This window comes from Bradyrhizobium sp. MI1.4 (assembly GCF_055811315.1).
This window is the reverse complement of record NZ_JBVVPP010000009.1, coordinates 88,795-143,583: the sequence shown is the minus strand read 5'-3', so window position 1 is coordinate 143,583 and position 54,789 is coordinate 88,795. Positions and strand designations below refer to the sequence as shown.

At 64.7% G+C, this 54,789-nt stretch carries 57 protein-coding genes and 1 pseudogene (1 of these 58 only partly in view); 32 read left to right on the top strand and 26 right to left on the bottom strand.

From position 1 onward, the window contains the following. Positions 1 to 1,273, top strand: the 3' portion of a protein-coding gene (locus tag AC0L23_RS13405) for an ATP-binding protein (protein ID WP_027520375.1). The gene continues 116 nt to the left of window position 1, outside the view; only the last 1,273 of its 1,389 coding nucleotides appear in the window; the start codon falls outside the window, past its left edge; its stop codon occupies positions 1,271 to 1,273. A gap of 169 nt (positions 1,274 to 1,442) precedes the next feature. Here AC0L23_RS13405 and AC0L23_RS13400 read toward each other — a convergent pair whose 3' ends face one another. Continuing rightward, entirely contained in the window at positions 1,443 to 1,973 is a 531-nt protein-coding gene (locus tag AC0L23_RS13400; RefSeq protein ID WP_085358092.1) for a DUF3617 domain-containing protein, read from the bottom strand. Positions 1,974 to 2,018: 45 nt separating this feature from the next. Continuing rightward, positions 2,019 to 2,312 carry a hypothetical protein gene (locus AC0L23_RS13395; RefSeq protein ID WP_085358090.1) on the bottom strand — a complete coding sequence of 98 codons (294 nt, stop codon included), beginning with the start codon at positions 2,310 to 2,312 and terminating at the stop codon, positions 2,019 to 2,021. Positions 2,313 to 2,494: 182 nt separating this feature from the next. On the opposite strand from AC0L23_RS13395, the gene AC0L23_RS13390 reads away from it, so the two are divergent. From AC0L23_RS13390 to AC0L23_RS13375, 4 genes are all read left to right on the top strand, one after another. After that, entirely contained in the window at positions 2,495 to 2,959 is a 465-nt protein-coding gene (locus tag AC0L23_RS13390) for a hypothetical protein (protein ID WP_027565385.1), read from the top strand. 119 nt (positions 2,960 to 3,078) lie between these two features. Further along, complete coding sequence (locus AC0L23_RS13385; RefSeq protein WP_085358088.1) at positions 3,079 to 3,771, top strand: ribonuclease T2 family protein; 693 nt, start codon at positions 3,079 to 3,081, stop codon at positions 3,769 to 3,771. 52 nt (positions 3,772 to 3,823) lie between these two features. Beyond that, positions 3,824 to 4,684, top strand: coding sequence for a 23S rRNA (adenine(2030)-N(6))-methyltransferase RlmJ (locus tag AC0L23_RS13380; protein ID WP_085358086.1), 861 nt, complete (start codon positions 3,824 to 3,826; stop codon positions 4,682 to 4,684). A gap of 250 nt (positions 4,685 to 4,934) precedes the next feature. After that, complete coding sequence (locus tag AC0L23_RS13375) at positions 4,935 to 5,150, top strand: cold-shock protein (RefSeq protein WP_007614865.1); 216 nt, start codon at positions 4,935 to 4,937, stop codon at positions 5,148 to 5,150. A gap of 71 nt (positions 5,151 to 5,221) precedes the next feature. Here the strand turns inward: AC0L23_RS13375 and AC0L23_RS13370 are convergent, their stop codons facing one another. Continuing rightward, positions 5,222 to 5,845 carry an outer membrane protein gene (locus tag AC0L23_RS13370; protein ID WP_085383808.1) on the bottom strand — a complete coding sequence of 208 codons (624 nt, stop codon included), beginning with the start codon at positions 5,843 to 5,845 and terminating at the stop codon, positions 5,222 to 5,224. A gap of 249 nt (positions 5,846 to 6,094) precedes the next feature. On the opposite strand from AC0L23_RS13370, the gene uvrC reads away from it, so the two are divergent. From uvrC to AC0L23_RS13325, 9 genes are all read left to right on the top strand, one after another. Next, a complete protein-coding gene (gene uvrC, locus AC0L23_RS13365; RefSeq protein ID WP_018453494.1) occupies positions 6,095 to 8,164 on the top strand; it encodes an excinuclease ABC subunit UvrC in 2,070 nt (689 codons plus the stop codon). 99 nt (positions 8,165 to 8,263) lie between these two features. Beyond that, positions 8,264 to 8,881, top strand: coding sequence for a CDP-diacylglycerol--glycerol-3-phosphate 3-phosphatidyltransferase (gene pgsA / locus AC0L23_RS13360; protein WP_007596859.1), 618 nt, complete (start codon positions 8,264 to 8,266; stop codon positions 8,879 to 8,881). Continuing rightward, positions 8,878 to 9,129: a molybdopterin converting factor subunit 1 gene (gene moaD, locus AC0L23_RS13355; protein WP_018453492.1), complete on the top strand. Its 252-nt coding sequence runs from the start codon at positions 8,878 to 8,880 to the stop codon at positions 9,127 to 9,129. The genes pgsA and moaD overlap by 4 nt, the downstream gene beginning before the upstream one ends. A gap of 3 nt (positions 9,130 to 9,132) precedes the next feature. Continuing rightward, positions 9,133 to 9,609, top strand: a complete 477-nt coding sequence (locus AC0L23_RS13350; protein ID WP_085350078.1) for a molybdenum cofactor biosynthesis protein MoaE — start codon at positions 9,133 to 9,135, stop codon at positions 9,607 to 9,609. Then, positions 9,609 to 10,568, top strand: a complete 960-nt coding sequence (prmB, locus tag AC0L23_RS13345; protein WP_085358084.1) for a 50S ribosomal protein L3 N(5)-glutamine methyltransferase — start codon at positions 9,609 to 9,611, stop codon at positions 10,566 to 10,568. Before AC0L23_RS13350 ends, prmB begins: the two co-directional genes overlap by 1 nt. A 90-nt stretch (positions 10,569 to 10,658) precedes the next feature. Next, positions 10,659 to 11,258 (top strand): hypothetical protein, encoded by a 600-nt coding sequence (locus tag AC0L23_RS13340; RefSeq protein WP_018453489.1) that lies wholly within the window; start codon positions 10,659 to 10,661, stop codon positions 11,256 to 11,258. Between the two features lie 2 nt (positions 11,259 to 11,260). After that, entirely contained in the window at positions 11,261 to 12,391 is a 1,131-nt protein-coding gene (locus tag AC0L23_RS13335) for a YihY/virulence factor BrkB family protein (protein WP_026232540.1), read from the top strand. Between the two features lie 144 nt (positions 12,392 to 12,535). Further along, a complete protein-coding gene (locus AC0L23_RS13330) occupies positions 12,536 to 14,008 on the top strand; it encodes an EAL domain-containing protein (RefSeq protein ID WP_085358081.1) in 1,473 nt (490 codons plus the stop codon). Between the two features lie 15 nt (positions 14,009 to 14,023). Next, complete coding sequence (locus AC0L23_RS13325) at positions 14,024 to 14,878, top strand: TIGR01459 family HAD-type hydrolase (protein WP_085358079.1); 855 nt, start codon at positions 14,024 to 14,026, stop codon at positions 14,876 to 14,878. Positions 14,879 to 14,998: 120 nt separating this feature from the next. On the opposite strand, the gene AC0L23_RS13320 is transcribed toward AC0L23_RS13325, so the two are convergent. Next, positions 14,999 to 15,394, bottom strand: a complete 396-nt coding sequence (locus AC0L23_RS13320) for a response regulator (RefSeq protein ID WP_007596883.1) — start codon at positions 15,392 to 15,394, stop codon at positions 14,999 to 15,001. A gap of 228 nt (positions 15,395 to 15,622) precedes the next feature. Here AC0L23_RS13320 and AC0L23_RS13315 point away from each other — a divergent pair, with 228 nt between their 5' ends. The 7 genes from AC0L23_RS13315 to arfB all read left to right on the top strand — a co-directional run bounded on the left by AC0L23_RS13315 (position 15,623) and on the right by arfB (position 24,766). Continuing rightward, on the top strand, positions 15,623 to 16,594 hold the full coding sequence (locus AC0L23_RS13315) for a bifunctional riboflavin kinase/FAD synthetase (protein WP_085358077.1): 972 nt from the start codon (positions 15,623 to 15,625) through the stop codon (positions 16,592 to 16,594). A gap of 202 nt (positions 16,595 to 16,796) precedes the next feature. Then, on the top strand, positions 16,797 to 19,805 hold the full coding sequence (gene ileS / locus AC0L23_RS13310) for an isoleucine--tRNA ligase (RefSeq protein WP_085358075.1): 3,009 nt from the start codon (positions 16,797 to 16,799) through the stop codon (positions 19,803 to 19,805). A 156-nt stretch (positions 19,806 to 19,961) separates the two neighbouring features. Then, a complete protein-coding gene (gene lspA / locus AC0L23_RS13305; protein ID WP_085383810.1) occupies positions 19,962 to 20,456 on the top strand; it encodes a signal peptidase II in 495 nt (164 codons plus the stop codon). Positions 20,457 to 20,553: 97 nt separating this feature from the next. Beyond that, positions 20,554 to 21,279 carry a hypothetical protein gene (locus AC0L23_RS13300; protein WP_085383811.1) on the top strand — a complete coding sequence of 242 codons (726 nt, stop codon included), beginning with the start codon at positions 20,554 to 20,556 and terminating at the stop codon, positions 21,277 to 21,279. 198 nt (positions 21,280 to 21,477) lie between these two features. Then, positions 21,478 to 22,872: a M16 family metallopeptidase gene (locus tag AC0L23_RS13295; protein WP_198957602.1), complete on the top strand. Its 1,395-nt coding sequence runs from the start codon at positions 21,478 to 21,480 to the stop codon at positions 22,870 to 22,872. Continuing rightward, positions 22,869 to 24,236, top strand: a complete 1,368-nt coding sequence (locus AC0L23_RS13290) for a M16 family metallopeptidase (protein ID WP_085383812.1) — start codon at positions 22,869 to 22,871, stop codon at positions 24,234 to 24,236. Before AC0L23_RS13295 ends, AC0L23_RS13290 begins: the two co-directional genes overlap by 4 nt. A 113-nt stretch (positions 24,237 to 24,349) precedes the next feature. Further along, a complete protein-coding gene (arfB, locus tag AC0L23_RS13285) occupies positions 24,350 to 24,766 on the top strand; it encodes an alternative ribosome rescue aminoacyl-tRNA hydrolase ArfB (RefSeq protein ID WP_018453479.1) in 417 nt (138 codons plus the stop codon). A 62-nt stretch (positions 24,767 to 24,828) separates the two neighbouring features. Here the strand turns inward: arfB and AC0L23_RS13280 are convergent, their stop codons facing one another. Then, a complete protein-coding gene (locus AC0L23_RS13280; protein WP_085358069.1) occupies positions 24,829 to 25,137 on the bottom strand; it encodes a hypothetical protein in 309 nt (102 codons plus the stop codon). 305 nt (positions 25,138 to 25,442) lie between these two features. On the opposite strand from AC0L23_RS13280, the gene AC0L23_RS13275 reads away from it, so the two are divergent. From AC0L23_RS13275 to AC0L23_RS13260, 4 genes are read left to right on the top strand one after another with little or no spacing between them, the layout of a single operon-like run. Beyond that, a complete protein-coding gene (locus AC0L23_RS13275) occupies positions 25,443 to 25,829 on the top strand; it encodes a c-type cytochrome (protein WP_085358067.1) in 387 nt (128 codons plus the stop codon). Beyond that, positions 25,830 to 26,225 (top strand): VOC family protein, encoded by a 396-nt coding sequence (locus AC0L23_RS13270; RefSeq protein ID WP_018453475.1) that lies wholly within the window; start codon positions 25,830 to 25,832, stop codon positions 26,223 to 26,225. Between the two features lie 38 nt (positions 26,226 to 26,263). Further along, positions 26,264 to 26,812: a Twin-arginine translocation pathway signal gene (locus tag AC0L23_RS13265; protein WP_085383813.1), complete on the top strand. Its 549-nt coding sequence runs from the start codon at positions 26,264 to 26,266 to the stop codon at positions 26,810 to 26,812. A gap of 29 nt (positions 26,813 to 26,841) precedes the next feature. After that, positions 26,842 to 28,410, top strand: a complete 1,569-nt coding sequence (locus AC0L23_RS13260; protein WP_085350087.1) for a GMC family oxidoreductase — start codon at positions 26,842 to 26,844, stop codon at positions 28,408 to 28,410. 147 nt (positions 28,411 to 28,557) lie between these two features. Here the strand turns inward: AC0L23_RS13260 and AC0L23_RS13255 are convergent, their stop codons facing one another. Then, entirely contained in the window at positions 28,558 to 28,875 is a 318-nt protein-coding gene (locus tag AC0L23_RS13255) for a ribbon-helix-helix domain-containing protein (protein WP_018453472.1), read from the bottom strand. A gap of 264 nt (positions 28,876 to 29,139) precedes the next feature. On the opposite strand from AC0L23_RS13255, the gene mutL reads away from it, so the two are divergent. Continuing rightward, positions 29,140 to 30,951, top strand: coding sequence for a DNA mismatch repair endonuclease MutL (mutL, locus tag AC0L23_RS13250; RefSeq protein WP_085358063.1), 1,812 nt, complete (start codon positions 29,140 to 29,142; stop codon positions 30,949 to 30,951). A 9-nt stretch (positions 30,952 to 30,960) separates the two neighbouring features. Here the strand turns inward: mutL and rsmD are convergent, their stop codons facing one another. After that, positions 30,961 to 31,515 carry a 16S rRNA (guanine(966)-N(2))-methyltransferase RsmD gene (gene rsmD, locus AC0L23_RS13245; RefSeq protein ID WP_018453470.1) on the bottom strand — a complete coding sequence of 185 codons (555 nt, stop codon included), beginning with the start codon at positions 31,513 to 31,515 and terminating at the stop codon, positions 30,961 to 30,963. Between the two features lie 2 nt (positions 31,516 to 31,517). Further along, the gene (locus AC0L23_RS13240; RefSeq protein ID WP_085383814.1) at positions 31,518 to 33,617 is read right to left on the bottom strand and encodes a pseudouridine synthase; all 2,100 of its coding nucleotides are present in this window, start codon (positions 33,615 to 33,617) and stop codon (positions 31,518 to 31,520) included. A 120-nt stretch (positions 33,618 to 33,737) separates the two neighbouring features. On the opposite strand from AC0L23_RS13240, the gene AC0L23_RS13235 reads away from it, so the two are divergent. Beyond that, positions 33,738 to 34,196 carry a nucleoside deaminase gene (locus tag AC0L23_RS13235; RefSeq protein WP_039798664.1) on the top strand — a complete coding sequence of 153 codons (459 nt, stop codon included), beginning with the start codon at positions 33,738 to 33,740 and terminating at the stop codon, positions 34,194 to 34,196. Here the strand turns inward: AC0L23_RS13235 and AC0L23_RS13230 are convergent. Together AC0L23_RS13230 and purD are read right to left on the bottom strand one after the other, a co-directional pair. After that, the gene (locus AC0L23_RS13230; RefSeq protein WP_085358106.1) at positions 34,193 to 35,098 is read right to left on the bottom strand and encodes an alpha/beta fold hydrolase; all 906 of its coding nucleotides are present in this window, start codon (positions 35,096 to 35,098) and stop codon (positions 34,193 to 34,195) included. The genes AC0L23_RS13235 and AC0L23_RS13230 overlap by 4 nt on opposite strands. A gap of 171 nt (positions 35,099 to 35,269) precedes the next feature. After that, positions 35,270 to 36,553 (bottom strand): phosphoribosylamine--glycine ligase, encoded by a 1,284-nt coding sequence (gene purD, locus AC0L23_RS13225; RefSeq protein ID WP_473357007.1) that lies wholly within the window; start codon positions 36,551 to 36,553, stop codon positions 35,270 to 35,272. A gap of 152 nt (positions 36,554 to 36,705) precedes the next feature. Between purD and AC0L23_RS13220 the strand changes: the two genes are divergently transcribed. Continuing rightward, on the top strand, positions 36,706 to 37,335 hold the full coding sequence (locus AC0L23_RS13220; protein WP_018453465.1) for a hypothetical protein: 630 nt from the start codon (positions 36,706 to 36,708) through the stop codon (positions 37,333 to 37,335). 66 nt (positions 37,336 to 37,401) lie between these two features. Further along, positions 37,402 to 37,937: pseudogene (locus AC0L23_RS13215) on the top strand (REP-associated tyrosine transposase). 168 nt (positions 37,938 to 38,105) lie between these two features. On the opposite strand, the gene AC0L23_RS13210 reads toward AC0L23_RS13215, so the two are convergent. From AC0L23_RS13210 to AC0L23_RS13185, 6 genes are all read right to left on the bottom strand, one after another. Continuing rightward, entirely contained in the window at positions 38,106 to 38,471 is a 366-nt protein-coding gene (locus AC0L23_RS13210; RefSeq protein ID WP_018453464.1) for a response regulator, read from the bottom strand. Further along, the gene (locus AC0L23_RS13205; RefSeq protein ID WP_018453463.1) at positions 38,464 to 40,644 is read right to left on the bottom strand and encodes a PAS domain-containing sensor histidine kinase; all 2,181 of its coding nucleotides are present in this window, start codon (positions 40,642 to 40,644) and stop codon (positions 38,464 to 38,466) included. Before AC0L23_RS13205 ends, AC0L23_RS13210 begins: the two co-directional genes overlap by 8 nt. Before the next feature lie 257 nt (positions 40,645 to 40,901). Beyond that, on the bottom strand, positions 40,902 to 41,081 hold the full coding sequence (locus AC0L23_RS13200; protein WP_085357155.1) for a hypothetical protein: 180 nt from the start codon (positions 41,079 to 41,081) through the stop codon (positions 40,902 to 40,904). Between the two features lie 323 nt (positions 41,082 to 41,404). After that, positions 41,405 to 41,704 (bottom strand): transcriptional regulator, encoded by a 300-nt coding sequence (locus AC0L23_RS13195; protein WP_085361284.1) that lies wholly within the window; start codon positions 41,702 to 41,704, stop codon positions 41,405 to 41,407. Beyond that, a complete protein-coding gene (locus AC0L23_RS13190; RefSeq protein WP_085361283.1) occupies positions 41,704 to 42,258 on the bottom strand; it encodes a hypothetical protein in 555 nt (184 codons plus the stop codon). The genes AC0L23_RS13195 and AC0L23_RS13190 overlap by 1 nt, the downstream gene beginning before the upstream one ends. After that, positions 42,255 to 43,265, bottom strand: coding sequence for an alpha/beta hydrolase (locus AC0L23_RS13185; protein ID WP_085385429.1), 1,011 nt, complete (start codon positions 43,263 to 43,265; stop codon positions 42,255 to 42,257). The genes AC0L23_RS13190 and AC0L23_RS13185 overlap by 4 nt, the downstream gene beginning before the upstream one ends. Positions 43,266 to 43,384: 119 nt before the next feature. Here AC0L23_RS13185 and xseA point away from each other — a divergent pair, with 119 nt between their 5' ends. Further along, positions 43,385 to 45,025 (top strand): exodeoxyribonuclease VII large subunit, encoded by a 1,641-nt coding sequence (gene xseA / locus AC0L23_RS13180; protein ID WP_085361282.1) that lies wholly within the window; start codon positions 43,385 to 43,387, stop codon positions 45,023 to 45,025. Positions 45,026 to 45,289: 264 nt separating this feature from the next. Here xseA and AC0L23_RS13175 read toward each other — a convergent pair whose 3' ends face one another. Next, positions 45,290 to 45,460: a hypothetical protein gene (locus AC0L23_RS13175; protein WP_162496400.1), complete on the bottom strand. Its 171-nt coding sequence runs from the start codon at positions 45,458 to 45,460 to the stop codon at positions 45,290 to 45,292. Between the two features lie 223 nt (positions 45,461 to 45,683). After that, positions 45,684 to 46,508, bottom strand: coding sequence for a dienelactone hydrolase family protein (locus AC0L23_RS13170; protein ID WP_085385430.1), 825 nt, complete (start codon positions 46,506 to 46,508; stop codon positions 45,684 to 45,686). Between the two features lie 175 nt (positions 46,509 to 46,683). Between AC0L23_RS13170 and AC0L23_RS13165 the strand changes: the two genes are divergently transcribed. Further along, positions 46,684 to 46,911, top strand: a complete 228-nt coding sequence (locus tag AC0L23_RS13165) for a DUF2093 domain-containing protein (RefSeq protein WP_007596922.1) — start codon at positions 46,684 to 46,686, stop codon at positions 46,909 to 46,911. A gap of 16 nt (positions 46,912 to 46,927) precedes the next feature. Here the strand turns inward: AC0L23_RS13165 and AC0L23_RS13160 are convergent, their stop codons facing one another. Further along, the gene (locus AC0L23_RS13160; protein WP_085361280.1) at positions 46,928 to 47,233 is read right to left on the bottom strand and encodes a hypothetical protein; all 306 of its coding nucleotides are present in this window, start codon (positions 47,231 to 47,233) and stop codon (positions 46,928 to 46,930) included. 492 nt (positions 47,234 to 47,725) lie between these two features. Here AC0L23_RS13160 and AC0L23_RS13155 point away from each other — a divergent pair, with 492 nt between their 5' ends. Beyond that, positions 47,726 to 47,920 (top strand): hypothetical protein, encoded by a 195-nt coding sequence (locus tag AC0L23_RS13155; RefSeq protein ID WP_083926320.1) that lies wholly within the window; start codon positions 47,726 to 47,728, stop codon positions 47,918 to 47,920. Positions 47,921 to 48,247: 327 nt separating this feature from the next. On the opposite strand, the gene AC0L23_RS13150 is transcribed toward AC0L23_RS13155, so the two are convergent. From AC0L23_RS13150 to AC0L23_RS13120, 7 genes are all read right to left on the bottom strand, one after another. Then, the gene (locus tag AC0L23_RS13150) at positions 48,248 to 48,583 is read right to left on the bottom strand and encodes a GYD domain-containing protein (RefSeq protein ID WP_007596925.1); all 336 of its coding nucleotides are present in this window, start codon (positions 48,581 to 48,583) and stop codon (positions 48,248 to 48,250) included. Between the two features lie 246 nt (positions 48,584 to 48,829). Continuing rightward, the gene (gene lpxK, locus AC0L23_RS13145) at positions 48,830 to 49,846 is read right to left on the bottom strand and encodes a tetraacyldisaccharide 4'-kinase (RefSeq protein WP_085361279.1); all 1,017 of its coding nucleotides are present in this window, start codon (positions 49,844 to 49,846) and stop codon (positions 48,830 to 48,832) included. Then, positions 49,839 to 51,185, bottom strand: a complete 1,347-nt coding sequence (locus AC0L23_RS13140; protein ID WP_085361278.1) for a 3-deoxy-D-manno-octulosonic acid transferase — start codon at positions 51,183 to 51,185, stop codon at positions 49,839 to 49,841. Before AC0L23_RS13140 ends, lpxK begins: the two co-directional genes overlap by 8 nt. Next, complete coding sequence (locus AC0L23_RS13135; RefSeq protein ID WP_085361277.1) at positions 51,148 to 51,861, bottom strand: lysophospholipid acyltransferase family protein; 714 nt, start codon at positions 51,859 to 51,861, stop codon at positions 51,148 to 51,150. The genes AC0L23_RS13140 and AC0L23_RS13135 overlap by 38 nt, the downstream gene beginning before the upstream one ends. Further along, positions 51,858 to 52,100, bottom strand: coding sequence for a DUF4170 domain-containing protein (locus AC0L23_RS13130; RefSeq protein WP_007596929.1), 243 nt, complete (start codon positions 52,098 to 52,100; stop codon positions 51,858 to 51,860). Before AC0L23_RS13130 ends, AC0L23_RS13135 begins: the two co-directional genes overlap by 4 nt. A gap of 60 nt (positions 52,101 to 52,160) precedes the next feature. Then, the gene (locus AC0L23_RS13125; protein WP_085361276.1) at positions 52,161 to 52,979 is read right to left on the bottom strand and encodes an inositol monophosphatase family protein; all 819 of its coding nucleotides are present in this window, start codon (positions 52,977 to 52,979) and stop codon (positions 52,161 to 52,163) included. Beyond that, on the bottom strand, positions 52,966 to 54,369 hold the full coding sequence (locus AC0L23_RS13120; protein ID WP_085385431.1) for a TldD/PmbA family protein: 1,404 nt from the start codon (positions 54,367 to 54,369) through the stop codon (positions 52,966 to 52,968). The genes AC0L23_RS13125 and AC0L23_RS13120 overlap by 14 nt, the downstream gene beginning before the upstream one ends. Positions 54,370 to 54,789: the final 420 nt, after the last annotated feature.

Genomic DNA, 54,789 nt, shown 5'->3' with positions numbered 1-54,789 from the left:
GCGTGCGCTGCTGATCATGATCGTGCCGATGGTGATCCTGCAATCGGTGGTCGCCTTCGTGTTCATGGAGCGGCACTGGAACACGGTGACACGCCGCCTGTCGGCCGCGGTGGTGCAGGACATCGCCGCGCTGATCGACGTCTACAAGGGCTACCCGCAAGACAAGGATCGCGACCAGATCCGCCGCATCGCGCAGCAGCGCCTCGGCCTCGTCGTCGATTTCCTCCCGGCCGGCGACATGCCGCCGCCGGGACCAAAGCCGTTCTTCTCGCTGCTCGACCAGACGCTGTCGGTGCAGCTCGGCCGCCAGATCGGGCGCTCCTTCTGGATCGACACGGTCGGCCGCTCCAACCTCGTCGAGATCCGGATCCAGCTCGACGATGCCGTGATGCGCGTGTTCGCGCAGCGCAGCGCCGCCTATGCCTCGAACTCGGAGATCTTCCTGTTCTGGATGGTCGGCACGTCCTCGATCCTGCTGATCGTCGCGGTGCTATTCCTGCGCAACCAGATCAAGCCGATCCTGCGACTTGCCGACGCCGCCGAAAGTTTTGGCAAGGGCCGCGAGGCGCCGAATTTCCGCCCGCGTGGCGCGCGCGAGGTGCGGCGCGCGTCGGTCGCCTTCCTCGAAATGAAGTCGCGCATCGAGCGAACGATGGAGCAACGCACCGCGATGCTCGCCGGCGTCAGCCATGATCTGCGCACGATCCTGACGCGGTTCAAGCTCGAGCTGGCGTTGATCGGCGACAGCCCCGAAATGGAGGGCATGCGCAAGGACGTCGACGAGATGTCGATGATGCTCGAGGACTACCTCGCGTTTGCCCGCGGCGATTCCGGCGAGCAGTCGCAGCCGACCGACATGGCCCAGGCGCTCGAGGAGCTGCGCAGCGACGCCGAGCGCCACGGCCACACGGCGACCGTTGCGTTCAACGGGCTGCCCGTGGTCACGGTGAAGCCGGCCTCATTCAAGCGCTGCCTCGCCAACCTCGTCACCAACGCCGCCCGCTACGGCAAGAGCATCGCCATCACCGGCCAGCGCGATCACCGTTATTTGACCGTGACGGTGGACGATGACGGGCCGGGCATTCCCGCCCATCTGCGCGAAGAGGTGTTCAAGCCGTTCCTGCGGCTGGACAACGCCCGCAACCAGGATGAAGGCGGCACAGGTCTTGGCCTCGCGATCGCCCGCGACATCGCCCGCTCGCACGGCGGCGACATCACGCTTGGCGACAGTCCGATGGGCGGATTAAGGGCGAGCGTGCGGATACCGGTGTAGCTGCCTCTTCCCTTCTCCCCCTGTGGGAGAAGGTGGCGCGAAGCGCCGGATGAGGGGTCTCTCTCCGCGAATTCAAAGCGAAAAGAGTCACACGCGGAGACAAACCCCTCACCCGTCTCGCCGCTGCGCGGCGAGCCACCCTCTCCCACAAGGGGAGAGGGGAAGAGCCTTACTTCGGCAGCAGCGCCTTCAGCTTGTCCATGTCGCGCACGTTCATCTTGAAGCCGCCGGGCATCACGATGTCGCCGGGCTTCTGGTCCGGCTTGCAGGCCCCCAGCCATTTCGCTTCGAGCTGCATGGTCGTGTCGCGGCCTGCTGCGCCGGCGGCGCCGCCTTGCGCGTGCGACGACGTCTTCACGGTATAGGCCGAATTGAAATCGCCGGATATCTCGGCATGCGAGGTCGTGCTGATGCCGGCGACATTGCACTCGGAATCGCTGACATAGCCGGTCGCGGTCTTCTTGATGTCCTGCCTGGCGCAGATCTGCTTGGCCATCGGGGAGATGTTGTTGTTCATCTCCTTGTCGACGGTCTCGTCGGTGCAGTGCTGCATGGTCATCTCGGGCACCGGCGTGCCGGTCCTGACCATCTTCAATTCCCACAGCCCCGCCTTGCGCACCGGCAGGTCGTCAGCGCGAGCGCTGCTTGCCGATACGACAAGGCAAAAGGCGGAGCCGAGCAAAGCGAGCTTGCGCGTCATGTGGGAGGCTCCCCGCTGCGAGATAGCGGCGCTAACGAAAGCGCCTCAGTAGAGCGTGCGGATCGGCAGGTCGGCGGCGCCATAGGGCACCCAGCGGCAGGAGAACGAGATGTAGCCGCCCTCATAGGCCTGCACCGCCAGGAATTTGGCGACCTTGCCGTAGCGCGCGCAGTGATCGACCGCGACCTGCCGCGCATCGACCTGGGTTGCCATCGAATAGGCGATGATGCCGCCAGTGTCGTTGCCCTTGAACGGAGGCACCGGAAGCAGATCGGCGCGCGCCGACTGGCTCGCCATCATACCCAGGGCAAGTAGACCCGCGGCCGCAATGATTCGCATTCCCGTCACTCCGATTGGTTGCCGACAGTTTACGGTGCCGGCGGGGCGGTGGAAAGAACGGATGGCCGGTCCAACGCAGCATTGCGGTCAACTCGTCGGCAAGTGTTGCCGCGCTGCACTTGACCTCCCCCGGCCTTCACGGCACCGTCCGACCCTTGCAGATCATGCTGTCTGGATCATCCATGCGCGCCTCGACCTTCCTGAAATCGCTCCGCTTTGCCGCCGTGCTCGGCCTCCTGTTCGGGGCGCTGTCGCTCGGCGAGGCCAGGGCCGCCAATCCGCTGGAGCTGAATTTCTGGCTGAGCGGGCCGCGCTATGACGGCAACGTCTCCGAATGCGACAGGGCGCTGCCGACGATCGCCAGCCAGTTCTGGGAGAAAGAAAGCTCGTTCTGGAATTCCTCGTTGAAGATCACCGGCTTCGCCGCCGTTCACGAGACCGCGTTCCGGCCTTGGGCATCCGACAACATCCCGCGCCGCTATTGCACCGGCGAGGCCATGCTCACGGACGGCAAGATGCGCAAGGTGCATTTCTCGATCGTGGAGGATGGCGGCTTCGCCGGCTACGGCCAAGGCGTCGAATGGTGCGTGGTCGGGCTCGACCGCAACTGGGCCTACAACCCGGCCTGCCGCGCCGCCAAACAGTAATTGAAACGTTCTGATCCGGACCGATCAGGCGGCCGAACGACGGTCGCCCGCATTTTGTTCTTGAAATGTTCTTATCGCCTGCTAGGCTTGCCTGCACAGTCTAGTTGAGGGGCGTCGCCATGTTTCATTCCCGATTGCATTCGTTCTCCCGCCTGATGATCTCGCTGACGCTTGCGGCCGGGCTGGCTGCGCTGGCCGATGGCGCAAAGGCCCAGGACAAGCGGCAGAACACGCCCGGCGAATTCGATTTTTATGTGCTGTCACTGTCTTGGTCGCCCTCTTTCTGCGAGGAGGCGGCGGAGCGCGGCGGCCGCTCGCAGACCCAGTGCAGCGGACGGCCCTACGCTTTCGTGGTGCATGGTCTGTGGCCACAATATGAGAACGGATTTCCGGAATATTGCCAGCGGCCCTCGCCGCGGCTGAACCGCAGTATCGTCTCCTCCATGCTCGATCTGATGCCGGCGCCGGGGCTGATCTTCAATGAGTGGGACAAGCACGGCACCTGCTCGGGGCTCGCTGACCGCAGCTATTTCGAGACGATCCGCAAGGCGCGCGCCGCGATCAAGATTCCAGCCGAATATCTCGATCTATCGCAGGCCAAGACCGTGGCGCCGGCGGAGGTGGAGGAAGCCTTCATCAAGGCCAATCCGGGCCTCAGCAATGCCGCCGTCTCGATCACCTGCAACCGGACGCGGCTATCGGAAGTCCGCATCTGCCTCAGCAAGGACCTGCAATTCCGCGCCTGCGAGGAGATCGACCGCCGCGCCTGCCGCCGCGACCAGGTGACGATGCCGCCGATCCGGGGTGGCTAGCCCAGGCGTCGTGCCTCTTTGCTCGGGCCGTCACGTGGCGTAGTGCTCTTGCATGAATTACCGCCACGCCTTCCATGCCGGCAACTTCGCCGATATCATCAAGCACATCGTGCTGACGCGCATCATCACCTATCTCCAGGACAAGCCGGGTGCGTTCCGCGTCATCGACACCCATGCCGGCGCTGGCCTCTACGATCTCGAAAGCGACGAAGCGCGCCGGGGCGGCGAGTGGCTGACGGGCATTGCGCGGCTGATGCAGGCGCGGTTGTCGAACGACGCCATGGCGCTGACCAAGCCCTATCTCGACATCGTCCGCGCCTTCAATCCGAAGGGCGAGCTCAAGGCCTATCCGGGCTCGCCGCTGATCGCACGCGGCCTGCTGAGGCCGCAGGACCGCCTCTTGCTCTGCGAGCTCGAGCCGAAGGCGCGCAAGGCGCTGATCGGCGTACTGCGCCGCGACGAACAGGCCCGCGTGGTCGACCTCGACGGCTGGATGGCGCTGCCGGCTTTCGTGCCGCCGAAGGAACGGCGTGGGCTCGTTCTGATCGACCCGCCCTTCGAGGCAAAGGACGAGTTCGAAAAGCTCGCAGAGGCCTTCTCGGCGGCTTTCGCGAAATGGCCGACCGGTATCTATGTAATCTGGTATCCCGCCAAGAGCCGACGCGCCACCGACACGCTGGTGCAATCAGTGGCGCGGCTCGCAGCCGCAGCAAAGCCGCCGGGAAAATGCCTGCGCCTCGAATTCAGCGTGGCGCCGCAAGCCGACGGCGCAGCCCTCACCTCCAGCGGGCTCTTGATCGTCAATCCGCCTTACACGCTGCACGGCGAACTCAAGACGATCCTGCCGGAGCTGGAGATGCCGCTCGGCCAGGGTGGCGCTGCCAGATTCCGATTGGAGGTGCCGAGACCGTAACACTCCGGCATTCTTGGGAAAAATATGCAGGAGCGGTAGTCAATCTGCAGAGAACCGTATTATGCTGTTGCGGTGACTGGCTTTACGTTCCGCTTCCGCGAATGGTTGCGGCGGAGTGAAGGCCTAAGAAAGATCCAGTCGGACCGAATGGTCTGCCGAAGGATGGCCAGCTCCCGGGCTTCGTAAGGCCCGGTCATGTCGTGACGCGCGTCTGCGTCACGACGGAGGAGCAATGAGGGGGAGTTTCCCGATGGCCATGACGGGAACGGTCAAGTTTTTCAACGGTGAGCGCGGCTACGGATTCATCAAACCGGACGACGGGGGCCGCGACGTCTTCGTACATATTACTGCTGTGGAGCGGGCCGGACTGAAGGACCTTGCCGAAGGACAGCGTATTACTTTCGAAGTCGAACCGGACAAGAAGGGCAAGGGGCCGAAGGCGGTCGATTTGGTCATCCTTCCCTAGCGAGCCAAGCGTCAAAAAAATCCCGGCCGCAAGCGGCCGGGAGGTTGGTCCGGTATTTTCTTCTTTAGCTATCAGAAGTGATAGTTCACGCCTGCGCGCACAACGCTGGCGCTATAGCCGTTTGACACGCCCGTAATCGCGAACTGACTCGTCGAGAGATCGATATAGAGATATTCGAGCTTGGCGCTCCAGTTCGGCGCGAACATAACTTCCGCGCCGGCACCGATGGTCCAGCCGGCGCTGGTGTGCGACTCGGTCCAGCCGAACGTCTGCGCGCGCAGCTCGCCGAAGGCGAGGCCCGCCGTGCCGTAGAACAGCACGTTGCTGAAGGCGTAGCCGGCGCGGCCGCGCAAGGTGCCGAACCACGGATTGGAGAACTTCCACGGCGCGAAGGTGTCGTCGGCACCGGCGGCCTGGATGTCGCCCTCGACGCCGAACACCCATGGGCCGTTCTGGAAATTGTAGCCGGCCTGAACGCCGCCGACGAAGCCCGACGGTTTTGCGGGATTGTTGCTCACCGAACCCCATTCGTAGCCGAGATTGCCACCGAGATACGGACCGGCCCAGCTATAGGCATTGAGCGGCTGATTGACCGTGTAGGGCGCACGCTGCCCGTAATTGAGATCGGCGGCCTCTGCCGAAGCCGTCCAGCCGACCGCAGCCAACGCGGCTGCGCCCACAACGAGCCTCTTCATCACACACTCCAACGCAACTCCCGTCACCGCTGCGATGCCCGCGCCGCCGCGCGAGGCAAAACCGCATGGTTACGGAACCACCCTTTTTCGCGTAAGATTTATCGAGAGTTTTAAGTTAAAGGCCTGTTAAGCCGGGTTACCGCGCTGTTAACAGGCTTAAGCAAGCGTTACCGGGAACTGCGCCGCCATCCTGTGCGTGCCGCTCGGCCGGAACTTCAAATCGACACCCGCAGCGCTTAAATTCGCACCATGGTTCACGATTCCCCCGACAATCCGGACGACGCACGCGTACGCAAACCCGTGCGCGGCAACGCACCCGACGTCCCGCCCCAGGAAACGGAAGCCGCGCCGCCGGACCTCGATCCCGCCACTGCGAATGGCGACGACGAGGACGATGCGCGGCTGCCGGACATCCTGGAAGAGAGCGGCACCGTCGGCGAAGAGCCGCTGGCGACCGGCCACGAGGCGATCGAACGCGCGGTGCGCCTCGCCCCCACCTCGCCCGGCGTCTACCGCATGCTCAATGCGAATGCCGACGTGCTCTATGTCGGCAAGGCCAAGAACGTCAAAAAGCGCCTGTCGAACTATGCGCGCCAGAGTGCGCCGCAGCCGGCGCGCATCCTGCGCATGATCGCCGCCACGGTGACCGTGGAAATCATCTCGACCCACACCGAGACCGAAGCCCTGCTGCTGGAGGCCAACCTCATCAAGCAGCTTCGGCCGCGCTTCAACGTGCAGCTGCGCGACGACAAGTCGTTTCCCTATATCCTGATCACGGGCGACCATTGGGCGCCGCAGATCCTGAAGCATCGCGGCGCGCAGACGCGGCCGGGTCGCTATTTCGGCCCGTTCGCCTCCGCCGGCGCCGTCAACCGCACCATCACCGCACTTCAGCGCGCGTTCCTGATCCGCTCCTGCACGGATTCCTTCTTCGAGAGTCGCTCGCGGCCCTGCCTGCTCTACCAGATCCGCCGTTGCGCCGGCCCCTGCACCCGCGAGATCGACTTCCCCGGCTACACGACCCTGGTGCGCGAGGCGAGCGACTTCCTGTCCGGCAGGAGCCATGCGGTGAAGCAGGAGCTTGCCGCGGAGATGGAGAAGGCCTCCGGCGAGCTCGAATTCGAGAGCGCCGCGCTCTACCGCGACCGCCTCGCTGCGCTGTCCGCGATCCAGTCGCAGCAGGGCATCAATCCGCGCACGGTGGAAGAAGCCGACGTGTTCGCCATCCACCAGGAGGGCGGCTTCTCCTGCGTCGAGGTGTTCTTCTTCCGCACCGGGCAGAACTGGGGCAACCGCGCCTATTTCCCGCGCGCGGAGAAGACATATACGCCGGAAGAGGTGCTCGGCTCCTTCCTCGCCCAGTTCTATGACGACAAGCCGCCGCCGAGGAATATCCTGCTCTCGCACGAGATCGAGGAGAGCGAGCTGCTTGCCAACGCGCTGTCGATCAAGGCGGGCCGCAAGGTCGAAGTGTCCATGCCGAAGCGCGGCGAGAAGAAGGAGCTCGTCACCCACGCGCTCACCAACGCGCGCGAGGCCCTGGGCCGCAAGCTCGCGGACACCGCGACGCAGAGCCGCCTGTTGGACGCCATGGCCACGACCCTGAGCCTGACGCATGCGCCGAAGCGGATCGAGGTCTACGACAACAGCCACATCCAGGGCACCAACGCAGTCGGCGCCATGATCGTCGCCGGCCCGGACGGTTTTGTGAAAAACCAGTATCGCAAGTTCAACATCAAGTCGGAGGGCCTGACGCCCGGCGACGATTACGGGATGATGCGCGAGGTGCTCGAACGCCGTTTCAAGCGCTTGATCAATCCACCCGAGGACAACGCGGCCAAAGCCAAGGACGACGACTTCCCGCAATGGCCCGATCTCGTGATCATCGATGGCGGCCGCGGCCAGCTCAACGCGGTCCGGGACATCTTTGCAAATCTCGGCCTGACCCAGGTGGCGCTGATGTCGGTGGCCAAGGGGCCGGACCGGGATGCCGGCCGCGAGACCCTGTTCATGCCGGAGCGCGAGGCGATCAAGCTGGAGCCGCGCGACCCCGTGCTCTATTTCATCCAGCGGCTGCGGGACGAGGCGCACCGTTTCGTCATCGGCTCGCACCGCAAGCTGCGCAAGAAGGACATCCGCGAGGCCGGCTTGCAGGAGATTCCTGGCATCGGTCCGTCACGCAAACGTGCCTTGCTGCATCATTTCGGAACCCTGAAGGAGATCGAACGGGCCTCGATCACCGATCTCGGTAAGGTTCCGGGGGTGAGCGCCGAGAGCGCCCGCAGGATTTTCGAGTATTTCCATCCCCAGCCGGGGTGAAATAAAAGGGGGGCCGCGGTCATATGGTCGTCGCATCCCGCACCCCATTTGGGGAGCGGAACGGTTGACCTTCAGGCTGCAGCGGTATTGGTAGGACGGATGAACATCGCCACGACACGAGGGACGACCAGCCGCGCGATGTCCCTCCCGAACATCCTGACCTACGGCCGGATCGCCGCGATCCCGGTCGTGGTCGGGTGCATCTACGCACAGTCGATCATGGACGGCCCGCTGTGGCTGCGCTGGGTCGCCGTCGCCATTTTTATCGCGGCTGCGGTCACCGATTACCTCGACGGCTATTACGCACGGATCTGGAATCAGCAATCGGCGTTCGGCCGCATGCTCGATCCGATCGCCGACAAGCTTCTGGTCGCCTCGTGCCTGCTGATGCTGGCCGCCGACGGCATCATTCACGGCTGGTCGCTGTGGGCCGCCATCGTGATCCTGTGCCGCGAGATCCTGGTCTCGGGCCTGCGCGAATATCTTGCCGCGCTGCGTGTCAGCGTGCCCGTGACCAAGCTTGCGAAATGGAAGACGACGGTTCAGCTCATCGCCATCGGCTTCCTGCTGGCTGGTCCGGCCGGCGATGAGGTCGTGCCCATGGTCTCGATGATCGGGCTGGCGCTGCTCTGGGCCTCGGCGATCCTCACCATGTACACCGGCTACGACTATTTCGGCGCCGGCATCCATCACCTCATCAAGGAGGATGAGGGATGAAGGTGAAGTACTTCGCCTGGGTGCGCGAGCGCATCGGCAAGGCCGAGGAGACGATCGAGCCGCCTGCGACCGTGCGCACCGTGGAAGAGCTGATCGCCTGGCTGTCCGGCCAAGGCGAAGCCTACGCCTATGCGTTCGAGAAGCCGAAGGTGATCCGCACCGCGATCGACCATGCCCACGTCAAGTCGGACGCCGCGATCGCGGGCGCTCGCGAGATCGCGTTCTTCCCGCCGATGACCGGCGGCTAGGCCATGTCCGTCGCCACCTGCCCCGTCACCATCCGTATCCAGCAAGACGATTTCGACATCGCACGCGAGATCGCGGTGCTGACCGGGAACCGCACCGACATCGGTGCGGTCGTGAGTTTTTCCGGCATCTGCCGCAGCGACGAAGACAGCGCGAAGATCGCCGCGCTCTCGCTGGAGCATTATCCCGGCATGGCCGAGGAAGAGATCAGGCGCCATGCCGACGAGGCCATCTCGCGCTGGCCTCTCAGCGGCGTCACGGTGATCCATCGCGTCGGCCGTTTCATGCCCGGCCAGAACATCGTGCTGGTGCTGACCGCCTCGCAGCACCGCCAGGCAGCGTTCCAGGCAGCCGAGTTCCTGATGGATTATCTCAAGACCAACGCGCCGTTCTGGAAGAAGGAAGAGAGCGCCACCGGCACCGGCTGGGTCGAGGCCCAGGCCCGCGACGACGAAGCCGCCGCACGCTGGACCCGATCCTGATGGCAACAACATCCAAAAAGGCCGTGCGCGGCCGCGCCGCGCCAAAGCTCGCGAAACTGGGCCGCGGCGAGCTTCTCACGCTGATCGATTTCGTCCGCTATGCGGTGAGCCGCTTCAATGAGGCCAAGCTCGCCTTTGCCCATGGCACGCCCGATCCGGTCGCGGAAGCGGCTTTCCTGGTCTGTGAAGCCCTGCATCTGCATCCCGAGCAGTTCGAGATTTTTGCCAACGCGCGCGTCACGACCGCCGAGGGCAGGACCATCATCGATCTCGTTCATCAGCGCGTCACCACGCGCAAACCGGCCGCGTATCTCGTCAACAAGATCTACATGCGCGGCCTGCCGTTTTATGTCGACGAGCGCGTCATCGTTCCGCGCTCCTTCATCGGTGAACTCTTGGAGTCGCATTTCGGCGGCGACGGCGAAGCCGGCTCGCTGATCGACGATTCCAGCGCCGTCGAGCGCGTGCTCGATCTCTGCACGGGATCGGGATGCCTCGCGATCCTCGCCGCGCATCATTTCCCGAACGCCACGATCGATGCCGTCGATATCTCGAAGGGCGCGATCGACGTCGCCAGACGAAATGTCGGCGAATACGGGCTCGATGGCCGGATCAGCCTGCATCGCGGCGACCTGTTCGCCCCACTCGGTAACACCAAATACGACCTGATCATCACCAACCCGCCTTATGTCGACGCCGAAGGCATGGCGGCGCTGCCGCCCGAGTGCCGGGCCGAGCCGAAGCTCGCCTTCGACGGCGGCGCCGACGGTCTCGATGTGGTGCGCCGGATCCTGCGCGATGCGCCCGGCCATTTGACGCCGCATGGCGGGCTGATCTGCGAGATCGGCCGCGGCCGCGAATTGGTTGACGAGGCCTTTCCTGAATTGCCGCTGCTCTGGCTCGACACCGAGGACTCCGAGGGCGAAGTGTTCTGGATCGCGGCAACCGATCTCGGCTGATCCATCACGGCGGGCAGACCTCGTCGGAACAAGTCAAATACCGCCACGTTCATCCCCCGACGAATTTTCTCGCACTCGGAGGATAACCGCATGCTTGCGCCATCGGGCGAATTGCTGCGCGCCGGCGTCGCGCTCAAGCTCAACCATCTCAAGCGCGCCGCCCAGTCCTATGCCCGCGACCGGAGCAACCAGGCCACAGGGCGCATGACGTCGTACGCGGCTGCGGCCGGACTGCTCGCGGTTGCGGGCTTGTTCGTCGTCGCAGCCTTCTTCGTCGGCCTGATCGCCCTGTACCGCTGGATTGCAATCCATTACGGGCAATTCTGGGGGTTCGGCGCCGTCGGCGCTGTGCTCCTGGTCCTGGCCGCCGCCTGCGCCGGCGTGGCCATGGCCCAGATGAAGCGCAAGACCAAGCCGATCGTGCCGCTCGCCAGCCGCCTGCGGGTGGCTATCGCCACCCCGCGCATCCCGCGCGGAACGGTGAAGGAGGCGGTGAAAGAGGTCGCGACGACAATTCCCCTGGCGCCGCTCGCGCCGGGCGAACGAGGACATGAGTCAGGACATGGCGGCAGCACGTGGCCGGCTCGGTCCAACCGGCCCGTGCAACTCGGGCTGATGCTCGCGGCCGTTGGGCTGGTCGGGATCACGGCCGCGCGCAGGCGGCGTCACGGCCACGGAGCGGATACCTGAAAATGCGTATGCGGCGCGCCGAGCAATTCGACAGCTGGCTGTTAGTCGCAGCCACGACCGTGTTCGTGCTCACCGCGGAACGGTATTTCCAGGATTCTGGCCTGATCCGGCCGGGACCTCCGCAAGACCACCGCAACGGCGAGGCGAATTCGCCGGAAACGAGCCCGACGGGCGCAGCCTCGCAGCCCGGCCGCGGCCGCCGCGCGAAAAGCCCGTTCGCGATCCCGTGGGCAGGCTGGAAGGACATCCTCTGGCGCACCTATCAGCGCATCGACGAGGATCGCCTGCTCGCGACCGCCGGCGGCGTCGTCTTTTTCGGACTGCTCGCGATCTTTCCCGCCATCACGGCGCTGGTTTCATTCTATGGCCTGTTCGCCGATCCCTCGACGATCAGTTCCAACCTGCAATCGCTCGCGATGATGCTGCCCGAGGGCGCGTTCCAGATCGTCGAGGACCAGGTGGCGCGCGTCGTGTCGAACGGCGGCGCGACGCTTGGTTTCACTTTCCTGTTTGGACTCGTGCTCGCGATCTGGAGCGCCAATGCCGGCGTCAAAGCCATCTTCGACGCCCTCAACGTCGCCTATGAGGAGCGTGAAAAGCGCAGCTTCATCCGGCTGAACACGGTCTCGCTGGCTTTCACGGTCGGTGGCATCGTTGCCCTGCTGCTGATGGTGGGCGCCGTCGTCGCCTTCCCGCTCGCGCTCAACCACCTCGGCATGGCGCCCGAAAGCAAGCTGATCGTGGCGCTGGCGCGATGGCCGGTGCTGTTCGTCATTCTCCTTGCGGCGCTCGCCGTCCTCTACCGCTTCGCGCCCAGCCGCGACGCCCCGCGCTGGCAATGGCTGAGCCCCGGCGCTGTGACGGCCGCGATCCTCTGGATCGCCGGCTCGGCGCTGCTGTCCTGGTATCTGTCCGAATTCGCAAATTACAACGCGACCTACGGCTCGCTCGGCGCTGCGATCGGCTTGATGATGTGGATGTGGATGTCGGCCATCGTCATCATGTTCGGGGCTGAGCTGAATTCGGAGATCGAACGGCAGACCTTGCGCGACACGACCACCGGGCCGCCCAAGCCGCTTGGCACCCGCGAGGCCGTCTCGGCCGACACGGTCGGCGCTGCGGCGCCATCCTGACTCTGCGATCGGGCCGCTATCCCCTCGAATCAACAATGATGTTAAGCTCATGCCGCTTGGGGGAGCATGCGGCGTGACGGGGTTCGAAACGCCACCCGTGTTTTCCCGGTCAGGCAGTCAGCTCTTGAAGGCGTAACGCGCGGCATGATTCGTATTTCGACGATCTTCATCGCGATCTGCATGGTTCTGGTCGCCGCCTCGCTCGGGCTCGTGCTCTACGCGGTCGCCGGCATCAGCGGAACCGAATCCGCGATCGTGGCGCTGACGGCGCTGACCTTCCTGATCCTCTACAATGCAGTGTCGATGCGACTGCGCGACCGCAGCGACGTCGGCGGCCAGATCGCCGATCTTTCGCGCGGCACCGCCGACCTCGCCCGTCAGGTCGCCGAATTCGGCCGCCGGCTCGCCACGATCGAAGCACGCATCGCCTCTTCCAATTCGGCCAACTCCGACCGCATCCAGTCGGTGGTCGGCGAGATCAACGAACTCGGCGGACTGGTCAGGCAACTCGCCACCACCGTGTCGGCCCATGAGGATCTGATGGCCGGCAACGCGCCAGTGTCGGCCCCCGCGCCGGTCGCAAGGCAGGAGCCGGACGCGCCGCTCGACCTGATGGCCACGTTCGAGGAGGAACGGCCGGCTGCCCCGGCGCCCGCGCCGCCGCCAATGCGGCCGGCAGCACCGGCGATCCAGACCCAGACCGCCAATCCGGTTCAGACCGCCAACGGCCGCAACCAGACCCAATTGCTGGCGACGCTCCGCAACGCGATCGACGAGAACCGCATCGACATCTTCCTCCAGCCGATGGTGTCGCTGCCGCAGCGCAAGGTCCGGTTCTACGAGGCCGTGACGCGCCTGCGCGACGAGCGTGACCAGCTGGTCGCGGCCGAGGAGTTCATCAGCATCGCGGAGGCCTCCGGGTTGATCGGGCGCATCGACAACATGGTCATGCTGCGCTGCGTGCAGGTGCTGCGGCGCCTGATGGTACGCAACAAGGAAGTCGGCGTGTTCTGCAACGTCGCGGCTTCCACGCTCGGCAATTCCACGACCTTCGCGCAATACCTCGATTTCCTCGAAGCCAATCGGGCGCTGGCGCCCTCGCTGGTGCTGGAATTCAAGCAATCCACCTTCCGCAATCTCGGCCCGGCCGAAACCGAGAATCTCGCGGCGCTCGCCCAGCGCGGCTTCCGTTTCTCGATCGACCATGTCACCGATTTGCGCATCGAACCGCGCGAGCTCGCCGATCGCGGCGTGCGCTTCATCAAGGTGCCGGCCTCGCTCCTGCTCGACCCCAGGCAGGCTTCGGCCTCGGACATCCACCCGTCCGATCTCTCCGACCTGCTCGGCCGCTTCGGCATCGATCTGATCGCCGAGCGAATCGAGGGCGAGCGCGCCGTGATCGACCTGCTCGATTATGACGTGCGGTTCGGCCAGGGGTTCCTGTTCGCGCCGCCCCGGCCATTGCGGCCGGAGGGGTCATCTGCTACCGCCGCGCCGAACCAGGCACAGGACATTCAGGGATCCAATGGCTCCGGCATATCCAGCTCAGGCGCGACGTCGGCTGCGTCTGCGCCACAGCGCGTCACCGGCAACGCCGCGCTCGCGCGACGTATCTGATCGGCCGCACGCATCATGACCACACTGCATTTCGCCGAAAGCCTGCGTGAACTCGTGACGGGCGTGGACGTCGTGCTCAGCGACATCTGGGGCGTGGTCCATAACGGTCTCGAATCCTTCCCCGAAGCCTGCGAGGCGCTGCACACCTACCGCAGCCGCGGCGGTACGGTCATCCTGATCACCAACGCGCCGCGCCCGGCCGACTCCGTGCAGCGGCAATTGCGCAAGCTCGGCGTCGCCGACGAGACCTATGACGCGATCGTGTCTTCAGGCGACCTGACGCGGCTCTATGTCGCCGACCATCCCGGCCGCAAGATGTTCTGGCTCGGCCCCGAGCGCGACAACTCGATCTATCGCGGCCTCGATGCGGTGACCGCACCGCTGGAAGAGGCGGATTACATCGTCTGCACCGGCCTCTATGACGACGAGACCGAGACGGCGGAAGACTATCGCGGCATGATGCTGAAGGCGCGCGAGCGCAAGCTGACGCTGGTTTGTGCCAACCCCGACATCGTGGTGGAACGCGGCGACCGCCTGATCTATTGCGCCGGCGCGATCGCGGAGCTCTATCGCGAGCTCGGCGGCGAGGTGATCTTCTACGGCAAGCCGCACCGGCCGATCTACGAGCGCGCGATGGCGCTCGCCGGCGAACGCCAGGGCCACCAGATCGACCGCAAAAAGGTGCTCGCGATCGGCGATTCCGTCCGGACCGACCTCACCGGCGCGCGCGAGTTCGGCATCGATTGCCTGTTCGTGACCCGCGGCATCCATGCCGAGGAGTTCGAGGGTCTCGACCAGCTCGACCCGGCGTCGGTGCTGGAATTGTTCGGCCATCCCCCGAAGGCGCTGATGCGCGAACTGAAGTGGTAGCGAGTTGATCGTCATTCCCGGTTGATGTGGGGCGTCGATTCCGGAACGACGAACCCGACGCAGAAAGCCCGGGACAATCGCCCGGGCTTTCCGAATTCAACTGATGGCTTCGATCGCGCCTTACGCGCTCGCCATGTCCGGGAAGACCGCCTCGATCTTGGTCTTCAGCGTCGCCGCGTTGAACGGCTTGACGATGTAGTTGTTCACGCCGGCCTTCTTGGCCGCGATCACGTTCTCGGTCTTTGATTCGGCCGTGATCATGATGAAGGGCGTGGTGGCGAGGTTCGGATCCGCGCGCACTTCGCGCAGCAGGTCGTAACCCGTCATCGGCTCCATGTTCCAGTCGGAAATCACGAGCCCGTACTTCTTGCCACGCATCTTGTTCAGCGCTGCCGAACCGTCGCTTGCATCATCGATATTCTCGAAGCCAAGCTGCTTCAGGAGGTTCCTGATGATACGGATCATGGTGCTGTAGTCGTCAACCACCAGAACCGACATCGACAAATCAACCGCCATCTCGACTCCCCCAACGCAAACCCAGGAAATATTACGATCGGACCTGCCGGGCCGGAGCCCCGCGGTTCCACGCCCAAGGACTAGCACCAAGGCGTTAAACAGCGCGTTAACTGGGAACGCCCCCGGTGGACTGAAATCGCACTCGATGCGGCCGCCCCCTCCCGCTTGACTTCATCCGGCCCGTCGCGCCACGGTCCCGGCCGGTCCCGCCGGTTCGAGATTCCCCTGATGGCCCCGCATTTTACCGTTATCCGCGACACCACGCCGGACTCCGCCATTGCAAGGGGTGCCGTGGTCGCCATGGGCAATTTCGACGGCGTTCATCTCGGCCATCGCGCCGTAATCGCTGCGGCCCTGGAAATGGGCCGGCTACATGGCCGCCCTGCGCTGGCATTGACCTTCGAGCCGCATCCGCGCCGGTTTTTCAGCCCCAACACCCCGCAATTCCGCCTGACGGACGAGCGTGCCAAGCTGCGGCTTCTGGCCGGCACCGGACTTGACGGCGCCGTGGTCATGACCTTCGACAAGTCCCGCGCCGGGACCAGCGCGCAAGACTTCATTCACCACGACCTGATCGGGCGCCTGGGCATCGGCGGAATCGCCGTCGGCTACGACTTCCACTTCGGCAAGGGTCGGGTCGGCTCGCCGAGCCTCCTCGTCAACGAGGCGCCCCGGCTCGGCATCGAGGTCGACGTGCAGCCGCATGTCGATATCGACGAGCGGCCGGTCTCCTCCAGCGCGATCCGGATCGCGCTCGCCGAAGGCCAACTCGACGAGGCCACGGCCATGCTCGGCGCGCCCTGGTTCATCACCGGCGAGGTCATCCACGGCGAGAAGCGCGGCCGCGACCTCGGTTATCCCACCGCCAATATCCGCCTTGATGCCAATTGCGGCCTCAAGCACGGCATCTATGCGGTGCGGGTCGGCCGCGGCGTGGAGCGGCTGGACGGGGTGGCAAGCTTCGGCCGCCGCCCGACGTTCGACAATGGTGCGCCGCTGCTGGAAATCTTTCTGTTCGACTTCAAGGGCGACCTTTACGGACAGACGCTCGACTGCGCCTTTATCGGCTTCATCCGCGAGGAGCTGAAATTCGACGGCCTGGATGCCCTGATCCGCCAGATGGACGACGATTCCGCCCACGCCCGGGCCATGCTCGCCGCCGCCCCGGACGCGTTTCCGCGGCTTGGCGTCTTCGATTGAGGCCGGAAACCGGCCCGCCGAACCTTTTGCGCTTCCCCCGCCCCCCTGCTATGGAAAGCCCATGTTTGCGCGGCGCATCATAGGGATTAGCGGCCCGGCTTCCGCCTGAGCCTTCGGCTCGGCGCAAGACCGGGATGTTGTCGTTTCACCCGCGATTCCGCATCGCCATCCGTTCCCGCGCCCTTCCGAGCCAGTCAGCCTCATGTCCGACAAGCCACAAAAGTCCCAAAAATCCGAAGCCAAAGACTATTCGAAAACCCTGTTCCTGCCGCAGACCGAATTCCCGATGCGCGCCGGCCTGCCGCAGCGCGAGCCGGAGCTGCTGAAATACTGGAACGACATCGGCCTTTACGACAGGCTGCGCCAGGAAGCCCAGGGGCGCGCCAAATTCGTGCTGCATGACGGCCCGCCCTACGCCAATGGCAACATCCATATCGGGCACGCGCTGAACAAGATCCTCAAGGACGTCGTGACCAAGAGCCAGCAGATGCTCGGCTTCGACTCCAACTACGTGCCCGGTTGGGACTGCCACGGCCTGCCGATCGAATGGAAGATCGAGGAGGAGAATTACCGCTCCAAGGGCAAGCAGAAGCCCGACTTCCGCGACTCCGCCGCGATGGTGGCGTTCCGCAAGGAATGCCGCGCCTATGCGACGCACTGGATCAACGTGCAGCGCGAGGAATTCAAGCGCCTCGGCATCATCGGCGACTGGGATCATCCCTATCAGACGATGAGCTATCCCGCCGAGGCGCAGATCGCCCGCGAGCTGATGAAGTTCGCCGCCAACGGCACCCTGTATCGCGGCTCCAAGCCGGTGATGTGGAGCGTGGTCGAGAAGACCGCACTCGCCGAGGCCGAGGTCGAGTACGAGGACTACACCTCCGACATGGTGTGGGTGAAGTTTCCCGTCACGTCCCCGGCACATGGTGCGCTCGCCAATGCATCGGTCGTGATCTGGACCACCACGCCCTGGACGCTGCCCGGCAATCGCGCGATCTCGTTCTCACCGAAGATCGCCTACGGCCTCTACAAGGTGACGGATGCGGCCGCGGACAATTGGGCGAAGACCGGCGATCTCCTGATCCTGGCCGATGCGCTTGCAGCAGAGGTGTTCAAGCAGGCGCGCGTCACGGCCTATGAGAAGCTGCGTGACATTCCCGGCGATACGCTGGACGCCGTGGAGTGCGCCCATCCCTTGCGCGGCCTCGATGGCGGTTACGCGTTTATCGTGCCGCTGCTCGCCGGCGAGCATGTCACCGACGATACCGGCACCGGTTTCGTGCACACCGCGCCGAGCCACGGCCGCGAGGATTTCGACGTCTGGATGGCCAATACCCGCGAGCTCGATGAGCGCGGCATCTCGACCGCGATCCCCTACACTGTCGACGAGAACGGCGCCTATACCGCGCAGGCCCCCGGCTTCACCGGCAAGCGCGTGCTCAACGACAAGGGCGAGAAGGGCGATGCCAATGAAGCCGTGATCAAGGCGTTGGTCGAGGCCGGCAAGCTGCTCGCGCGCGGCCGCCTCAAGCACCAATACCCGCATTCCTGGCGCTCGAAGAAGCCGGTGATCTTCCGCAACACGCCGCAATGGTTCATCGCGATGGACAAGGACATCAGCAAAGATGGCCACCCCAGGAAGGGCGATACGCTGCGGGCTCGCGCGCTGCATGCGATCTCGGTCACGCAATGGGTGCCGCCGTCGGGTGAGAACCGCATCAACGGCATGATCGCCAACCGTCCGGACTGGGTGATCTCGCGCCAGCGCGCCTGGGGCGTGCCGATCGCCGTGTTCGTGCGCGAGAAGAGCGACGGTTCGGCCGAGATCCTGCAGGACGAGATCGTCAATCAGCGCATCACCGAGGCCTTCATGGAGGAAGGCGCCGACGCCTGGTACATGGAAGGCGCCCGCGAGCGCTTCCTTGGATGCCGCGCGAAGGAAGATTGGAAGAAAATCGACGACATCTGCGACGTCTGGTTCGATTCCGGCTCCACACACGCCTTCGTGCTCGAGGATCGCCAGAACTTCCCGCAGCTCGGCAACATCGTCCGCAAGGTCGACGGCGGCGACGACACCGTGATGTATCTCGAAGGCAGCGATCAGCATCGCGGCTGGTTTCATTCGTCGCTGCTGGAAAGCGCGGGCACGCGCGGCCGCGCGCCCTATGACATCGTGCTCACCCACGGCTTCACGCTCGACGAGAACGGCCGCAAGATGTCGAAGTCGATCGGCAACACCGTCGAGCCTCAGAAGGTGATCAAGGATTCGGGCGCGGATATCCTGCGCCTCTGGGTCTGCGCCACCGACTATGCCGACGACCAGCGCATCGGCCCGGAGATCCTGAAGAACACCATCGAGACCTATCGCAAGCTGCGCAACACCGTGCGCTGGATGCTGGGAACGCTGGATCACTACAGGCCGGCCGACGCAGTCGCGCCCGCCGACATGCCTGAGCTCGAACGGCTGATGCTGCACGAGCTCGCGGTCCGCGCTGCCGTCGTCCGAAAGGCCTATCAGGAGTTCGACTACAAGACCGTGGTCGCGACCCTGTCCGCCTTCCTGAACAGTGAGCTCTCCGCGTTCTATTTCGACATCCGCAAGGACACGCTGTATTGCGATCCGCCGTCCTCGCCGACGCGCAAGGCGGCGCTGACCACGATCGACCTGTTGTGCAGCTCGATCCTGAAATGGCTGGCGCCTATCCTCAGCTTCACCGCGGAGGAGGCCTGGCGGATGTACAGGCCCGACGCCGAGCCCTCGGTGCACCTGACGCAGTTTCCCGACGACCTCGAAAGCCTGCGCGACGACAAGCTCGCCGCGAAGTGGGAAGCGATCCGCAATGTCCGCCGCGTCGTCACCGGTGCGCTGGAGCTCGAACGCGCCGCCAAGAACATCGGCTCGTCGCTGGAGGCATCACCGGTCATCTATGTCGCCGACCGCGACATGCTTGCGACGCTGTTCGACACCGATCTCGCCGAGATCTGCATCACCTCGAACTACGAGGTGCGCGAGGGCGAGGTGCCGGCTTCCGCATTCCGTCTCGATGCCGTTCCAGGCGTCGCTGTCGTGGTGGAGAAGGCGGTCGGCACCAAATGCGCCCGTTCCTGGAAGATTTCGCCGACGGTGGGTGAAGACCCCGAATATCCCGACGTCACCCCGCGCGACGCCAAGGCGCTGCGCGAATGGAAGGCGCTGGGGGTCAGCATCTAGGTCTCACCGTCGTCCTGGCGAAAGCCAGGACCCATTCCACGGCCGCCAATTGCGACGAAGGCTGATGACCGCAAGTCTTTCAAACAACGACCGCCTCGGACTATGGGTCCTGGCTTTCGCCAGGACGACGACGGAGCGTGTTGTGGCCGACTGCCCATGACCCCGCTCCGCGCCGGCATCCTCGCGGCCCTGCTCACGCTCGTGGCCGACCAGGCTTCAAAGCTCTGGCTGCTGAACGTGTTCGACCTCGCCCGTCGCGGCGCGGTCGAGGTGACCCCGTTCTTCGACTTGGTGCTTGCCTGGAACATCGGCATCAGCTTCGGCTGGCTCCAGAATGACGGTCAGGCGGCGCAAATGGCGCTGATGGCCGTCAAAGTCCTCGCGGTGGTTGCGCTGGCGATCTGGATGGCCCGCTCCCACACCCTGCTGGCAACCATCGCGCTCGGCCTGATCATTGGCGGCGCCATCGGCAACGGCATCGACCGCCTGGCCTATGGCGCGGTGGTCGATTTCGCCCTGTTTCACGTCGAGATCGGCGGAAATACCTATAATTGGTACGTGTTCAACCTCGCGGACGTGGCCATCGTTGCTGGCGTGGCGGCGCTATTGTATGATTCCTTCCTGGGGGTACCCGCCGCAAAAGCGCCCTGATCCCGGCCGATACGGACCGGCAGGCGGAACCTTGCTTTTGCGAGGGATTATGCCGCGCGAGAGCGGCAAACTGCCACATTTTGGAACAGGTACAGTGATGCGCAGCTCGAAGACCAGCGGTTCGATGGTTGAAGACCCCCGGCAGGGGCTCTGGCGGGCGTTGAAATTGTCCGCTGTCGCGCTCGGCATCGGTCTCGTCATGTCGGCTGGCGCCGCCCGCGCCGGTGACGACGGCGAGGACGACGACGACATGACCTTCGAAGAGAAGCTCATCGACAATCTGATGTCGGGCATCGGCGCCAAGAGCATGGAGAAGAAGGGTATCGAATACCGCGAGCGGTCGCCGCTGGTGGTGCCGCCCAAGCTCGACCTGCCGCCGCCCGCCGGCGTTGAAGCCAAGAACGCGCCGAACTGGCCGAAGGACCCTGACGAGAGACGCCGCAAGGAGGCCATCGCGCAGCGGAAGAAGGCCGTCAAGGCCACGGAGAGCTGGCAGGCAGGCCGGGCGTTGTCGCCCGCCGAGATGGAGGTCGGCAGGACAGCCGCACCCGAGCGCACGAGCAATGATCCTATTCAGCCGGGCACCAACGGCAATCCGTCGCTCAGCCCGGCCCAACTCGGTTTCACCGGCGGTCTGTGGGGCATGATGTCGAACAACAAAGGCGAGGCCAAGCAATTCACGACCGAGCCGCCGCGCCAGTCACTGGTCGAGCCGCCGCCCGGCTACCAGACGCCGTCTCCGAGCTACGCCTATGGCGCCGGAGAGGACAAGACACGGCGGACCTATTTCGACATCATGTCCGGCAAGGACAAGGAACAATAGCCTCCTGTCCCTTTGCGACATCCCGACAGACGCGGTCCCGCGCCGGCGGCTCGTGCGCGCCGGACGCGGTCTTTAATTGCTTATCAGTAACTTGCGCCCGAGTTGAGTTCTCTGCTTCGTGACGCGAAGCGTTTGCCGCACGGTGTACCATGCCGTGCCTCCGAGCCGGACATCCGGGCTCGGCCTTTCATAAGGATCATGATGTCCTCTTACCGATCGGCTGCCCGCCTCCTTGCCGCGCTGCTTTCGACGAGTGTCCTCACGGCCGGCGCATCCCTTGCGCAGACCACGGTGACATCGGCTCCGCCCGCCAGCTTCACGCTCGGAAACGGCATGCAGGTCGTGGTGATTCCGGACCATCGCACGCCCGTCGTCACTGAAATGATCTGGTACAAGGTCGGCTCGGCGGACGAGACGCCGGGCAAGTCCGGGCTCGCGCACTTCCTCGAGCACCTGATGTTCAAGGGCACATCGAAGCATCCGGTCGGCGAATTCTCCCAGACCGTGCTCCGCGTCGGCGGCAACGAGAACGCCTCGACCTCGGTGGACTACACCAATTATTACCAGCGGGTGCCGAAAGAGCAGCTGCCGAAGATGATGGAGTTCGAGGCCGACCGCATGACCGGCCTGATCCTCAAGGACGAGAACGTGCTGCCGGAGCGTGACGTCGTGCTCGAAGAGTACAACATGCGCGTCGCCAACAATCCGGACGCGCGGCTGAACGAGCAGATCATGGCCGCGCTCTATCTCAACCATCCCTACGGCCGGCCGGTGATCGGCTGGCACCAGGAGATCGAGAAACTCGATCGCGAGGATGCGCTCGCCTTCTACCGCCGCTTCTATGCGCCGAACAACGCGACCCTCGTGATCGCCGGCGACGTCGAGCCCGCCGACATCCGCCCGCTGGTCGAGCGCAATTTCGGGTCCATCCCGGCCCAGCCCGCAATCCCGGCGCGGCGCGTCCGCCCGCAGGAGCCGGAGCCCGCGGCGCCGCGCACCGTGACCCTCGCCGATCCGCGCGTCGAGCAACCCGGCCTGCGACGCTATTACCTGGTGCCCTCGGCGACCACGGCTGCGGCCGGCGAAAGCGCGGCCCTCGACGTGCTGGCGCAGCTGATGGGCAGCGGCAGCAATTCCTATCTCTACCGTGCGCTCGTGGTCGACAAGCCGCTCGCGGTCTCCGCCAGCGCCAGCTATTCGAGCATCTCGCTCGACCCGACCCAGTTCGCGATCTCGGCTTCGCCCAAATCCGGCGTCAGCTTCGCCGAGGTCGAGCAGGTGGTCGATGGCGTCATCGCCGATATCGCGCAGAATCCGATCCGCGCCGAGGATCTCGAGCGGGTCAAGACCCAGCTCATCGCCGAGGCTATCTACGCCCAGGACAATCAGGCGGTGCTGGCGCGCTGGTATGGCGGGGCATTGACCACGGGCCTGTCGATCGAGGACATCCGGAGCTGGCCCGATCGCATCCGCGCGGTCACCGCCGAGCAGGTCCGCACCGTCGCGCAGAAATGGCTCGAGAAGAAGCGCTCGGTGACGGGCTATCTGATCAAGGACACCGGCGCCGCCAAGCGCGAGGAGAAGCGTTCGTGACCTATCCCTTCCTTCGACGTGTCACATTCTCCCTGGTCACCGGCGCGGCACTCGCGCTCGCGACCGTTTCGCCGTCGCAGGCGGCAGCAAAGATCCAGCATTTGACCTCGCCGGGCGGCATCGAGGCCTGGTTTGTGCAAGATGCGACCGTGCCGCTGATCGCCATGGAATATTCCTTTGCCGGCGGCTCGGCACAGGATCCCAAGGACAAGTCGGGCGTCGCCAATCTGGTCGGCGATCTCCTCGACGAAGGCTCCGGCGATCTCGATTCCAAGACCTTCCATGAGCGGCTCGACCGCCGCGCCATCGAGCTCTCCTTCAGCGCCACCCGCGACACCTTCCGCGGCAGCCTGCGCATGCTGCGCGACAACAAGGACGAGGCCTTCGACCTGCTGCGGAGCGCGCTGACCTCGCCGCATTTCGAAACGGCCGATGTCGAGCGCATCCGCTCGCAGGTGATCTCGGGCCTGCGCCGCGAGACCACCAACCCGACCTCGCTGGCGAGCCGCAAATTCCTGGAGGTCGCCTTCGGCGATCATCCCTACGGCCGGCAGTCCAACGGCAACCTCGACAGCGTTCCGACCATCACGGTTGCCGACATGAAGGATTATGTCGGCCGCGTGCTCGCCAAGGATACGCTCAAGATCGCAGTGGTTGGCGATGTCGATCCAGCCACGCTCGGCAAGCTGCTCGATCACACTTTTGGTGGCCTGCCCGCCAAGGCCAATCTCGCGCCCGTCCCCGACGTCGAGGCCGCCAAGCCGCCGCAACGCGCGTTCGTGACGCTCGATGTGCCCCAGACCGTGATCACCTTCGGCGGCCCCGGAGTGAAGCGCAGCGATCCGAACTTCATGGCTGCCTATGTTGTCAACCACATCCTCGGCGGCGGCGGGTTGTCCTCGCGGCTCTATCGCGAGGTGCGCGAGAAGCGCGGGCTGGCCTATTCGGTGTTCGAATCGCTGCTCTGGATGGAGCATTCGGCGGTCTTCATCGGCAATACCGGCACCCGCGCCGACCGTGCCGGCGACACCATCGACGCCATCGACAAGGAAGTGCGCCGGATCGCCGAGGAAGGCCCGACGCAGAAGGAGCTCGACGAGGCCAAGTCCTACCTCAAGGGCTCGCAGATGCTGGCGCTCGACACCTCCTCGAAGCTCGCGCAGGCGCTGCTGCAATATCAACAGGACAAGCTGCCGATCGACTATATCGAGAAGCGCAACGCCGTCGTGGATGCGGTCACCATGGACGACGCCAAGGCGGCCGCAAAGCGCCTCTGGGGCCAGGGCCTCCTGACCGTCGTCGTCGGCCGCGCTCCGCAGGCCGCGGCGCAACCGGCAGCCGCACCGGCGACGAAGTCGAACTGACGTCTTCCATACCCTTCTGAAATGGCCGGGCTCGCCCGGCCATTTGCATTTGGGGGCGCCATTGCCGAACTTGGGCGTCCGGGATATGTCCGGGCATCACGAATGGTGCCACCATGCTGCGGATATCCCGCGATCTTGTCATCGACGAGGACGACATCGAGATCGGCTTTGTCCGCGCCTCCGGCCCGGGCGGGCAGAACGTCAACAAGGTCGCGACCTCGGCGCAATTGCGCTTCGACACCCGGAAGCTGACGCTTCCGGAGGATGCCGCGTTGCGCCTCGCCCGGCTCGCAGGGCAGCGCATGACCAAGGACGGCGTCATCGTGATCCAGGCCCAACGCTTCCGCACCCAGGAGCGCAACCGCCAGGACGCCATCGACCGCCTTACGGAGATGCTCGGCGAAGCCATGATCCGGCCGAAGCCGCGGCGCGCGACAAAGCCGACCTTTGGCTCCAAGCAGCGCCGGCTCGAGGGCAAGAAACACCGCAGCGACATCAAGTCGAAGCGCGGGCGCGGTTTCGACGACTAGCAGAGACTGCAAAAGAACTCCGGCCGCAGGGCGACCGGAGTTCTGCCGTCTCACTCCATTGGCTAGTAGCGCTTGCCCGTGGCTGCACCGCCCGTCGCGGAATCGTCGGCGGTCCCTTTGTGTGCAGCACTGCCCGTGGTGCCAACCGTGCCCCTGGTGCCCTTCGTCGGCTTCATGCCCGTCGACTCGCCCGCCGCGCCCGGCTGGGCGCTCATCTCCTCGTCGCCGCTGCCCATTGTGCTGCCTTGCATCGGTTTGCTTTGCACGGTGCCGCTAGGCCTCGCGCCAGACGACGTACCTTGCGCGAGAACCGGTGTCACAATGAGAGCCGAGACGGCGCATGCGATTGCGGAGGTCTTCACCAACTTCATCCATTTCTCCTGGATTTTCGCGATGATCGGTTCGGCGGCTTGATGCGCCGTCCGTCTGAGCCGAACCAGTCCATCGCGTTACGAGCTCGAACGGCGCGACCGCAATGCAACCTGTCTCGTGTGGTGATCGTTTAGGGATTTGACGGCGGTTTCGCGGAATTGTCCTCCGCATATACGGCAGCGCGGAACAACGCACCCGCGTGCACCTCCGCACGCAGCGAAACAGCCCGCTACTACCACCGCATGTTTTGCCGCGCCTAGAGTTTGCGCACGCTGAATTGACGTCGACGGGCGGACTTTTGACGATGCGCGCGATCGTGCTGGGATTGTGCACCGCGGTGGTGCTGGTGGTGCGGGTGGCCGAGGCGCAGATGCCCTTGCCGGCTGCAAAGCCGCCGGATGGCGCAACACTGTTCAAGCAGCAATGCGCGGTGTGCCACACCACGAACCTGTCAGAACCGGTGCGGCAGGGTCCGCCGCTGGTCGGGATCGTCGGGCGGCCCGCCGGCAAGGTCGAAGGCTTTCACTATTCAGAGCCCCTCGCAAAAGCAGCCTTCGCCTGGGACGAGACGAAGCTCGACGCATGGCTGACCAATCCGCAAGCCGTGATTCCCGGCGTGGTCATGGTCTACCGGCAGGCGAATCCGGAGACGCGCGCCGCCATCATCGCCTTTCTTAAGGAGCAGAACTGAGTGGCAAAGCCGGTCCATTCCATGATCCGCGCACTCGACGAGGCGCGCTCGCTCGACTTCTACAGACGGGCCTTTGGCCTGGAAGTCACCGACCGTCTGAAGTTCGCAGACTTTGCCCTGATCTATCTGCGTCACCCCTCCTCACCCTTCGAGTTGGAGCTGACGGTCAATTTCGATCGCAAGGAGTCGTATGCGCTCGGCGACGGCTACGGACATCTCGCCGTGGTGGTCGAGGATCTCGATGCCGAACATGCCCGCTTCGAGCGTGAGAAGCTCGCACCGGGTCCGCTGCGCGACTTCAAGCACGACGGCAAAACGCTGGCGCGCTTCTTCTTCGTCAGCGATCCCGACGGCTACAAGATCGAGGTGATCCAGCGCGGCGGACGTTTCAACTGATCGAACCACAAAATCAAAATCATAAAAGGAGGAATGCCATGAGAGAAGTCGATCGTCGAAGCAGGCACAGCCGCCGCATCTTTCTCAAGGGCGCCGCGGCCGCCGTGCCGGTCGCGGCAGTCGCGACCAGCATCGCCGTCAGCATCGAGGGCGCCTGGGCCGACGAGGCAAGCGCGCTTTCGCCCGCGACGATGAAGACGCTGCTGAAAGTCGCGCGCGATATCTATCCACACGACGTCCTCGGCGACAGCTACTACATCACCGCGATCAAGCCGTGGGACGGAAAGGCCGCCAAGGACCCCGCCGTCAAGGCGCTAATCAGCGACGGCATCACCAGGCTCGATCAGAACGCGCGTGATCGCCACAAGGCGCCCTATGTCGAAGTGCCCTGGGAAGCCGACCGCGTGGTGCTTTTGAAGGAGATCGAGCAGAGCGACTTCTTCCAGAAGGTGCGCGGCGACCTCGTCGTCTCTCTCTACAACCAGAAAGAGGTCTGGCCGCGGTTCGGCTACGAGGGCTCCTCCGCCGAACACGGCGGCTACATCAACCGCGGCTTCGCCGACATCGACTGGCTGCCGAAGGCTTAAGGCTCACCCAACGGTTCAGGAGAACGCATATGGCAAAATTCGATCTGAACGACTCCAGCGTTGTGGTGATCGTCGGCTCCGGTGCCGGCGGCGGCACGCTGGGCAACGAGCTCGCACAGAAGGGCGTCAAGGTCGTGATTCTCGAAGCAGGTCCCCGCATCGAGAATCAGGACTTCGTCAATGACGAGTGGGAGAGTTTCTCGCAGCTCGCCTGGACCGATGCGCGCACCACATCGGGATCATGGCGCGTCGCAAAAGACTTCTCGGGTCTTCCCGCCTGGATCGTCAAGGCGGTCGGCGGCTCGACCACACACTGGGCTGGCGCGTCGCTGCGGTTCGACGAGCACGAGTTCAAGGTGAAGAGCACCTACGGCAACATTCCCGGCGCCAACCTGCTGGACTGGCCGGTCACGCTCGCGGAGATGGAGCCGTGGTACGCCAAGGCCGAGAACAAGATGGGCGTGACCCGCACCAACGGCATTCCCGGACTTCCCGGCAACAATAACTTCAGAGTGATGGAGGCCGGCGCAAAGAAGCTCGGCTACAAGACGGTGCACACCGGCAACATGGCGATCAACAGCCAGCCGCGCGACGGACGCGGCGCCTGTCAGCAGATCGGCTTCTGCTTCCAGGGCTGCAAGTCCGGCGCGAAATGGTCGACGCTCTACACCGAGATACCCAAGGGCGAGGCGACCGGCAATCTCGAGGTTCGCCCCGCCAGCATGGCGGTCAAGATCGAGCACGATGCCGCCGGCAAAGTCACCGGCGTGGTTTACGCCGACGAGAGCGGTGCAATGCAGCGCCAGAAGGCACGCATCGTTGCGGTCGCCGGCAATTCGATTGAAAGCCCACGGCTGCTGTTGAACAGCGCATCCACGATGTTCCCCGACGGCCTCGGCAACTCAAGCGGTCAGGTCGGCCGCAATTACATGCGCCACATGACCGGTAGCGTCTATGCCGTGTTCGAGAAGTCGGTGCACATGTATCGCGGCACCACCATGGCCGGCATCATCCGCGACGAGGCCGCCAACAATCCGAAGCGCGGCTTCGTCGGCGGCTACGAGATGGAGACGCTGTCGCTCGGACTGCCCTTCATGGCGGCGTTCCTCAACCCCGGCGCCTGGGGACGTCCGTTCACCGCCGCGCTCGACGGTTATCCCAGGATGGCCGGGATGTGGCTGGTCGGCGAGGACATGGCGCAGGAAACCAACCGCATCACGCTCGATCCTGTCGTGAAGGACAAGTTCGGCCAGCCGGTCGCAAGCGTGCACTTCGACGATCATCCCAACGATCTCGCGATGCGCGCGCACGCCTACAAGCAGGGCGCTGCGGTCTACGACGCCGTCGGCGCCACCGTGAGCTATCCGACACCGCCCTATCCGAGCACGCACAATCTCGGCACCAACCGGATGAGCGAGAAGCCCAGGGATGGTGTGGTCAACAAGTTCGGGCAAAGCCACGACGTCAAGAACCTGTTCGTCTCCGACGGCAGCCAGTTCACCAGCGGCGCAGCCTGCAATCCGACGCTGACCATCGTCTCGCTGGCGATCCGGCAGGCGGATTACATTGCGGGTGCGATGCAGAAGAAGGAAATTTGATCCAATCTCGTTCGTCGTCCTGGCGAAAGCCAGGACCCATTGCCCCGGGAAGGAGTTCGGCGAAGGCTTGTTGTTCGGGACTCATACCGCCCATCGCTGATGGATTCCGCGGTATGGGTCCTGGCCTTCGCCAGGACGACATCAGGGCTATTCCGCTGCATCGAGGATGGGCGCAACCGTCGTCTTGAACGCCTGCACCGGCGCTGCCGTCTTGGAGCGGTAGATCAGGCAGGAGCAGCGCAGCAACGAAGCGAAATTGTTGACCTCGCCGTGATGGTCGAGCACCTCGGTGTAGAGCGTCGTCAGGAACTTGCCGACGCTCATGTTCTCCTTGGCCGCGATCTCCTCCAGCGTGTCCCAGAATGCCATTTCCAGCCGGATCGAGGTGCAATGCCCACCGATCCGCAACGAGCGGGTCTGGGATTCGTAGTCGCCTTGGGGCTGATGCGCGAAGAGATGGCACATGGCGTCCTCCCGTCCTGTTGCCATTTTTTCGCGATGCTACACCGCAGCCCGGTACCCCACAATCGGGACGGCAGCCGGAGATCGATCCATCCCGGTTGCGCGATTTTCTCGAACGTCCAATCCCATCAATGCGATAGATAGCCCTTTTCCCCAGCCCGCCACGTTCCTGTTGCCCAACACATGCTTTTGACGCAACACGGCCTAGAATGGCGTTCTCCGCGAATCCAGATCGAAGCCCAAGATCAAAGCCGAAAATCGAGTTTCATGCCCGTCCGCCAATTACCCGAACAGGTCGTCAACCGCATCGCCGCCGGCGAAGTGGTCGAGCGTCCCGCGAGCGTGGTCAAGGAACTGGTCGAGAACGCCATCGACGCCGGCGCGAGCCGGATCGACGTCTTTACCGATGGCGGCGGACGCCGGCGGATCGGCATCACCGACGACGGCGGCGGCATGACCGCCAGGGACCTGTCGCTGGCGGTCGAGCGTCACGCCACCTCCAAGCTCGACGACGAGGACTTGCTGCAGATCCGCACGCTCGGATTCCGCGGCGAGGCGCTGCCCTCGATCGGCTCCGTGGCGCGGCTTGCCATCACCACGCGGCATGCCAGCGAGCCGCACGCCTGGGCGCTCAATGTCGAGGGCGGCGAGAAATCCGAGATCATGCCGGCCGCGCTCGCGCATGGCACGCGGGTCGAGGTCAACGACCTCTTCTACGCGACGCCGGCGCGGCTGAAGTTCTTGAAGACCGACCGGACCGAGGCGGAAGCGATCCGTGAGGTGGTGCGGCGCCTCGCGATGGCGCGGCCCGAAATCGCCTTCACACTGGCGGGCGAAGAGCGCGCCCCGGTGACCTGGGCTGCGGCGCTGCCCGGCGTCGCCGGTCGCCTGACGCGCCTCGGCGACATCCTGGGGGCGGAGTTCCGCAGCCATGCCATCGAGGTCCATGCCGAGCGCGAGGGCGTGGTCGTCGCCGGCTATGCCGCAGCGCCCGCGCTGACCAAGGCCAACGCCCTCGGGCAATATCTGTTCGTCAACGGCCGCCCGGTGCGCGACAAGCTGATCCTAGGGGCGGTACGCGGGGCCTATGCCGACTATCTGCCGCGCGACCGTCATCCGGTGCTGGCGCTGTTCGTCACGCTCGATCCGCGCGAGGTCGACGCCAACGTGCATCCGGCCAAGACCGAGGTGCGGTTTCGCAACGCCGGCCTCGTCCGCGCGCTGATCGTGCACGGATTGAAGGACGGGCTTGCACGGGAGGGCCGGCGTACGGCCGCCAACAGCGGCGAAAGCGCGCTGTCTTCGTTCCGCCCCGCATTCACGCCGCGCCCGGCAAGCTGGGACTGGCGCCAGTCGCCATCCGCCCCGGTCGCGCCGATGCCGTCATTCGACGGTGCGGCCGCGCCCGCCTTCGCCGAGCGCGCGCAGGCTGCGTTCGATGTCGGCGCGCCCAGTGCAGACGTGCGGATCGAGAGCCAGCCCGTCGGCGATCTCGTCGACCGCCCGCTCGGGGCGGCGCGCACCCAGATCCACGAGACCTATATCGTCTCGCAGACCCGCGACGGCCTGATCATCGTCGACCAGCACGCCGCGCATGAACGCATCGTCTATGAACGGCTGAAGGCCTCGCTGGCGGCCAACGGCGTGCAGCGGCAGATCCTGCTGATCCCCGAGATCGTCGAGATGGACGAGGCCACGGTGGAGCGCCTGCTCGAGCGCAGCGAGGAGCTGGCGTCGTTCGGCCTTGCGATCGAATCCTTCGGCCCCGGCGCGGTTGCGGTGCGCGAGACGCCGTCGCTGCTCGGCAAGACCAACGCCGGCGGCCTGTTGCGCGATCTTTCCGAGCACATGGCCGAGTGGGACGAGGCGCTGCCTCTGGAGCGCCGCCTGATGCACGTCGCCGCCACCATGGCCTGCCACGGCTCGGTGCGCGCCGGCCGCAGGCTGCGACCGGAGGAGATGAATGCCCTGCTCCGCGAGATGGAGGACACCCCGAACTCCGGCCAGTGCAATCACGGCCGGCCGACCTATGTCGAGCTGAAGCTGTCGGATGTCGAGAAGCTGTTCGGGCGACGGTAACGTTCGAAATTACGGCCGCTTCAAAAACACGAACTCCGTGTCGTCATAAGCGCGCCGCTCCAATTCCTCGAAGCCTTCCGGCGTGACGAACTGCGCAGCCTTCGCCTCTTCCACCACGAGCAGCGCGCCCGGCGTGAGCCAGCCCCCGTCGCGCAAGCTCGCAAGCGCCTTCTCCGCAAACCCTTTGCCATAGGGCGGATCGAGGAACACCAGCGAGAACGGCTCGACCGGATGCGCAGGCCCGAGATCGGTGGCATCACGGCGATAGACTTTTGTCACGCCACCCAGGCCCAGCGTCTCGACATTATTCCGCAGCAGGGCGCGCGCTTCCGCGCCGTTGTCGACGAACAGCGTGAACTTCGCGCCGCGTGAAGACGCTTCGATTCCCAGCGCACCGGTGCCGGCGAAGAGATCGAGCACGCGCGCATCCGCAATCGGATCGTCATAGGCGTGCACGAGGATGTTGAACACGGACTCACGCAGGCGGTCCGCCGTGGGGCGGATGTCGCGCGAGGACGGTGAGGCCAGATTGCGCCCCTTCAATCGACCGCCGACGACGCGCAACGTCAGTCCTCCTTCGGCGCCAGATCGCGCTTGCCGTGATAGCCGCGCTTGGGACGGCGCGGCGGGCCGTAGCCGCTCGCCTCAGCCTCGTTGCGCTCGCGCGCTTCCTCGCTGCCGGTGCGTTGCACCAGCACGCGGCGGCCCTTGCGGTCGTTGATCACGCCGCGCTTGGTCGCCGGCTTCTTCTCGCGCGGCACGTCGTCGCCCTCATGCGAGGCAGATTTCTGCGGCACGTCGAACTGCGCACCCGATTTCTCGATGATCTTTTCGCCGAGCTGGTCGCGCAGCACGCGGGACTTGATCTCGTCGACCTGGCCCTCGGGGACCTCGCCGAGCTGGAACGGGCCGTAGGAGACCCGGATCAGCCGGTTCACCTCGAGCCCGAGATGAGCGCAGACGTTGCGCACTTCGCGGTTCTTGCCCTCGCGGATCGCGAAAACCAGCCAGACATTCGCGCCCTGGTCACGCTCCAGCGTGGCGTCGATCGGACCGTATTTGATGCCCTCGATCTCGATGCCGTTCTTCAGCTCGTCGAGCTGCGCCTGCGTGACGTCGCCATGGGCGCGGACACGGTAGCGGCGCAGCCAGCCGGTGTCCGGCAGCTCGAGCGTGCGCGCGAGCCCGCCATCATTGGTGAGCAGCAGCAGGCCCTCGGTGTTGAAGTCGAGCCGGCCGACGCTGATCAGCCGCGGCAGACCTTCGGGCAGATTGTCGAACACGGTCGGACGGCCCTCGGGATCGTCATGCGTCGTCATGAGGCCGCGGGGCTTGTGATAGAGGAACAGCCGCGTGCGCTCGCGCTCCGGCAACGGCTTGCCGTCGACAGTGACGACATCGTTCGAGGTGATGTCGAGCGCCGGCGAATTGATGACACGGCCGTTGACGCTGACGCGGCCCTGCGTGACCATCTCCTCGGCATCGCGGCGCGAGGCGAGGCCCGCGCGCGACAGCACCTTGGCGATACGCTCGCCGGCCTTCTTCGGCTTGGTCTCTTCCTCGCGGCGCGGCCGCCGCTCGGAATCACGATCGCGCTCGCGATAGGCGCCGCGACCGCCGAAGGCCGGACGCTTCTCGAAGATCCTGCTCTCGTCCTCGTTTTCGCGGCGTGGACGATCGCCGGAACGCGCTTCGCTGCGGGGATGCTCGTGCCAGTCGGAACGGCCCTCGGAACGCTCGCGCGGACGATCGAATTTCGGGCGATCGCCGCCGCGATCGAACCTCGGACGATCATCGCGAGGACGATCGTCGCGCGAACGGGAAAAGCGCGGACGGTCTTCGCCACCGCCATGCCGATCGTCGCGCTTCTGCCAGGGCTTGTCCCCACCGCGGTCGCTGCCGCCAAAATCCTTGCGCGGACCCTTGCTGAAGTCCTTGCGCGGCGGCCGGTCGCCGCGAGGCGCCGCATCGCGCTTCTGCCAGGGTTTCGAATCGCTGCGCTCGCTGCGATTGCGGTCCGGTGCGCCGCGCGAAAACTTCCGCTCGCCGTCGAACTTGCGTTCCGGACGGTCGCCACGCGGCGCATAAGGTCGCTTGTCGCCAAACTTCGCGTCACCGGTTCGGCCGGCCGGACGGGAATCGTCGCGATCCCTGCGCGGCGGACGGTCATCACGCCCATAGGACGGGCGATCACCGCGCGGCTTGAACGGCCGCTTGTCGCCATCGCGCGAGGGGCGATCAGAAAATGGGCGGTCACCACGGGGCTTGAACGGGCGCTTCTCGCCGTCGCGCGACGGACGATCGGAAAACGGACGGTCTTCACGCGGCTTGAAGGGACGATCGCCGCGCGGCTTGAAGCTGCGCTCGCCACGATCCTCGCCGCGCGGCCGGTCTTCACGTGGCCGGTCTTGGCGATTGAATTTCGGGCGGTCGCTGAAGTCGCGGCGCGGGGCATCGCCCTCCTCGCGGCGGCGGAATGATGGACGGCTGTCGCGGTCGCCGCGGGGCGGGCGGGCGTCGCCTTTGTCCCCGGGAGGGCCGCGCTTGGCGAACTTCTTGTCGGGTCCGCGTGGCTTGCCGGAGCGGCCCTTGGCGGGGCCGCCCTTGGCCGGGCCGCGATCACGCCGGCCGCGGGAATCGTTGTCTTTGTCGCTGTCGCGAGGCATGAATAATCTCACTCAGGGGATGGCCAGAAAGCATTGTGCGCGCTCGTCTCGAGCCGCATGCTCAGGCAAATTCGGTCAAGCACTTCTGCTGAAGGCGCAGCTACTAGCAGGTTTCTCGCGATGATACGAGGCTTGAAAGCCCCCTCTTTCATGGATTTGGCGCTCAAAACGGCCGAAAACGCCGGAAAGGCGGGCGAAGTTCCGATCGGATGCGTCGTGGTCCGCAATTACGAGGTCATCGCCACCGCGGCGAACCGGACGCTGACCGACTACGACCCCACGGCCCATGCCGAGATCGTTGCGCTGCGCGAGGCGGCCAAAAAGATCGGCAGCGAGCGTCTGGTCGACTGCGACCTCTACGTGACGCTGGAGCCGTGCACCATGTGTGCGGGCGCGATCTCGTTTGCAAGGGTGAGGCGCCTGTATTACGGCGCCGCCGACCCCAAGGGCGGCGCGGTTGAATCAGGTGTGCGGTTCTTCACCTCGCCGACCTGCCATCACGTCCCGGATGTCTATTCCGGGGTCGGCGAAAGCGAGTCGGCGCGGATGCTGAAGGACTTCTTTCGCGAGCGGCGCTAAGGCGCGGCAAAGAACTCGCGCAGCGCCTTCGCGGTGACGCCGGGATTTTCCTCGGTGAGGAAGTGGCCGGAATCCACCGGCATGCCGTCCACGTTCGTCGCCCATTGCTTCCAGATGTCGAGCGGGGTGGCGGCGGCTTGCGCCACGCCGGCATTGCCCCACAGCGCCAGCATCGGAATGGTGATCTTCTTGCCGGCCTCGAAATCGGCCTTGTCGAGATCGTAGTCGAAATAGGCGCCGGCGCGATAATCCTCGCACATCGCGTGGACGCGGGCGGGATCGCGGAACGGGGCGATGTAGTGTTCGAGCGCACGCTTGTCGATCGCATCGAGCGTCTTCGATTTGGTCTGGCTCGCCATCTTGAAGCGCAGGAAGAACTCGCCATTGCTCGCGACCAGCGTCTCCGGCAGCGGATAGGGCTGCGCCAGAAAAGTCCAGTGATAGATCTTCAGCGCATAGGCGCGGTTCATCCGCTCCCAGTAATTGTAGGTCGGCAGGATATCGAGCACCGCAAGCTTCGACAGCCGGCCGGGATGATCGAGCGCCAGCCGATACGAGACGCGGCCGCCGCGATCATGGCCGGCGAGCGCGAAGTGCACGTGGCCGAGGCGCTCCATCGCCGCGACCATGGCCTTGGCCATCGCGCGCTTGCTGTAGGGCATGTGCAGCGCGTCGCTCTCGGGCATGTCGGACCAGCCATAGCCGGGCAGATCGGCGATGATCAGCGTGAACCGGTCGGCCAGCTGCGGCGCCACGCGGTGCCACATCACGTTGGTCTCGGAGAAGCCGTGCAGCAGCAACAGCGGCGGTCCCTTGCCGCCGACGCGGGCGAAGATGCGGCCGAAGGAGGTGTTGATCCATTCGGAGGCGAAGCCGGGATAGAGGTCGGCGAGATCGGACATCTTCTGCATCCTTATCTGTCAGCGTGGGATCTGCTCGGTCTTGAGAATGCCCCAAAACAAAAAAGTCGAAAAACAACCCCATGCACAGTAGCTAAGTCCAACAGCCGCCTACACAAATTCGGAGTGCCGACGGGCACGGCGGAAATTGCGCGCGCGTGCGAAAAAAGCGTGTCAGCCCTTGGACTTCTCGGCGTCCACGGCCTGCCAGCCGATGTCGCGGCGGCAGAAGCCTTCCGGCCAATTGATGCGGTCGACGGCCTGGTAGGCGCGCACCTGCGCTTCCGTCACGGTCTTGCCGAGCGCGCAGACATTGAGGACGCGGCCGCCATTGGCGAGGATGGCGCCGTCCTTCTCGACCGTGCCGGCGTGGAAGATCTCGGCGGTCTCGACCTTGGCGGCGTCATCGAGCCCCTCGATCCGCGTGCCTTTCTGGTAATCGCCGGGATATCCCTTTGCCGCCATCACCACCGTGAGCGCGGCCTCCGGATGCCAGCGCAGGTCAAAGTTCTTCAGCTGCCCGTCGCAGGCGGCGAGGAAGGCCGGCACGATGTCCGACATCATCCTGAGCATCAGCACCTGGCACTCGGGATCGCCGAAGCGGACGTTGAACTCGAACAGTTTTGGCCCTTGCGTCGTCAGCATGATCCCGGCGTAGAGAATGCCGCGAAACGGCGTGCCGCGCTGCTTCATGCCTGATACCGTCGGCAGAATGATCTTGGCCATGATCGCGTCATGGATCGCCGGCGTGACCAGCGGCGTCGGCGAATAGGCGCCCATGCCGCCGGTGTTCGGGCCGACGTCATGGTCGAACACGCGCTTGTGGTCCTGCGCGGAGGCCAGCGGAATGGCGGTCTCGCCGTCGCACAGCGCGAAGAAGCTGATCTCGCGGCCCGGCAAGAACTCCTCGATCACGACCTCGGCGCCGGCCTCGCCAAAGGTGCCGTCGAACATCATGGCGATGGCGTCCTCCGCCTCGCGCACCGACTTGGCGACGACGACGCCCTTGCCGGCGGCAAGACCGTCGGCCTTGACCACGATCGGCGCGCCCTGGCCCTGGACGTAGGCACGCGCATCGGCGGCGTTGGTGAATCGCTTGTAGGCGCCGGTCGGAATGCCGAACTCGGTGCACAGCGCCTTGGTGAAGCCCTTCGAGCTTTCGAGCTGGGCGGGGATCCTGTCCGGCCCGAACGCCTTGATGCCGGCGGCGGTGAGGTCATCGACGATACCGGCCGCCAGCGGCGTCTCCGGGCCGACCACCACGAGCTCGACCGCATTCGTCTTGCAGAAGTCGATCACGGCGGCATGGTCGGCGACATCGAGCGCCACGCATTCCGCCTCGCGCGCGATCCCGGCATTGCCCGGCGCGCACCAGAATTTGGTCACCAGGGGAGAGGCCGCGATCTTCCACGCCAGGGCATGTTCGCGACCGCCGGAACCAAGCAGGAGAATGTGCATCGAGGGCTCAGAAATGAGGGATTTGCTGGGGGCGGAGGTCGCACGAATCGGGGCCGGGCTCAAGGGGGCGGCGCCCGAACTCCCCGTCATTCCAGCGCTCGCCGCTGAGGCGCGAGCCCGAATTCATCGGGACCATACGCAGACGACCAGCGATGGGATTGACCGGCTCTCCTGCTCTCAAGCTCAACTTGCTTACCCAAATCCTTCAAGATGGCCATCTCGTAGATGACGCGTCCCTTGTCGAAATCGCCAGTGCCATTGTGGCGGCACGTTTGCCGGACAATAGTTGGGTACGTGGACACATCAAACAAACGCTAAGTGGTCTCGGTTCTTCGTCTATATGGAGCTTGTATGCCCAAATCTGGCTTGCTTCGAAGTACTCATCGAACGATGAACTCATGGCAATAATTGACACGAAGGCCTCCATGTGGGGAAGCAACGAGCATCTCACTCGATTAGTCGCAGGAATGTTTTCCAGATTTGTTGGCTCTCCGCTTCAATCAAAGTTTGAGGCAATACTTCGCAAGGCAGGGGGCTTTGCTACCTCAAGTGTAACGCAGCTTCACCGCGAGCTTGCTAATACCGTTGCTGGCTTCACAGCCATCAGAAAGTTCATCGTTGCTCACAACACTTCACTTCCAAATCGCATTTCGCACGCAAAGTTTTTGATGCTCCTCTCGCTCCTTCGGAACGCGGGCATTGCGCCGGTGGCAGTAACCCAGTTGAAAACCATCCACGCAGTCGCTCTAACGGACCCATTTTACGCTCACCTTGTACCGTAAGCAGCCCGTAGGATGGGTTGAGCCCTTGCGAAACCCATCGCACTTGTTTCGTGGTAACGTCCCGTCATGACCGCGTACCGCCGCAACTTTCTTCCGGGTGGGTGCTTCTTCTTCACGGTCAACCTGGCGGAGCGGAAGCTAGCGTTGCTGACGGATCATATCGGGTTGTTGCGCACGGCGTTTCGTGAAACGCACCGACGCCATCCATTCACGATCGATGCCATCGTGGTGCTGCCTGATCACCTTCACACGGTGTGGACGTTGCCAGAAGGTGGTGCCGATTTTGCAATGCGCTGGCAGTTGATCAAATCCACCTTTTCGCGCGGCTTGGCGCGCAACGAGAGGATATCCCCAAGCCGCGCGGCCAAAGGTGAACGGGGCATCTGGCAAGCAGATATTGGGAGCATACCATTCGCGACGAAGCTGATTTCGCGCGGCATGTAGACTATGTTCATATCAATCCGGTCAAGCACGGGCTCGTCGACAGAGTCCGTGACTGGGCGCCCTCCTCGTTTCATCGCCACATAAAGTTCGGCAATTACCCGGCCGATTGGGCCGGCGATCAGTCGGATGACGGCCGCGATTTCGGAGAACGGGGATAGAGAAGCGATGGGTTTCGCAAGGGCTCAACCCATCCTACGAGCTTTGTACCAGTAAAGCAGCGTTGGCCCCTTGATGCCTCGGACCCCGGAGAATCGTACTCGCTTTCGGCACCTGCACACGGCGCCCGGATCGGCATCCGACGCAAGGAAACGCGCGAAGCCGTCCTGCTATGGGAGCGCCAGAATCGCCCGCAATTTCTCGTTCAACTGATCGATAGAAAACGGCTTGCCTATCGCGGGCGAACTGTTGAACTCCTCCTCGAGCGGAGGTCCGCCGTAACCCGTGCTGAACAGGAAGGGAATCCTTCGCTCCCGCAAGATGCGAGCTACCGGAAAAACAAGTTCGCCAGCCAGGTTCACATCAAGGAGCGCCAAATCGAACGATGCCGTCGTCGCGAGTTCGCACGCCTTTTGTACGTGGGCTGCTGAGGCAACGACCTTCAAGCCCAGTTCCTCAAGCATATCTTCGAGCATGAGGGCCACAAGGCCCTCATCTTCGACCAGGAGAACCTTGGCGCCGGACAGCTCAACCATTGGACGCTGCAGGCATAATGGGAAACACCATGCGGCAGCGAGTGCCCTCCGGCTCGAATACCAGATCGAACTCACCTGCGAGATCATGCTCGACGCAACGTTCCATCAACCGCGTGCCGAAGCCGCGCCGCTTTGGAGGCGTAACAGGTGGTCCGCCACGTTCGTGCCATTCGCAATCCAGCACGGCTTGCGAGCGCTCGCCGGCGCTGATCCGCCAAGTGAGCGAAACTGATCCATTCGGCACTGAGAGTGCGCCGTACTTCGCCGCATTGGTCAGAAGCTCGTTGAGCACCATGGTGATGCTAAGTGCCATGCGGGCGTCTAGTTCAACGTGCGGCCCGCTAGTCAGCACCCGTCCGCCCGACATCGGAGCGACGATATCGTGGACGAGCTTTTCGAAAGGCGTATCCTGCCAGTTTCGCTTCGTCAGCAGGTCATGTCCGCGGGCGAGCGCAAGCAGCCGTCCCGTGAAGGTCGGCAGAAATTCCTGCAGATCGGCGGCGTGACGGGCGGTCTGGTTCGCCAGAGATTGCACCGTGGCCAGGGTGTTTTTCACACGGTGGTTTAGTTCGTCGATGAGAGCCTTTTGAGCGTTCTCGGCGTTCTTCCGCTCGCTAATGTCGACGAGCATGTTGATGGCGCCGACAAGATTGCCGTCCGCGTCGCGCAGCGGCGTTGGAAAAGGAATAAACGGCACGCGTCTGCCGTCTGGACGTTCGGCCACCGCTTCGGCACCGCGAACCGGCCGGTTTTCGCGCAGCGCAACAGCCATCGGGCATTCATTGTGCGGCAGCGGCGAGCCGTCGGGCCAATAGAGCTTCCAGGTCACACACCATTCGTCGCCTGGCTGCGGCGTTCTGCCCGCCATCTCGACGGCAGCCCGATTGAAGAAATTAATGCGCCCCTTGGCGTCCGTCGTGTAGATGGCTGCTGGCAACGCCTCGAGGAGATCGCGCATGCGCTGCTCGCCTTCACGCAAGCGATCCTCCAGTTGCTTGGTGGTGGTGACATCCTGAGCGACCCGCACGCCATAAAGGAAGCAGCCTTCCGAATCCCGCACCGACGAACTGAAGATATCCAGATGGCGAACGGACCCGTCAGGCCGTAGTACACGCTTGCGAACCGTGTAGTTCTCGATGTCGCCGCGGACTTGCCGCGCGTACAATTCGGCATCTTCGGTCTGATCGTTGGAATCGGTGTAGTCGAGGAAGGTCATCCCCAACAGTTCGTCGCGTTTGCGCGCGGTGATGCGGCAGAGGGAATCATTCACCCGCAAGAAGCGACCGTTCTCGTCGGTCTCCGAAATGCCGACGCTGGCGGCCTCATAAGTCGCCGCAAGCCGCGCCTCACTTGCTTGCCGTGCCTCTTCGGCAGCATGCAGTTCGGTGACGTCGGTCGTGAAGCAGCGCGTGTTGACAAACTTGCCGTCCACAATGCGGCTGTTCGAGGTAATCAGGACATGCTTGATCGTGCCGTCGCGGGCGCGCAGCCGGGCAGGGTAGCGCTGCAGCGGCTCACCGCACGAAAGACGCTGGAGAATATCGCCAATCACGGGAGCGTCGGCGTGGAACTCGGCGACATGACGCCCGATATACTCCTCGGGCCGGTACCCAAGCAGATCCAATTCGGCCTTATTGGCGCGAATGATAATTCCCTCGCCACTGACGATGTGAAGGCCCACCGCGCCGTTGTCGAAAAAGTCCTGCAGATCCTGCGTCGTGCGGCGGACTTCCTCCTCGACCTGCTTGCGTCCGGTGATGTCCTGGAAGCAATTGATGGCGCCCTGGATGCGACCAGAAAAGTCGCGCAACGCCCGGATGTTGACCATGGCCGTGAAGCGAGAGCCATCCGGCCGCGCCATTATCACTTCGGCATTGCGCGTCGGCGTTCCCGCGCGAACGGCGGTGGCCATGGGGCAGTCGGCATGCGCGAGGGGAGTTCCATCCAGCAGGTAGAGCTGGTGTGAACCGCAGAAGCGCTCCCTCCCAACATCAGGTGTGCGCCCCCACAGCACCACAGCCTCCGCGTTATAGGCGACCAGCAGCCCCTCCGCGTCACAGAGATAGACTGCGCCCGGAATGGCATCGAGCGCGGCAGCGCCGGCCGCAACCAGGGCCTCGAACTCTGTGGGGCGGTGCCGGGCGGAGAGTGGGAATTCTTCTACGTTCGACATGCGGGTGCCCGGCTCTCGGGGGCGAGAGGAACGACGACCCGATACGAGCGTCGTTCGTGCAATAAACATGGGCGGACGCCCCTCCGGCCCGCCGAACTGCTCTTAACGCATCACGGGCCCCTTGGTTCCCCCCGTAGGTACGGGTTCGCGAGGGTCCGCTAATGGCGGTTATCGGCGTCAGGACAAGCTGATGAGCATGTCCGCTAAGGGCCGCCTGACCGGGGACATTGCATGGCCGCGACCGCCACTGAGCGGCCTTACTGTCTTGTGTGGTGCTTGAGAACAGTGACGCGCCGATCTCTGTGCCACACTTCTAAATCGTGGCCGTCGAGCAGCTGTCTCGCTTTGGCTGTGGCCTCCTCGTCGTCGGCGCAATCCATCTCATGAACGCCGCTGATCCGCCCGTCCTCGCCCATGATATAAGCGCGGTAGTCCATCGCACGCGTTTCCCCGTTGGGAACGTTTTACCTCCCAGTTACGGGGCGCGGCTTTAACATAGATTAATCGATGTCGTGGGTGCCTCAATCGTCGCAATGAGCTCCTGGCACTTGAAGATGCGGACGGTTTTGAAGAAGCGTGTATCGAGATAGCTTTGGACCCGCAGCAATCGGGCATCGCAATGCCGGCAATCCCCAAATTGATATGGACTATCGTTGTACGGGCGAGCCTCGCAGGTCAGCTTCGGGTCACAAGCCATCGATCATGCCCGAGGTGGGAGACTTCCGCTTTGCGTTGGTAAGCCGACATTTATGAGTACGTCCTACCCCTGCTTCCCCGCAATAATCTCCTGCAACGTCGCGACATGCCGCGCAAACGCGGCGCGGCCGGCGGCTGTGGCAGTCACCGTGGTCTGCGGCTTCTTGCCGACGAACGCCTTCTCCACCGACACGTAGCCTGCTTTCGCCAGCGTCTCGATATGCGCGCCGAGATTGCCGTCGGTGGCGCCGGTGAGCTTTTTCAGCCGGGAAAATTCCAATCCTGCGGTGGCCGGCAGCGCGTTCAGTGCCGCCATGATCTTGAGCCGCAACGGCTGGTGGATGATGTCGTCGAGCTCGGCCATCAGATCCGCCGCATCCAGAGGCCGCCGAGGATCAGGCCTCCGCCATTGACGAAGGCCATCCAGAGCGGGAACGCCTCGCCGATGTAGAAATAGCCGATCAGCGTCAGCGCGGAGATACCGAGACCGATCGCCATGAAGGCATAGCCGAACCAGAGACCCGCCAGCGAATAGAACAGCATGAAGTAGAGCGGCCAGAACGTGCCGAGCTGGCGCGGACCGAAATGACCGATCACGCTGGTGCAGAGATAACCGAAGGCGAAGAAGAGCGCGAACACCAGAAGCAGTCTGATGTTGAAGGCGACGCCATGGGAATAATGTGGCGGATTGAGAATGCGCAGCGCCACCAGACCGCCGGCGCCCAAAACGTCCACGGCAACCCAGGCGTAGCCCGCATAGACCGGCCAAAGCCAGGTCACGAGATTGCCCGCGAACACCAATGCGCCCCACCAGACGGCAGCAAAGCTCGCCAGCTCGTAGAGCTGCGATTGCTTCACGCGCTGGACGATGTCGTCGATATCGGCCAGCGCCGCCGAGGCTTCCTTGCTGTCGATCATGACTGCCCTGTCCCGCGCGTCGCCACATCGTCGGCGATGACCGAGATCGCCTTCGGGTTGGTGACGATGCCCATATGGTTGATGCCGTCGATGATCTTGACGTCGACCGACGGCTTCACCGCCTGCACGGTCTCCGCGTACTTGTCCGAGATCATCATCTCGTCCTCGGCGCCGCCGAAGATCGTGATCGGGCGGGTCGTCGCCGGAAAATCGGTGCGATAGCCGCGCGTTGCGAAATTGCGCGTCAGGCGGTCCGAATAGGTCGAGACGAGATATTTTGCCGAACTCGCCGGCACGGCGAGAGCGAGCACCGGAAGCTGCGAACAGCAGTCGATGCCGATCTTGCGCAGCGTGGCCAGCGCGAAGAAGCGCGGCAGGTCGACATTGGCCCAGCCGCCGGCATGCGGCTTGTTGGTCGGCGCGTCATAGCCGAGATAGGGTGCGAGCAGCACGGTGCGCACGAACATGTCCTGCATGATCGGCGTCGCGGCGACGCGCAGCGAGAAGCCGGCGCCGGCGGAATGGCCGATCAAGGTGAGCGGCAGCTCCGGCGCGGTCTTGCGGATTTGAGCGACGAAGTCGACGAGGTCGTCCTCGAGCTGGCCGACATAGCCGATGTCGCCGCGCGTGCCGGAGCCGCCATGGCCGCGGATGTCGAGCGCCCAGGTCTCCACCCCGCGCGCGGCGATGGCATGGGTCAGGGCATGATTGACGGTGCCGCTGGAGCCGGACGAGCCGTGGATAAAGATCGCGCCGCGGCCCGTTGCAAGACCATTGGCAGCGTAGTGGCGGAAGCCGATCCAGGTGCCGTCGCGGGCCTGGAAACGCTCGAGCGGAGGCAGTGTGGACCAATCGATGCCCTTGGCGGAGTCGGAGACCGATCGCATCTCCGGCGGCCGCTCCAGCGGCGTTGCGATCATCACGGCCAGGATCAGCGCCACACCGCCGACCGCACACAGAGCCCATTTCAGTCCGTTCAAAACGCCGCGCAGCACTCGAATTGCCATGATCCACTCCCCTTAAACCGATCAACTATAGAGGACTCTATACTGCAGAGTACTCTTTTGGTCAATACGCGGATTGGCGCGGCGCTGCAAAAATCCTTAACGTCGGGTCTGATCCCCACATGCCGAATCGTTTGCCGATGCCGTCAGCGGAACCCCTGCTCAACACTCCCGAATTCACCGTCTCGGAGCTCTCCCAGTCCCTGAAACGGACGGTCGAGGACACCTATGGCCATGTCCGGGTCCGCGGCGAGATCTCCGGCTTCCGCGGCGCGCATTCGTCGGGCCATTGCTATTTCGCGCTCAAGGACGAGAGCGCCAAGATCGAGGCGGTGATCTGGAAGGGCGTGCACGGCCGCATGCGCTTCAAGCCCCAGGAGGGGCTCGAGGTCATCGCCACCGGCAAGCTCACGACCTATCCGGGGTCCTCGAAATACCAGATCGTGATCGAGGCGCTGGAGCCGGCCGGCATCGGCGCGCTGATGGCGCTGATGGAGGAGCGCAAGAGGAAGCTCGCCGCCGAAGGCCTGTTCGACGAGGCGCGCAAGCAGCTTTTGCCGTGGCTGCCGGAGGTGATCGGCGTGGTGACCTCGCCGACCGGCGCCGTGATCCGCGACATCCTGCATCGCCTGGAGGACCGCTTTCCTCGCCACGTGCTGGTATGGCCGGTCAAGGTGCAGGGCGAAGGCTCGGCCGAGCAGGTCGCGGCCGCGATCCGCGGCTTCAATGCGCTGCCGGAGGGCGGCAAGATTCCGCGCCCCGACGTGCTGATCGTCGCGCGCGGCGGCGGCTCGCTGGAGGACCTGTGGTCGTTCAACGAGGAGATCGTGGTCCGCGCCGCGGCCGAGAGCATGATCCCGCTGATCTCGGCGGTGGGGCATGAGACCGACATCACGCTGATCGATTTCGTCGCCGACAAGCGCGCACCGACGCCGACGGCGGCGGCCGAGATGGCGGTGCCGGTGCGCAGCGATCTCTTCGTCGAGGTCGGCGATCTCGGGCGACGCACCCGGTCCTGCTGGCAACGCGGCCATGAGAGCCGCCGCAGCGAGCTGCGTGCCGCCGCGCGCGCGCTGCCGGCCGCTGGCGATCTGCTGGCGATCCCGCGGCAGCGGCTGGATTCGGCGGGCGCGTCCCTGCCCCGCTGCCTCAAGGCCAACACGCATGCACATTTCCGCAGGTTCACCGCCGCAGGCGCCAAGCTGACATTGCGGGTGCTGCACGGCCAGATCGCGCAGGCTGATCATCGCCTCACCGTGTGCGGCGAGCGGCTCGGCCTATCCGCACGCTCGCTGCTGCGGCGGCGGCGCGACCACTTTGCCGGGCTCGAGGTGCGCTTGCGCGCCTCGAAACTCTCCAATGCGCAGGCGCAGCGCAACGCGATTCACCGCCAGCGCGAGCGCACGCATCGCCTGGCCGAGCGCGCAGGCCGTGCGCTGGTGACGCTGCTCCAGCGGCTCGATGCCCGCGTCGAGAACAGCGGCAAGCTGCTCTCCGCCTTGTCCTATCGCGGCGTGCTCGCGCGCGGCTTTGCCCTGGTGCGGGACGAGGCCGGCCATCCGCTGCATTCGGCGAATGAGATCGGTCCCGGCGCACGGGTCGAGATCGAGTTTGCGGATGGCCGTGTCGGTGCGACCGCGGATGCGGATCGGCCCGCGGCTGCAGCGAAGCGCGCGCCGGCGCAAGCGAAGCCAGCCGCGCAGGACGCCAAGCCTGCGCCGAAGCGCGTGGGCAAGCCGGTGGATCAGGGGAATTTGTTTTAGGCGGAGGGCGGCGTTCCACCCTCGGTGTCATTCCCCGCCTTGTGCGCAATTGCGCACAGGAGCGGGGAATCCAGTACGCCGCGGCGTCTCGATCCATCACAGCCGCCTCGGCCTACTGGATCGCCCGGTCAAGCCGGGCGATGACAGCGAGTGTGTGGGACGCGTGTCACGAACTCGCTGTCGTAGCCCACATGAGCGTAGCGACATGCGGGACCGGCGGCCCCGGATATCGCTACGCTCATCCGGGCTACAAGACTGCGCGTCTCAGCGGCAGGACAAGCCCGCGTCGATCGTGGTCCAGAAGCCGCAATGTTCCGGCGCACGCATTGGCGCGCCGGCATGGGCTTCAAACAGGAAGACCGCGACGGTGAAGACGATCAGGGCGGAGGAGAACAGGACGAAGCGGTTGCGCATGGGATTGCGTTTAATCGACATCGTGGTCGAATGATGGCGTCGTTACGAAATGAAACCATCACGGCGCGCGATCCGGAGAGTCACGGTCGGCCATGATCCGTGCAGGGCGGTGGTCGATGTGGGGCTGTCCGCTGTTGTTCCCTTGGGCGGCCCCGCTCGCCACATGTAGCCCGCATGAGCGCAGCGACATGCGGGACAGGCCTACCCGGATATCGCTACGCTCATCCGGGCTACGGCACTGCCATCATCGCGCCAGCCACTCCACGACTTCCTTCTGCGACTCCGCGCGCGCTGCCGCATCGGTGCCGAGATGGCCGTGCTCGGGCGCGGCGGCGTCGGTGCTGCCGCTCGCTGCATGCAGCGGGGTGTTGGCGCGGTCGAAATCGTGATAGGCGCCGGGATAGACCACGATGCGCGCGAGCGCGCTGCGGCCATGCGCACCATCGACCATCTGGCGGCAGGCCGGCGGCGACGAGACGTCGTCATTGCCACCGATCAGCACCAGCGTCGGCACCCGTGTGCTCCACCCGAGGCCGGCGGAAATCCTGCAGTCCGGATAGAACGCGATCGCGGCGCGGAAATCCGGGCCCGTCTCGCGCGCAAGGTTTTGCGGACGCACGGCCCAGAGCAGCGCGCTGGCGCCGTTGGCCCAGCCCATCAGGCTGACACGGTCGCGCGCAACCCAACTCTGTTTCATCAACCAGGCGCGCGACGCCGCGATATCGGTGACGCGTTCGCGCCGCGCCTTGACGTGGATCTCCTTGACGCGGCATTGCGGCCCGAGCTCGCGCGAGCCGTAGCTGTCAGGGAGCAGCACGGCGTTGCCGGATTTGAGCAGCCGCTCGGCCCAGTCGCGGTAGCGCGGCAGGACGGAATCGGAATGGCCACCGAGGCCGCCGCAGCCGTGGAGCGCGATCACGGTCGGAAACGGCCCGGTGCCCTCGGGCTTGTAGAGCTGCGCATGCAGCACGCCGGACGCCAGCGGAATCTCGACCGGCTGCGGCGCCGGCGAGCCGTGCGCGGCCGAGATCAGGAAGGTCAGGAACAGGGCGGTGAACGGAAGGCGCATCGAACTTTGCCGTTGGATCCTTCGCTCAAGCACTATCACGCGGAAACGGCGCCAAAACATCACAAACCGGTGGGTTTACCGGGCGGACAAGCCACCCTATCTATGCTACATCCCGTCCAACACATCGTGCCCTCCCAGGTGATCCCGGAGCGGCCTTCCACGGAGACTTTCGACCGTGCTGAACAAGTTCGGCCCCTCGGGCCATGGCGAAGCGCAGGTGCAATATCTCGACGGCGATTTCCGCGTGATCTCGCCGGGGACCTTCGTGCGTTGCGCGATCACCGATACGCGCATCCCGCTCGACGAGTTGAAATACTGGAGCGTGGACCTGCAGGAAGCCTACGCCACGCCCGCCGCCGTGCTCGAGCGGCATTACCCGGGCGCGCCCAAGCCGCAGGCGTGAGGCCGCAGCCGCGCGTCTATCGCTGCTCCGCGCCATCCGCGCCCACGCAGGTCTTGATGAAACTCTTCCTGGTCTCGCCGACGATCTTCTGATCGATCGCCTGCTTCAGGCAATCGAGCCGCGCCTGCGCCATGCAGAGCTGCATCTGGTCGCGCTTGTCCTGTCCCTTCAGGCTCGCCGTCGCGGAAAGACACGTCGCGCGCTTGGTCGCGGGGACCGGCACTGTGGCGGTGGACGCCGCCGGCGGTGCCGTCTGTGCAAACACCGGCGCCACGATCAGACCCACAAGACTGGCGGCAACGGCGGCGGACGGCAACTTCATCGCATTCTCCTGAGCGTCTGAAAACGATAGGAGCTTGCGATGAATGGCGCCTGAATGGCAGGCTGCTGTCGATGGGCAAAGCGCAGCTGCCCTGCCGGCATAGCACGAGCGGTGCAGCTTTTTCACGAGGCATGTTCGGACGCATCGGAAATGCTGCTCTCACAGCCGAGATGATTTCCGTTATGCCAATCCGCGTTGCATCGAAGAGTGCTTGCACTCCATGGTTAGTTATTTCGCGTTGTGGTTGGATTCTTTGTTGCGATTGGCGCTCTTAGGTTGTTTGACGAAGTCTTGGTGAAACAAAGCGCCGCTATGCTTCATCTTAGGTAACTGGCCCTGCTCTTTTTATCGCACAGACAATCAAGTCAGCCAAGCGGCCACTGAGCTCTGGAATTGGCGCAGTCTGTGAACGGGCTCATATCGAAGAGCCATCTGTCGGGCTACGATCACCTCGAAAATTTGCGGTGGAATATCTGTAATCGAAAATCAACGATGGGGGTGATCATGCCCACCATATTAGACCTGCTCTATCGTGAATATTGCCGCGCCCGCCTCGCTGAAATGCGGAAACAGCTTCTGATCGCAGCTGAACGCTTTGAAGCTCTCGACGCGCATCATCATCCGGATCAGGGTGACGATGAGAGGACGGACGCACAACGCAAGACCGGTCGCCGCGCGCCGAATTGAAGCGGCCCGAGACCGGCGATCTCTCCCCGTACCAGTGACCAAGCAGTTGGCAACAGTTTGGGAGGCAGCAATGAATACACCCGAGTACTATACCGCCATGGTGGCCTGCGTCTCATGCCTGACCATTATCGGATTGATGGCCGTTGGGGCGTGGTGAGCATGATTGACTGCTGAACGCCGCGGACGCAGCACGCACCGGACAGCATGGTTCGTCAACGCAGGCTGGAAGGCCTTCGCCTTGCCTCGGTTGCAGACGTGATTCTTGCTGTGAGGTGAGCGTTGCCGCCGCTTCCTTCGACTGCGGCGGCTTCGCTTTAGATCCGGATGTCAGCTTCCGGGCGGAGTATACGAAGAACGCAGCTTCGCCGCGTTCTGGCGAACCTGCTTGATCTCGTCCTGCGTGAACAGCCGCGTCAGTTTCACGTTCTGCAGGGTGCCCGCCGTGACGGTCAGGCCGGAGATGGCCGGAGCCGCACCCGGATCAGGCACATCGAAAATCACCAACACGCCTGGGCCGTCGGCCGCAACGCTGAACATCGAAATCAGCTTTCCGCCGGCCGCTTCGATGAGTTTTCTTGCCGCCTCCTGACGATCGGTCTTGGGGTTCTCCAAAATGGCATTGAGAGCGCGGGGTGTGTATTGTCCGGTGAGGCAAAAATGCATGGCATGTTCTCCTCTGGGTTTTTGGCAATGACTTTCCCTGCCGTTCCGAACTCGTCGTTACGGCCGCTGCATCTGAAATGATGAAGGTACTGCCCGCCGTGGGCATAAACGCCGTCGATGATTTCCGGGAGTTCGGCACGTCCCGGTGACGGCTCTCATGCGAGGCTACATCAACTCCCGAACGTGCGGAAGGAAATTCATCAGTGCGACATGTCGTCCCGATCAGATCTCGCCCACCTTACGAGATCATCGCCTGGAAAACCGCCGCTCGCGCGCCTTGTAGAGATGATCGCTGATCAATTGCCGAAGCGCAACCGGGTCATCGAACTCGAGCTGCACCGCGAAAGGCACGATGTCATCCGGCACGCCTTCGCGGCCGTGCAGACGTGCGAAATCCTTTTCCGTCGTCACCAGCGTTTGCTGCGCGCGCCGCGCCTCCGCAGCGACGGCTGCGATCTCCTCGTTCGAAAACATGTGGTGATCGGCGAAGGCGCGCGTGCGCGCGAGCTCGATGCCGCTGGCGCGCAACGTACGGAAGAACCGTTCGGGATCGCCGATGCCGGCGAACGCGAACACCGGCTTGCCCAACAGTCTTGCGACCGCCTCGGCGTCGGGTTTCAGCCGCGCGCGCAGTTCCGGCTTGTTGCGCCTGGCTAGCTCGGCGGCGACACCATCGGCGGCGCGGCCGCCGCCGATCACGACCAGCGCGTCGGTGCGCGCGAGCTGCGCCTCCAGCGGCGCACGCAGCGGACCGGCCGGAAACACCTTGCCATTGCCGAGGCCGCGCTCGCTGTCGATCACGATCAGCGAGGTGTCCTTGAGAAGACGCGGGTTCTGGAAACCGTCGTCCATCAGGATCACGGTGGCGCCTTGCGACTTCGCCAGCACGACGCCGTCGAGGCGGTCGCGCGCGACCGTGACGGGAACGTCGCGCGCCATCATCAGCGGCTCGTCGCCGACGTCGGACGCGGTGTGACGCATGCGGTCGACCATTACCGGGCCCCTGAGGCTACCGCCATAGCCGCGGCTGAGCACCACCGGCGTCTCGCCGAGCTCGCGCAGGAGCTTCGTCAGTGCCAGCACGGTCGGCGTCTTGCCGGCGCCGCCGACATGGTAGTTGCCGACGCAGATCACGGGGATGCCGGCGTCGACGCCCGCGCGCAGCATCCGCCGTTCGGTGATCGCGCCGTAGAGCGCACCCAGCGGCCCCAATGCGTACGATTCGAGCGAACGTGGCCGGTACCAGAAGGCCGGCTCACGCATTGGCGGCCCCCATCTCGATCCGCAACTGCAGAAGATAAGGCTCGAGCGCGGTCATGGTGCGGTTGAGCGCGCCGCCGAGATCCTCGACCACGCCGGCGCCCGATTGCTGGATCTTGTGACGCACGGCAGGATCGGCGAGCAGCTGGCCGAGCTGCTTGATCAGCAGCTCCTGCGTGTCGGCCTGGCGCGCACCGCCGCTGTGATCGAGCGCCTCGTAGACGTCGGCGAAATTGAAGACGTGCGGACCATGGACGATGGCCGCGCCGAGCTTGATCGCTTCGATCGGATTCTGGCCGCCATGGTGGATCAGCGATCCGCCCATGAACACGATGTCCGAGAGGCGATAGAACAGGCCGAGCTCGCCCATGGTGTCGGCGACATAAACGTCGGTGGTCGCCGTCGGCAGCTCGTCGCGCGAGCGCAGGGCCGGCTTCAGGCCGGACGCCGTGATCAGGCCCGTGATCGAGGAGCCGCGATCCGGATGGCGCGGCACGATCACGGTCAGGAGCTGCGGGAAGAATCCGCTGAGGCTGCGATGCGCCGCCACCAGCATCTCCTCCTCGCCCGGATGGGTCGAGGCCGCGACGATGATCGGACGCCCGCGCGTCATCGCCATCAGCCGTTCGAGCTTGGCAGGATCGGCCGGCGGCGCCGGCACGTCGAGCTTGAGATTGCCCGTGGTGACGACGTCCCGGCCGCCGAGCGCCGAGAAGCGCTCGGCATCGGTCTTCGACTGCGCCAGACAAATGTCGAAACGCGACAGCAGCGCCGAGATGGTGCCCTGCATGCGGCGCCAGCGCGGGAACGAGCGCGGCGACATTCGCCCGTTGATCAGCACCATCGGCACGCGGCGCGCGGCGCCTGCCAGGATCAGGTTCGGCCACAGATCGGATTCGATGAACAGCGCCAGCGACGGCTTCCAATGGTCGAGGAAGCGCGCGACATAACGCGGGGAATCATACGGCACGTATTGATGGATGACGTCGGGCGGAAAGCGCTTTGCGACAATGGCAGCCGACGTGACGGTGCCCGAGGTGAGCAAAATGCGCAGGTTCAGATCGCGCAAGCGCTCGATCAATGCCGCCGCGGCGAGGACCTCGCCGACGCTGGCGCCATGAATCCAGACCAGCGGGCCGTGCGGCCGCACGTCCCGGGACAGGCCGCGCCGTTCGCCGACGCGCGCGGGATCTTCCTTGCCCTGCTTCAGGCGCCGCTTGATCAGCACAGGCGCGAGCGGCACCAGGCCGCGCGCCAGGCGCCGGTACATCCGCAGCGTCAAAGGCAGCGAGCCGGGCAGCGATTTAGGCATCTGCAGGTCCCGGCCGGCCGAGTTGCGCATAGGCGCGGCGGGTCGCCTCGTTCAAGGTCTCCTCCAGCTCGAGCCGCAGCGCTTCCATGGTGGCGGCGTCCGCATCCGGTGGAACGTGGATTTCCTTGATGCCGACCAATGCGCCCCGCCCGAACGGCAGGTTGATGGTGGTGCGGTCCCAGTTCTTGAGCCGGACGAAGCGGCTGGTCGCCATCGCAAAAGGCATGATCGGCCGCCCCGATTCCCGTGCCAGCATGATGATGCCGAGCCCGGCCACGCGCGAGCGCTTGGGGACGTCGGCGGTCAGCGCGACATTACAACCGTCCTGGAGCGTCCGCACCATTTCCTTGAAGGCACCGACCCCGCCTTTGCGGTGAAACGCGCCGCCATGGTCGCCGGACCCGCGGATGGTGCCGATGCCGAGCCGCTCGGCGGCAATCGCGTTGAACTCGCCGTCGCGGTGACGGGAGATCAGGACCCTGGCCTTGTACCAGTCCTTGTTCTTGATGAAGGGGGTGAGGAAATGCTGGCCGTGCCAAAACGCGAAGATCGCCGGGATCTGCGGTTCGACGCGGTCATAGACGTCGGGCGGATCGAACGTGAATTTGTTCGTCCGCCACACCAGACGCAGATATTCCGCCGCCAGGATTCCGACGGCACGCTGGACGAAACTGCTCCTCAGCGTATTGCGAAGCAGCTTTTTCAACGCGCCGGTTCTTGATTCGGGTCGAGCAGCCGGTGGAGATGGACGATGAAATAGCGCATCTGCGCGTTGTCGACCGTGCTCTGCGCCTTGGCACGCCAGGCGGCGTGCGCGGTCGCATAGTTCGGATAGAGGCCGACGATCTCGACGTCGTCGAGGTTCTTGAAGGTGTTGTGCTCGAGATCGACGAGCTCGCCGCCGACGACGAGGTGGAGCAGTTGTTGCGGGGCACTATCTGGCATCGGTTCTGTTCCTAACGGGCTGCCCGGCAAAGCAGTGTTCGACAAGCACGAGAAAGCGCTTCACGGCAAGGGGCGGTTTCGAAAATGCGAGACAATGTTCGCATGACGATCGCGACCCGCTGCCACCAGCACCCCATGCGTGACTTGCCGGCGGTTATAGAGGATGGGATCTCCGGAGAGATCGCTCATCCTACCATCGGCTTCCTGCACGATCAAATCCGCCGCCGCAAGGTCCCAATCATGACTGTTGCCGCCCGCAAAAGCCGCATCCAGCGCGCCATGAGCGACCCGGCACAGACGCAGCGCGAGCGAACCGATTCGCGGATGCAGCTTGATCTCGCCCAGTGACGGCTTCAGGCGCTCGACCAGGGGCTTCGGACCCGCGACCCGCGAGAAGCCAAGCTCGGATCCCGACGTCGCCCGCACCGGCACCTCGTTGAGGGTCGTGCCGTGGCCGCGGGCGGCGAAAAAGAACTCTTCGCTCGTCGGCGCGAACACCGCGGCCAGCACTGGCGAGGCATCCTCGACCAGCGCCACGCTGACGCACCATTCGTCATGGCCATTGAGATAGTTGCGGGTGCCGTCGATGGGATCGACGATCCAGGTCATCCGCCGCGACAGCCGCACCTCGTCGTCGGCGCTCTCCTCCGACAGCCAGCCATAGTCGGGCGTCGCCGCGCGCAGGCGCGCTTCCAGGAGATCGTTGACGGCAATGTCGGCTTCCGAGACCGGCGAGGACGCGCCCTTGGTCCACTTCTTCAGCTCGGTGCGGAACATCGACTGCGCGAGTGCGCCCGCCTCCCGCACCGTCTCTTGCAGCAGCGCCGCGTCGCGCGTCAGGATGGCTTCACCGGTTGCGTTCGCGTCAACGTCCGCCAAGCGTCAAACCCTCGATGCGCACCGTCGGCGCATTGACGCCGTAGCGGAACTCGAGATCGTTCGCCGGCTGCATCGACTTGAAGATCTCGAACAGATGGCCGGCGATCGTCACCTCGCTCACGGGATAAGTGAGTTCGCCGTTCTCGATCCAGAAGCCGGAGGCGCCGCGGCTGTAATCGCCGGTCACGCCGTTGACCCCCGAGCCAATCAAATCGGTGACGTAGAACCCCTGCTTGATGTCGGAGATCAGCTCGGCCGGCGTGGGAGTGCCGGGTTCGAGATGCAGATTATACGGCCCGGGCGACGGCGAGGAGGAGACGCCGCGATGGGCATGGCCGGTGGTGGTGAGACCGAGCTCACGCGCGGTGGCGCAATCGAGCAGCCAGGTCGTCAGCACGCCTTCTTCGATCAGCGCGATCTTCTTCACGGCAACGCCTTCGGCGTCGAACGTCTGCGAGCGCAGGCCGCGTTTGCGCAGGGGATCGTCGATGATGCGGATGTTCTTGGCGAACAGCTGCTGGCCGAGCTTGTCCTTCAGGAAACTGGTCTTGCGCGCGATCGAAGCACCATTGATGGCGCCGACGACGTGACCGACCAGCGAGCCCGCGACGCGCGGATCGAACACCACAGGCACCTTGCAGGTCTCGACCTTGCGCGGATTGAAGCGCGCCACGGTGCGCTCGCCCGCGGAACGGCCGACGATCTCCGGTGACAAGAGGTCTACACCATGCGGCGCCGAGGTGAAGTCGTAGTCGCGCTCCATGCCGGTGCCGTCACCGACAATGGCGGTGGCGGAGATGCCCTGGCTGGACCGCAGATAAGAGCCGTGGAAGCCGGTGCTGGTGACGAGCACCATGCCGCCCATGCCGGCGGAGGCCGAGGCGCCGCCGGATTTGGTCACGCCCTTCACAGCGAGCGCCGCAGCCTCGGCTTCGAGCGCGCGGCGCTCGAGCTCCGAGGTCGCGGGCACGTCAGGGTCGAGCAGATCGAGATCGGGGAAGTCGCGCGCGAGCAGTGCGGGATCGGCAAGGCCGACATATTTGTCGTCGGGCGCGACGCGCGCCATCGCAACCGCTCGCTCGGCAAGCTTGGTCACGGCATCGCCGCTGGCGTCGTTGGTCGAGACCACCGCCTGGCGTCGGCCGACCAGCACGCGCAAGCCGACATCGTCGCCCTCGGAACGTTCGGATTCCTCGACCCGGCCGTCGCGCACCTCGACGCCTTGCGAGACGCCACGGACGGCGACCGCATCGGCCGCATCCGCGCCGGCGCGCCTGGCAGCCTCTACCAGCCGCTGCGCGAGATCGGAGAGCGCAGACTGGTCGAACAGGTCGCGGCTGGCTGTGGACGAATCCTTGGGCGAAAGCGTCGAGCTTGGTGAAGGGTTCACAAACGAAATCCTGTTGGGTCGGGCTGCGGGACCGGAACCCACAGATGTGCCCTGATCGCGCGGACTTCAAGCATTTTCAGCCCACCAAAAGCTCAGATTCGCAGCTTGTGCGCAACGTCTCGTCAATCATGCGCGCCAAGGTCTTGTCAATCATGCGCGGCGGTGAGGTTGGATTAACCAGCCTTTTTAAGCGGTTTCGGAAAGGCACGCGCTAAGGTCCTCGCATCGACCGGGAACATAATCCCGGCGGGGAGAACTAAAGCCGTGAGGCGTCAAACAGCAACAAGCGGGATCGCTCCCGCCGGGGGGGGGGGGGGGGGGGGGGGGGGGGGGGGGGGGCGGGGGGCGGGGGGGGGGGGGGGGGCGGGGCGCGGGGGGGGGGGGGGCGGCGGGGGGGGCGGCGGGGGGGGGGGGCCGGAG

What these genes read in the sequence shown, in the direction of transcription:
- AC0L23_RS13400 (WP_085358092.1), bottom strand. Translation starts at nt 1,973, where the DNA reads ATGACGCGCAAGCTCGCTTTGCTCGGCTCCGCCTTTTGCCTTGTCGTA.
- AC0L23_RS13395 (WP_085358090.1), bottom strand. Translation starts at nt 2,312, where the DNA reads ATGCGAATCATTGCGGCCGCGGGTCTACTTGCCCTGGGTATGATGGCG.
- AC0L23_RS13390 (WP_027565385.1), top strand. Translation starts at nt 2,495, where the DNA reads ATGCGCGCCTCGACCTTCCTGAAATCGCTCCGCTTTGCCGCCGTGCTC.
- AC0L23_RS13385 (WP_085358088.1), top strand. Translation starts at nt 3,079, where the DNA reads ATGTTTCATTCCCGATTGCATTCGTTCTCCCGCCTGATGATCTCGCTG.
- AC0L23_RS13380 (WP_085358086.1), top strand. Translation starts at nt 3,824, where the DNA reads ATGAATTACCGCCACGCCTTCCATGCCGGCAACTTCGCCGATATCATC.
- AC0L23_RS13375 (WP_007614865.1), top strand. Translation starts at nt 4,935, where the DNA reads ATGGCCATGACGGGAACGGTCAAGTTTTTCAACGGTGAGCGCGGCTAC.
- AC0L23_RS13370 (WP_085383808.1), bottom strand. Translation starts at nt 5,845, where the DNA reads ATGAAGAGGCTCGTTGTGGGCGCAGCCGCGTTGGCTGCGGTCGGCTGG.
- uvrC (WP_018453494.1), top strand. Translation starts at nt 6,095, where the DNA reads ATGGTTCACGATTCCCCCGACAATCCGGACGACGCACGCGTACGCAAA.
- pgsA (WP_007596859.1), top strand. Translation starts at nt 8,264, where the DNA reads ATGAACATCGCCACGACACGAGGGACGACCAGCCGCGCGATGTCCCTC.
- moaD (WP_018453492.1), top strand. Translation starts at nt 8,878, where the DNA reads ATGAAGGTGAAGTACTTCGCCTGGGTGCGCGAGCGCATCGGCAAGGCC.
- AC0L23_RS13350 (WP_085350078.1), top strand. Translation starts at nt 9,133, where the DNA reads ATGTCCGTCGCCACCTGCCCCGTCACCATCCGTATCCAGCAAGACGAT.
- prmB (WP_085358084.1), top strand. Translation starts at nt 9,609, where the DNA reads ATGGCAACAACATCCAAAAAGGCCGTGCGCGGCCGCGCCGCGCCAAAG.
- AC0L23_RS13340 (WP_018453489.1), top strand. Translation starts at nt 10,659, where the DNA reads ATGCTTGCGCCATCGGGCGAATTGCTGCGCGCCGGCGTCGCGCTCAAG.
- AC0L23_RS13335 (WP_026232540.1), top strand. Translation starts at nt 11,261, where the DNA reads ATGCGTATGCGGCGCGCCGAGCAATTCGACAGCTGGCTGTTAGTCGCA.
- AC0L23_RS13330 (WP_085358081.1), top strand. Translation starts at nt 12,536, where the DNA reads ATGATTCGTATTTCGACGATCTTCATCGCGATCTGCATGGTTCTGGTC.
- AC0L23_RS13325 (WP_085358079.1), top strand. Translation starts at nt 14,024, where the DNA reads ATGACCACACTGCATTTCGCCGAAAGCCTGCGTGAACTCGTGACGGGC.
- AC0L23_RS13320 (WP_007596883.1), bottom strand. Translation starts at nt 15,394, where the DNA reads ATGGCGGTTGATTTGTCGATGTCGGTTCTGGTGGTTGACGACTACAGC.
- AC0L23_RS13315 (WP_085358077.1), top strand. Translation starts at nt 15,623, where the DNA reads ATGGCCCCGCATTTTACCGTTATCCGCGACACCACGCCGGACTCCGCC.
- ileS (WP_085358075.1), top strand. Translation starts at nt 16,797, where the DNA reads ATGTCCGACAAGCCACAAAAGTCCCAAAAATCCGAAGCCAAAGACTAT.
- lspA (WP_085383810.1), top strand. Translation starts at nt 19,962, where the DNA reads ATGACCCCGCTCCGCGCCGGCATCCTCGCGGCCCTGCTCACGCTCGTG.
- AC0L23_RS13300 (WP_085383811.1), top strand. Translation starts at nt 20,554, where the DNA reads ATGCGCAGCTCGAAGACCAGCGGTTCGATGGTTGAAGACCCCCGGCAG.
- AC0L23_RS13295 (WP_198957602.1), top strand. Translation starts at nt 21,478, where the DNA reads ATGATGTCCTCTTACCGATCGGCTGCCCGCCTCCTTGCCGCGCTGCTT.
- arfB (WP_018453479.1), top strand. Translation starts at nt 24,350, where the DNA reads ATGCTGCGGATATCCCGCGATCTTGTCATCGACGAGGACGACATCGAG.
- AC0L23_RS13280 (WP_085358069.1), bottom strand. Translation starts at nt 25,137, where the DNA reads ATGAAGTTGGTGAAGACCTCCGCAATCGCATGCGCCGTCTCGGCTCTC.
- AC0L23_RS13275 (WP_085358067.1), top strand. Translation starts at nt 25,443, where the DNA reads ATGCGCGCGATCGTGCTGGGATTGTGCACCGCGGTGGTGCTGGTGGTG.
- AC0L23_RS13265 (WP_085383813.1), top strand. Translation starts at nt 26,264, where the DNA reads ATGAGAGAAGTCGATCGTCGAAGCAGGCACAGCCGCCGCATCTTTCTC.
- AC0L23_RS13260 (WP_085350087.1), top strand. Translation starts at nt 26,842, where the DNA reads ATGGCAAAATTCGATCTGAACGACTCCAGCGTTGTGGTGATCGTCGGC.
- AC0L23_RS13255 (WP_018453472.1), bottom strand. Translation starts at nt 28,875, where the DNA reads ATGTGCCATCTCTTCGCGCATCAGCCCCAAGGCGACTACGAATCCCAG.
- mutL (WP_085358063.1), top strand. Translation starts at nt 29,140, where the DNA reads ATGCCCGTCCGCCAATTACCCGAACAGGTCGTCAACCGCATCGCCGCC.
- AC0L23_RS13240 (WP_085383814.1), bottom strand. Translation starts at nt 33,617, where the DNA reads ATGCCTCGCGACAGCGACAAAGACAACGATTCCCGCGGCCGGCGTGAT.
- AC0L23_RS13235 (WP_039798664.1), top strand. Translation starts at nt 33,738, where the DNA reads ATGATACGAGGCTTGAAAGCCCCCTCTTTCATGGATTTGGCGCTCAAA.
- AC0L23_RS13230 (WP_085358106.1), bottom strand. Translation starts at nt 35,098, where the DNA reads ATGTCCGATCTCGCCGACCTCTATCCCGGCTTCGCCTCCGAATGGATC.
- purD (WP_473357007.1), bottom strand. Translation starts at nt 36,553, where the DNA reads ATGCACATTCTCCTGCTTGGTTCCGGCGGTCGCGAACATGCCCTGGCG.
- AC0L23_RS13220 (WP_018453465.1), top strand. Translation starts at nt 36,706, where the DNA reads ATGGGATTGACCGGCTCTCCTGCTCTCAAGCTCAACTTGCTTACCCAA.
- AC0L23_RS13210 (WP_018453464.1), bottom strand. Translation starts at nt 38,471, where the DNA reads ATGGTTGAGCTGTCCGGCGCCAAGGTTCTCCTGGTCGAAGATGAGGGC.
- AC0L23_RS13205 (WP_018453463.1), bottom strand. Translation starts at nt 40,644, where the DNA reads ATGTCGAACGTAGAAGAATTCCCACTCTCCGCCCGGCACCGCCCCACA.
- AC0L23_RS13200 (WP_085357155.1), bottom strand. Translation starts at nt 41,081, where the DNA reads ATGGACTACCGCGCTTATATCATGGGCGAGGACGGGCGGATCAGCGGC.
- AC0L23_RS13195 (WP_085361284.1), bottom strand. Translation starts at nt 41,704, where the DNA reads ATGGCCGAGCTCGACGACATCATCCACCAGCCGTTGCGGCTCAAGATC.
- AC0L23_RS13190 (WP_085361283.1), bottom strand. Translation starts at nt 42,258, where the DNA reads ATGATCGACAGCAAGGAAGCCTCGGCGGCGCTGGCCGATATCGACGAC.
- AC0L23_RS13185 (WP_085385429.1), bottom strand. Translation starts at nt 43,265, where the DNA reads ATGGCAATTCGAGTGCTGCGCGGCGTTTTGAACGGACTGAAATGGGCT.
- xseA (WP_085361282.1), top strand. Translation starts at nt 43,385, where the DNA reads ATGCCGAATCGTTTGCCGATGCCGTCAGCGGAACCCCTGCTCAACACT.
- AC0L23_RS13175 (WP_162496400.1), bottom strand. Translation starts at nt 45,460, where the DNA reads ATGTCGATTAAACGCAATCCCATGCGCAACCGCTTCGTCCTGTTCTCC.
- AC0L23_RS13170 (WP_085385430.1), bottom strand. Translation starts at nt 46,508, where the DNA reads ATGCGCCTTCCGTTCACCGCCCTGTTCCTGACCTTCCTGATCTCGGCC.
- AC0L23_RS13160 (WP_085361280.1), bottom strand. Translation starts at nt 47,233, where the DNA reads ATGAAGTTGCCGTCCGCCGCCGTTGCCGCCAGTCTTGTGGGTCTGATC.
- AC0L23_RS13155 (WP_083926320.1), top strand. Translation starts at nt 47,726, where the DNA reads ATGGGGGTGATCATGCCCACCATATTAGACCTGCTCTATCGTGAATAT.
- AC0L23_RS13150 (WP_007596925.1), bottom strand. Translation starts at nt 48,583, where the DNA reads ATGCATTTTTGCCTCACCGGACAATACACACCCCGCGCTCTCAATGCC.
- lpxK (WP_085361279.1), bottom strand. Translation starts at nt 49,846, where the DNA reads ATGCGTGAGCCGGCCTTCTGGTACCGGCCACGTTCGCTCGAATCGTAC.
- AC0L23_RS13140 (WP_085361278.1), bottom strand. Translation starts at nt 51,185, where the DNA reads ATGCGCAACTCGGCCGGCCGGGACCTGCAGATGCCTAAATCGCTGCCC.
- AC0L23_RS13130 (WP_007596929.1), bottom strand. Translation starts at nt 52,100, where the DNA reads ATGCCAGATAGTGCCCCGCAACAACTGCTCCACCTCGTCGTCGGCGGC.